General features: G+C 40.5%; 55 protein-coding genes (1 of these 55 running past the window's edge). 24 read left to right on the top strand and 31 right to left on the bottom strand.

The features are described 5' to 3' along the window. Positions 1–559: 559 nt before the first annotated feature. Positions 560–1,648, top strand: coding sequence for a serine hydrolase domain-containing protein (locus tag QT327_RS03525; RefSeq protein WP_149106065.1), 1,089 nt, complete (start codon positions 560–562; stop codon positions 1,646–1,648). A 28-nt stretch (positions 1,649–1,676) separates the two neighbouring features. Here QT327_RS03525 and QT327_RS03530 read toward each other — a convergent pair whose 3' ends face one another. From QT327_RS03530 to QT327_RS03545, 4 genes are all read right to left on the bottom strand, one after another. Continuing rightward, entirely contained in the window at positions 1,677–2,177 is a 501-nt protein-coding gene (locus tag QT327_RS03530) for a GNAT family N-acetyltransferase (RefSeq protein WP_289552030.1), read from the bottom strand. 1,001 nt (positions 2,178–3,178) lie between these two features. Further along, a complete protein-coding gene (locus QT327_RS03535; RefSeq protein ID WP_149106067.1) occupies positions 3,179–3,991 on the bottom strand; it encodes a DUF4249 domain-containing protein in 813 nt (270 codons plus the stop codon). 17 nt (positions 3,992–4,008) lie between these two features. Beyond that, positions 4,009–6,333: a TonB-dependent receptor gene (locus QT327_RS03540; protein ID WP_149106068.1), complete on the bottom strand. Its 2,325-nt coding sequence runs from the start codon at positions 6,331–6,333 to the stop codon at positions 4,009–4,011. 59 nt (positions 6,334–6,392) lie between these two features. After that, positions 6,393–6,617 carry a hypothetical protein gene (locus tag QT327_RS03545; RefSeq protein WP_130856679.1) on the bottom strand — a complete coding sequence of 75 codons (225 nt, stop codon included), beginning with the start codon at positions 6,615–6,617 and terminating at the stop codon, positions 6,393–6,395. Between the two features lie 301 nt (positions 6,618–6,918). Between QT327_RS03545 and QT327_RS03550 the strand changes: the two genes are divergently transcribed. Together QT327_RS03550 and QT327_RS03555 are read left to right on the top strand one after the other, a co-directional pair. After that, positions 6,919–7,995: a sensor histidine kinase gene (locus tag QT327_RS03550; protein WP_149106069.1), complete on the top strand. Its 1,077-nt coding sequence runs from the start codon at positions 6,919–6,921 to the stop codon at positions 7,993–7,995. Continuing rightward, positions 7,992–8,708, top strand: coding sequence for a LytR/AlgR family response regulator transcription factor (locus tag QT327_RS03555; RefSeq protein WP_149106070.1), 717 nt, complete (start codon positions 7,992–7,994; stop codon positions 8,706–8,708). Before QT327_RS03550 ends, QT327_RS03555 begins: the two co-directional genes overlap by 4 nt. Before the next feature lie 260 nt (positions 8,709–8,968). Here the strand turns inward: QT327_RS03555 and QT327_RS03560 are convergent, their stop codons facing one another. Beyond that, positions 8,969–10,066 (bottom strand): Fic family protein, encoded by a 1,098-nt coding sequence (locus QT327_RS03560; RefSeq protein ID WP_149106071.1) that lies wholly within the window; start codon positions 10,064–10,066, stop codon positions 8,969–8,971. Positions 10,067–10,524: 458 nt separating this feature from the next. Between QT327_RS03560 and QT327_RS03565 the strand changes: the two genes are divergently transcribed. The 5 genes from QT327_RS03565 to QT327_RS03585 all read left to right on the top strand — a co-directional run bounded on the left by QT327_RS03565 (position 10,525) and on the right by QT327_RS03585 (position 16,275). Further along, complete coding sequence (locus QT327_RS03565; protein ID WP_130856675.1) at positions 10,525–11,103, top strand: Crp/Fnr family transcriptional regulator; 579 nt, start codon at positions 10,525–10,527, stop codon at positions 11,101–11,103. 385 nt (positions 11,104–11,488) lie between these two features. After that, positions 11,489–12,178 (top strand): hydrolase, encoded by a 690-nt coding sequence (locus QT327_RS03570; protein ID WP_130856674.1) that lies wholly within the window; start codon positions 11,489–11,491, stop codon positions 12,176–12,178. Between the two features lie 57 nt (positions 12,179–12,235). After that, positions 12,236–14,011: an amidohydrolase gene (locus QT327_RS03575; protein WP_289552032.1), complete on the top strand. Its 1,776-nt coding sequence runs from the start codon at positions 12,236–12,238 to the stop codon at positions 14,009–14,011. A gap of 43 nt (positions 14,012–14,054) precedes the next feature. After that, positions 14,055–15,419, top strand: coding sequence for an alginate export family protein (locus tag QT327_RS03580; RefSeq protein ID WP_289552033.1), 1,365 nt, complete (start codon positions 14,055–14,057; stop codon positions 15,417–15,419). A 100-nt stretch (positions 15,420–15,519) separates the two neighbouring features. Then, positions 15,520–16,275 (top strand): M17 family peptidase N-terminal domain-containing protein, encoded by a 756-nt coding sequence (locus QT327_RS03585; RefSeq protein WP_289552034.1) that lies wholly within the window; start codon positions 15,520–15,522, stop codon positions 16,273–16,275. 334 nt (positions 16,276–16,609) lie between these two features. Here QT327_RS03585 and QT327_RS03590 read toward each other — a convergent pair whose 3' ends face one another. The 10 genes from QT327_RS03590 to QT327_RS03635 form a co-directional block, all read right to left on the bottom strand. Beyond that, positions 16,610–16,831 (bottom strand): hypothetical protein, encoded by a 222-nt coding sequence (locus tag QT327_RS03590; protein WP_289552035.1) that lies wholly within the window; start codon positions 16,829–16,831, stop codon positions 16,610–16,612. A 90-nt stretch (positions 16,832–16,921) separates the two neighbouring features. Continuing rightward, positions 16,922–17,143, bottom strand: coding sequence for a hypothetical protein (locus QT327_RS03595; protein ID WP_289552036.1), 222 nt, complete (start codon positions 17,141–17,143; stop codon positions 16,922–16,924). A gap of 172 nt (positions 17,144–17,315) precedes the next feature. Further along, positions 17,316–17,759, bottom strand: coding sequence for a DUF5675 family protein (locus QT327_RS03600; RefSeq protein ID WP_289552037.1), 444 nt, complete (start codon positions 17,757–17,759; stop codon positions 17,316–17,318). Positions 17,760–18,035: 276 nt separating this feature from the next. Next, the gene (locus QT327_RS03605) at positions 18,036–18,500 is read right to left on the bottom strand and encodes a DUF6266 family protein (protein ID WP_289552038.1); all 465 of its coding nucleotides are present in this window, start codon (positions 18,498–18,500) and stop codon (positions 18,036–18,038) included. A 50-nt stretch (positions 18,501–18,550) separates the two neighbouring features. Next, a complete protein-coding gene (locus QT327_RS03610; protein WP_289552039.1) occupies positions 18,551–19,195 on the bottom strand; it encodes a DUF6266 family protein in 645 nt (214 codons plus the stop codon). 430 nt (positions 19,196–19,625) lie between these two features. Continuing rightward, complete coding sequence (locus tag QT327_RS03615; RefSeq protein WP_289552040.1) at positions 19,626–19,934, bottom strand: MerR family transcriptional regulator; 309 nt, start codon at positions 19,932–19,934, stop codon at positions 19,626–19,628. A 102-nt stretch (positions 19,935–20,036) separates the two neighbouring features. Then, positions 20,037–20,576, bottom strand: a complete 540-nt coding sequence (locus tag QT327_RS03620; RefSeq protein WP_289552042.1) for a hypothetical protein — start codon at positions 20,574–20,576, stop codon at positions 20,037–20,039. Between the two features lie 4 nt (positions 20,577–20,580). Beyond that, the gene (locus tag QT327_RS03625) at positions 20,581–21,399 is read right to left on the bottom strand and encodes a LytR/AlgR family response regulator transcription factor (protein ID WP_289552043.1); all 819 of its coding nucleotides are present in this window, start codon (positions 21,397–21,399) and stop codon (positions 20,581–20,583) included. Next, positions 21,396–21,923, bottom strand: coding sequence for a hypothetical protein (locus QT327_RS03630; protein ID WP_289552044.1), 528 nt, complete (start codon positions 21,921–21,923; stop codon positions 21,396–21,398). The genes QT327_RS03625 and QT327_RS03630 overlap by 4 nt, the downstream gene beginning before the upstream one ends. Positions 21,924–21,979: 56 nt before the next feature. Then, a complete protein-coding gene (locus QT327_RS03635; RefSeq protein WP_289552045.1) occupies positions 21,980–22,432 on the bottom strand; it encodes a hypothetical protein in 453 nt (150 codons plus the stop codon). A gap of 512 nt (positions 22,433–22,944) precedes the next feature. On the opposite strand from QT327_RS03635, the gene QT327_RS03640 reads away from it, so the two are divergent. Together QT327_RS03640 and QT327_RS03645 are read left to right on the top strand one after the other, a co-directional pair. Further along, positions 22,945–23,553, top strand: coding sequence for a Crp/Fnr family transcriptional regulator (locus tag QT327_RS03640; RefSeq protein WP_289552046.1), 609 nt, complete (start codon positions 22,945–22,947; stop codon positions 23,551–23,553). Positions 23,554–23,769: 216 nt separating this feature from the next. Then, positions 23,770–24,045 (top strand): hypothetical protein, encoded by a 276-nt coding sequence (locus tag QT327_RS03645; protein ID WP_289552048.1) that lies wholly within the window; start codon positions 23,770–23,772, stop codon positions 24,043–24,045. A gap of 61 nt (positions 24,046–24,106) precedes the next feature. Here QT327_RS03645 and QT327_RS03650 read toward each other — a convergent pair whose 3' ends face one another. The 4 genes from QT327_RS03650 to QT327_RS03665 form a co-directional block, all read right to left on the bottom strand. After that, complete coding sequence (locus tag QT327_RS03650) at positions 24,107–25,462, bottom strand: RagB/SusD family nutrient uptake outer membrane protein (RefSeq protein ID WP_289552049.1); 1,356 nt, start codon at positions 25,460–25,462, stop codon at positions 24,107–24,109. A gap of 23 nt (positions 25,463–25,485) precedes the next feature. After that, the gene (locus QT327_RS03655; RefSeq protein ID WP_289552050.1) at positions 25,486–28,713 is read right to left on the bottom strand and encodes a SusC/RagA family TonB-linked outer membrane protein; all 3,228 of its coding nucleotides are present in this window, start codon (positions 28,711–28,713) and stop codon (positions 25,486–25,488) included. A gap of 24 nt (positions 28,714–28,737) precedes the next feature. Further along, on the bottom strand, positions 28,738–30,156 hold the full coding sequence (locus QT327_RS03660; protein WP_289552051.1) for a redoxin domain-containing protein: 1,419 nt from the start codon (positions 30,154–30,156) through the stop codon (positions 28,738–28,740). Positions 30,157–31,241: 1,085 nt separating this feature from the next. Next, complete coding sequence (locus tag QT327_RS03665) at positions 31,242–31,382, bottom strand: hypothetical protein (protein WP_289552052.1); 141 nt, start codon at positions 31,380–31,382, stop codon at positions 31,242–31,244. A 380-nt stretch (positions 31,383–31,762) separates the two neighbouring features. On the opposite strand from QT327_RS03665, the gene QT327_RS03670 reads away from it, so the two are divergent. From QT327_RS03670 to QT327_RS03700, 7 genes are all read left to right on the top strand, one after another. Beyond that, entirely contained in the window at positions 31,763–32,008 is a 246-nt protein-coding gene (locus tag QT327_RS03670) for a helix-turn-helix transcriptional regulator (RefSeq protein WP_289552053.1), read from the top strand. 59 nt (positions 32,009–32,067) lie between these two features. Further along, positions 32,068–33,387, top strand: coding sequence for an SIR2 family protein (locus QT327_RS03675; RefSeq protein WP_289552055.1), 1,320 nt, complete (start codon positions 32,068–32,070; stop codon positions 33,385–33,387). Further along, positions 33,380–35,527, top strand: a complete 2,148-nt coding sequence (locus QT327_RS03680; protein WP_289552056.1) for an ATP-binding protein — start codon at positions 33,380–33,382, stop codon at positions 35,525–35,527. Before QT327_RS03675 ends, QT327_RS03680 begins: the two co-directional genes overlap by 8 nt. A gap of 97 nt (positions 35,528–35,624) precedes the next feature. Next, positions 35,625–36,275, top strand: coding sequence for a hypothetical protein (locus QT327_RS03685; RefSeq protein WP_289552058.1), 651 nt, complete (start codon positions 35,625–35,627; stop codon positions 36,273–36,275). A 909-nt stretch (positions 36,276–37,184) separates the two neighbouring features. Further along, on the top strand, positions 37,185–37,679 hold the full coding sequence (locus QT327_RS03690; protein WP_289552059.1) for a glycosyltransferase family 29 protein: 495 nt from the start codon (positions 37,185–37,187) through the stop codon (positions 37,677–37,679). Between the two features lie 326 nt (positions 37,680–38,005). Then, complete coding sequence (locus QT327_RS03695; RefSeq protein ID WP_289552060.1) at positions 38,006–38,611, top strand: peptidoglycan recognition protein family protein; 606 nt, start codon at positions 38,006–38,008, stop codon at positions 38,609–38,611. A gap of 125 nt (positions 38,612–38,736) precedes the next feature. Further along, complete coding sequence (locus tag QT327_RS03700) at positions 38,737–40,410, top strand: biosynthetic peptidoglycan transglycosylase (protein WP_289552061.1); 1,674 nt, start codon at positions 38,737–38,739, stop codon at positions 40,408–40,410. A 49-nt stretch (positions 40,411–40,459) separates the two neighbouring features. Here the strand turns inward: QT327_RS03700 and QT327_RS03705 are convergent, their stop codons facing one another. From QT327_RS03705 to QT327_RS03730, 6 genes are all read right to left on the bottom strand, one after another. Then, positions 40,460–41,956 (bottom strand): glycosyltransferase, encoded by a 1,497-nt coding sequence (locus QT327_RS03705; RefSeq protein ID WP_289552063.1) that lies wholly within the window; start codon positions 41,954–41,956, stop codon positions 40,460–40,462. Next, a complete protein-coding gene (locus QT327_RS03710; RefSeq protein ID WP_289552065.1) occupies positions 41,937–43,199 on the bottom strand; it encodes a hypothetical protein in 1,263 nt (420 codons plus the stop codon). Before QT327_RS03710 ends, QT327_RS03705 begins: the two co-directional genes overlap by 20 nt. Positions 43,200–43,203: 4 nt before the next feature. Further along, positions 43,204–44,118, bottom strand: coding sequence for an LLM class flavin-dependent oxidoreductase (locus QT327_RS03715; protein ID WP_289552066.1), 915 nt, complete (start codon positions 44,116–44,118; stop codon positions 43,204–43,206). Positions 44,119–44,120: 2 nt separating this feature from the next. Further along, entirely contained in the window at positions 44,121–45,317 is a 1,197-nt protein-coding gene (locus QT327_RS03720) for a lanthionine synthetase LanC family protein (protein WP_289552067.1), read from the bottom strand. Positions 45,318–45,412: 95 nt separating this feature from the next. Continuing rightward, positions 45,413–45,631, bottom strand: coding sequence for a class I lanthipeptide (locus tag QT327_RS03725; RefSeq protein WP_289552069.1), 219 nt, complete (start codon positions 45,629–45,631; stop codon positions 45,413–45,415). Between the two features lie 537 nt (positions 45,632–46,168). Beyond that, a complete protein-coding gene (locus QT327_RS03730; protein WP_289552070.1) occupies positions 46,169–47,581 on the bottom strand; it encodes a biosynthetic peptidoglycan transglycosylase in 1,413 nt (470 codons plus the stop codon). Positions 47,582–48,042: 461 nt separating this feature from the next. Here QT327_RS03730 and QT327_RS03735 point away from each other — a divergent pair, with 461 nt between their 5' ends. The 3 genes from QT327_RS03735 to QT327_RS03745 all read left to right on the top strand — a co-directional run bounded on the left by QT327_RS03735 (position 48,043) and on the right by QT327_RS03745 (position 50,788). Next, the gene (locus QT327_RS03735; RefSeq protein ID WP_289552071.1) at positions 48,043–48,444 is read left to right on the top strand and encodes a hypothetical protein; all 402 of its coding nucleotides are present in this window, start codon (positions 48,043–48,045) and stop codon (positions 48,442–48,444) included. 166 nt (positions 48,445–48,610) lie between these two features. Beyond that, positions 48,611–50,143 carry an OmpP1/FadL family transporter gene (locus QT327_RS03740; RefSeq protein ID WP_130856825.1) on the top strand — a complete coding sequence of 511 codons (1,533 nt, stop codon included), beginning with the start codon at positions 48,611–48,613 and terminating at the stop codon, positions 50,141–50,143. A 180-nt stretch (positions 50,144–50,323) separates the two neighbouring features. Next, complete coding sequence (locus QT327_RS03745) at positions 50,324–50,788, top strand: SRPBCC family protein (RefSeq protein ID WP_130856824.1); 465 nt, start codon at positions 50,324–50,326, stop codon at positions 50,786–50,788. Positions 50,789–51,168: 380 nt separating this feature from the next. Here the strand turns inward: QT327_RS03745 and QT327_RS03750 are convergent, their stop codons facing one another. The 3 genes from QT327_RS03750 to QT327_RS03760 are packed head-to-tail and all read right to left on the bottom strand — an operon-like array spanning position 51,169 to position 52,972. Next, positions 51,169–51,894, bottom strand: a complete 726-nt coding sequence (locus QT327_RS03750; RefSeq protein ID WP_289552073.1) for a hypothetical protein — start codon at positions 51,892–51,894, stop codon at positions 51,169–51,171. 2 nt (positions 51,895–51,896) lie between these two features. Then, entirely contained in the window at positions 51,897–52,322 is a 426-nt protein-coding gene (locus QT327_RS03755; RefSeq protein ID WP_289552075.1) for a hypothetical protein, read from the bottom strand. Positions 52,323–52,327: 5 nt separating this feature from the next. Further along, positions 52,328–52,972 carry an RNA polymerase sigma factor gene (locus QT327_RS03760; RefSeq protein WP_246860311.1) on the bottom strand — a complete coding sequence of 215 codons (645 nt, stop codon included), beginning with the start codon at positions 52,970–52,972 and terminating at the stop codon, positions 52,328–52,330. A 137-nt stretch (positions 52,973–53,109) separates the two neighbouring features. On the opposite strand from QT327_RS03760, the gene QT327_RS03765 reads away from it, so the two are divergent. The 3 genes from QT327_RS03765 to QT327_RS03775 all read left to right on the top strand — a co-directional run bounded on the left by QT327_RS03765 (position 53,110) and on the right by QT327_RS03775 (position 55,027). After that, positions 53,110–53,484, top strand: a complete 375-nt coding sequence (locus QT327_RS03765; RefSeq protein ID WP_149105996.1) for a hypothetical protein — start codon at positions 53,110–53,112, stop codon at positions 53,482–53,484. A 12-nt stretch (positions 53,485–53,496) separates the two neighbouring features. Further along, the gene (locus QT327_RS03770; protein WP_289552077.1) at positions 53,497–53,991 is read left to right on the top strand and encodes a YceI family protein; all 495 of its coding nucleotides are present in this window, start codon (positions 53,497–53,499) and stop codon (positions 53,989–53,991) included. 70 nt (positions 53,992–54,061) lie between these two features. Beyond that, on the top strand, positions 54,062–55,027 hold the full coding sequence (locus tag QT327_RS03775; RefSeq protein WP_289552078.1) for a DUF5777 family beta-barrel protein: 966 nt from the start codon (positions 54,062–54,064) through the stop codon (positions 55,025–55,027). A gap of 59 nt (positions 55,028–55,086) precedes the next feature. Here the strand turns inward: QT327_RS03775 and QT327_RS03780 are convergent, their stop codons facing one another. From QT327_RS03780 to QT327_RS03790, 3 genes are all read right to left on the bottom strand, one after another. Then, the gene (locus QT327_RS03780; protein ID WP_130856818.1) at positions 55,087–55,362 is read right to left on the bottom strand and encodes a CBU_0592 family membrane protein; all 276 of its coding nucleotides are present in this window, start codon (positions 55,360–55,362) and stop codon (positions 55,087–55,089) included. Between the two features lie 204 nt (positions 55,363–55,566). Beyond that, positions 55,567–56,046 (bottom strand): Dps family protein, encoded by a 480-nt coding sequence (locus QT327_RS03785; protein ID WP_013667879.1) that lies wholly within the window; start codon positions 56,044–56,046, stop codon positions 55,567–55,569. An 84-nt stretch (positions 56,047–56,130) separates the two neighbouring features. Then, entirely contained in the window at positions 56,131–57,507 is a 1,377-nt protein-coding gene (locus QT327_RS03790) for an NfeD family protein (protein WP_341273589.1), read from the bottom strand. Between the two features lie 144 nt (positions 57,508–57,651). Between QT327_RS03790 and QT327_RS03795 the strand changes: the two genes are divergently transcribed. Further along, positions 57,652–57,671, top strand: the start of a protein-coding gene (locus QT327_RS03795; protein WP_130856817.1) for a DUF4905 domain-containing protein. The gene runs 724 nt beyond the window's last position; the window shows 20 of its 744 coding nt (coding positions 1–20); it begins with the start codon at positions 57,652–57,654; the stop codon falls past the right edge of the window.

A 57,671-nucleotide genomic window follows, 5' to 3' on the forward strand; every position in this document is an offset into this window, starting at 1 on the left:
CAGTCGGTGAATTAAATTTTTCACTTTTCTTTCCCCTTGGAATGGGAAAAGAAACAAAGGATCAAGGCTGCATAATTTTCGCTAAAAAAATTTGCCCCTTCACACAACAGCGCGGAGCCGTTCGTCCCTCACTTCTTCACACTGTTTCTTTTCCTCACTATGCAAATTTTTCTTAACGCTCATCTTATGAGGCCGTTTTGTCCTACACGCGAGAGCCCCGTGTGATTTCATCACGCGCAACACACAACAGGCAACTCAACAACTCAACCGCTTCCCTACTCAACTATTTAACTTCTCAACAACTTAACTACTCAACAACTCAACCACTTCCCTATCCAACGGTTCAACGCCATTGACTAATTGACCAATTAACTAATCGGCTAATTGGCTAATTGGCTAACCGGCTAGTCAACAACTCAAAATAACGAAGACCAAAAGCGAACATTTGCTGTTCGAAAACGTGCAATGAAAAGGAGCAAAAACACAATCAAGACACTCAAAAACAACTAATTATAATTATGGCATTTAATTCGTGTGCGTTTAGCAAACAACACAAATTATGTTAAACACGCTATCTATTTTTAATACAGTGAGAACTTTTATATGGATTGCTTATTTCCTGCTTCTGACAACTGACTCATTAGGCCAGTGGAAGCATACCGAAAAGTTTATCGATAAATATGCAAAAGCGAACCATTACAATGGAACCATTTTAGTAAAACAGGCAAACAAAACATACCTGAAGAGTTTTGGAACGGCCAATTTCCAATTTGACGTACCCAATCAACCGGATACGAAGTATAAGATTGCTTCCATTACCAAGCTGTTCACAGCTGTTCTGATTATGCAATTATACGAAGCAGGTAAATTGGACCTACATGCTACGATAAAAACGTATTTACCCAATTACACCGGAGCAGCCGGCGATAAGGCAAGCATTTTTCACCTTTTAACCGCCACCTCCGGTATAGAAAACAGCGAGGCCGGCGAAAACCCGAATGAAGTACCTTCCATGTTTTTGAAGAAGTACACCACCGACGAAATTTTACAGCGATATTGTAGTGGCAAAATGGAAAATGAACCCGGCAAACATTATAGTTACAATAATGCAGATTATGTGATCTTAGGCAAAATTATTGAGGCAATTTATGGTAGGCCTTATGAAGAAGTATTGAGAACCCAACTATTGCAGCCCTTGAAGATGCATCATTCGGGGATGTGCTCCTATCAGCAAGTAACAGAAAATCTAGCCGCTGTTTATAGCATAGATGAGAGCTCCAAAGAACTAAAAAACGATCCATTTTATTATATCGAAAACTTCTATTCAGCCGGAGCGATGTACTCCACCGCCGAAGACCTTCTATTGTTTTCAGAAGCGTTATATAACGGTGGATTACTTGCTAATTCCAGTTTAAAGATGATGCTGACACCCTATTTAGAATCCTATGGTTTCGGTTTATGGATCCGAAAATTACAGATCAATAATCGCGAAGTTGTTATGAATGAGCGGCAAGGTTCCATTTGGGGAACAACAACACGGCTGCTGTATATCCCACAGGAGAAAATTACGATTATACTCCTTACCAATATGTATACCACCAGCCTCAACACCTTTCAAAACGAGATTATAAAGACCTTAATTCATTAGCCAGAACACATTAACCGGTTATTATACATTACCGTCGCGCGCTACGCAACATGGGCCGTAAAACCGGTGAATTGCCTGATTGGATTTCGCCAATAACTTCAAAACCATGTTGCTCATATAGTGGTATATTCTTCGGGTTCGAAGATTCAAGATAGGCGATCAATCCATCCCTGTCGACGGTCTTGAGCGCCTCCGCCATCAATGCGGAGCCCACTCCCGCCCCTTGAAAGGCCGGGTCTACACCTATCATCGGCAAATACCAGTGCGGCTCGGTTGGATGAAATTTCTCCATCTGTTCAAAAATCCCCGGCATATCTTTTTTCACCTCCCCTTCCACATTTTCATCGAACAGCTTCATTAAAGCTTCCTCATCAGATCGGGCACCGGGTCGCAGCCACAAAGCAGCACCGGCAAAGCCATTAGCCAGGTAGGCTGTCCCCTCAGTAAATGAGTTTCCGCCAAAGGCCTTGGCTAAGGCGGGAAATACGGCTAAATATTTTGCGGGGTCCGGTAAAGACCAGCGCGCCATCGGATCAGCGCTGAAAGCTAAAGTCAATGCAGCGAAGGCACCTGCTTCGTCCGATATTTGAGCAATCTTGATCTCCATAGGCCATTTCTTATTTCCAAGCTCGTTGGTCTATCCAATAATAAACACCGTTCTCCCCGGTTTGTTTCTTTTGAGGTTTTTATTGTTATCCCTTGCTATGGTTTAGCTATCGGATGTCAGCGATCAATAGGTGTAAGCTTTTAAGGCCGTATGCTATAAGCTGTAGGCTTTAGGTATCACCAGCCCCATCATGACATTAGCTCATCATCACATTAGCTCATTGGCTATTTCCAGCTTTCAGCCATCAGTAGTCAGCTTTCCGCTATAAGGGACAACAAAAAGACTCATCATTCAACACTCATAACTCATCACTTATAAAATGCTCATCATCACATTGGCTCATTGGCTATTTCCAGCTTTCAGCCATCAGCAGTCAGCTTTCCGCTATAAAGGGCGGCAACAAAAAATTCCTGCCTACCGGCAGGCAGGCATCGCTCATCATTTGTATCGGCTTTTCTTCTAATTTTCATTGTTATTTTTTTTAATTAAAATTTTCATTTTCTTTTCCCCTTGATGGGAAAAGAAACAAAAGGATCAAGGCTGCATAATTTTCGCTAAAAAATTTACCCCTTCACACAACAGGCAACTCAACAACTCAACCACTTCCCTACTCAACTATTTAACTTCTCAACAACTTAACTACTCAACAACTTAACTACTCAACAACTTAACTTCTCAACAACTTAACTTCTCAACAACTTAACTACTTCCCTATCCAACGGTTCAACGCCATTGACTAATTGACCAATTAACTAATTGGCTCATCGGCTAATTGGCTCATCATCACATCGGCTAATCGGCTCATTAACTAACCTCACAACGAATAACGAGCAACCAATAACGAATAACTAATAACTAATAACTAATAACTAACAACTAACAACCAATAACGAGCAACCAATATCCAACAAACTCCATCAATACTATTTCACCGTTATACTTTTTCTTTCCGTGGTATGTGCACTAAAATATCCCAATGATGTGGGTGTGATATTCGTAGGTGGGTCTGCCGGGGTTACGCTTCCGCCCGGGCCATCGCTTCCCTGCTGCGAGGCCAATGAATACCAATAGGTGTAAATTGGCTTATCGATACATTGCATCTCCACCTCAACACGGTCGCCCGGAAGTACTTCTAAATCATCGTCATCATCGCCTAAAGGTAGATCCAATTCAACAGAACGTCCGTCGCTAAACCGATCGTCATTCACAAAATCGCGTTTAACAAGTACGCCGTTCAAGTATAAGACAAACCGGTATTGATTAGAAACGCCCGCAGGATCCTGATAATGGACACTGATTATCCGCGCATTTTCATGTTCTCCGAATTCATCCTTTCGGGCGGTTATCGAATCCAATTTTACCGGGGAAGGCATTTTTGACCGGGCACTAAACGTTGTATCTCCCGTAAGCACCTTCAACGAATAAGTTCTTCCATAAACACCAGCCACCGTATCGGTTGTATATATACCGGCGGGGCCCTCCTTAAATATATAAGTGTTACCCGCGTCGTCTTCCACACTAACTTGCGCTCCCGTCACAGGGGGATAGGTATTTGGTTCCGAGAAACGAACGTTGGTGCTAAGCCGAACAGTTTGCGCCCCCTGTTGATCATGAAAGTTAGCCTCTATCACCAGGCGTCCTATATCATCTCGTAGCTCGAGTTCAATCACCCTTTCGCAGGAGCTTAGAAAAGAAACGATAAGGAGATAAATGATGCAGTTTATTGAATTTTTCATCCGTGCTTGTATAAATGTTAAAATTTAAAGTTCCAGGTTACAGAAGGTATCGGTATGGGAAACAGACTCGTCCGTACCGCCTCAGTAGTATTTGGATTGGTCTTGCTATCCCGAAAAGTAATTGCATAAGGATTGTGGTAGCCATATACGTTGTAAATACTAAAAGTCCAGCTCGAGTGATAGCGCTTATGCTCTTTTCCTTCCAGCGTAGCCCCTATATCCAGCCGGTGCGTAGCGGGTAGGCGATACCCATTGCGTTCCGAATAAGAAAACCTGGTTCGATCGCCGAGGCTATACTTGCCGGTAGGATAAGTAACCGCATTGCCCGTTCCGTATATAAACGTACCGGAGAAAGTCCAACGATCGTTTAATTTGTAAATTCCCACGATTGAAAGATCATGCGTTCTATCCTGCCGTGCAGGGTAATAATTACCTTGGTTTATTGCATCAAACTTTCTTTCCGTGCGTGATAAGGTATAACCGATCCAGCCATTGAGTCGGCCGTGTCTCTTTTTTACAAATAACTCCATGCCGTAAGCCCTTCCCGTACCATAGGTTAACTGTGATTCAGCATCCTGATTAACCATCAGTTCAGCACCGTCTTTATAGTCAATCTGGTTTTGCATCCATTTATAATAAACTTCAGCAGAGAATTCGTAATTATTATCGCTGAAATTCCGGAAATATCCGGTTGATAGCTGATCGGCAATTTCCGGCTTAATATTATTACTACTCATTACGTACAGATCAGTAGGCGTACTACTGGTAGAGTTGCTGAGCAAGTGTATATTTTGCGTATTGCGATTATAGGACAGTTTAACCGAAGTCCGATCGTTCAACAGATAACTAGCAGAAAACCGTGGCTCCAGCATAAGGTAGGATTTCACCAGATCGCCTGAGCCAACTGCTGTAGTTGTTGAGACCGTCCCATCCGGATTGTATGTTTTAAACGTTCCGGGGCCCATCACAAACATCCCATTCAAGCGTAGCCCATAAAGCAATGTAAGCTTATCAGTTGGCTTCCACTCGTCGCTCGCGTAAATTGCAGCCTCATAACCGTACCGATCTTCAACATGAAGATCATTAAAACTGGAATTAGCGCTAGCACGGACATCACCCGGCGATATTTTGTGATGCACTACATTTGCGCCAAATTTGATGGCATGTTTACTATTTAGTGTGTACTGAAAATCCTGTTTCAGATTAAAATCCCGTATACGCGAGGTAATCTTAACATCCTCCTCATTTTGAAACTGTTGAACGGCGTACCGATAATTACTGTAAATCAGGGAAGTATTAGAAAACAGCTTACTGCTGAACAAGTGATTAAACCGTATAGTAGCCGTGCTGTTGCCCCAATCCGTCCCGAAGATATCCTGCACGCCCAATACGTCCTTACCGAAATACCCCGATAAATAGAGCGCGTTCTTGTCGTCAAAATGATAATTGGCTTTGGCGTTCAGATCATAAAAATATAAGGTACTGCTATTAACCGTAGAATCCGAAGAAGCCTTCAGAAATAGGTCCACGTATGTCCTGCGGCCGCTTATCATAAAAGATCCTTTATCTTTCACAATCGGCCCTTCCACCTTTAAACGCGAAGCAATCAATCCCAGGCCACCCTCAACGGTAAATCTTTTATTATTACCCTCATTCATCTTTACATCAAGCACAGATGATAAGCGCCCTCCGTATTCAGCGGGCATCCCACCTTTATAAATACTCACGTCTTTGATGGCGTCCGAATTAAAGGTAGAGAAAAAGCCCAGTAAATGAGATGCGTTATAGACAGGCGCTTCATCCAGAAGAATAAGGTTTTGGTCGGCAGCACCACCCCGAACGTAGAACCCCGTGTTCCCTTCTCCTCCCGATTTAATGCCGGGCATCAGCGTGACTGTCTTTAAAATATCCCGCTCACCCATTACCACGGGCACCATATTGATCTGTGCCATATTGAGTTTCTCTACCCCCATCTGTGGCGATCGGATTTGATCATGATCTGAACGATCTGCCCGGATAACCACTTCCTCTAATGTACCCCTCGGTGTAAGCGATACGTTCAACGTTTGATTGCCATGCAATGAAACCTTTTCAACAACCGTTTCATAGCCTATATAACTAAACAACAAGGTGTGTTCTCCTTCCGCGGGGGAGAGCGAATAAAAGCCATAGCTATTGGTGGTAGTACCTAAAGCACTAAAGCCCTGCACCCTTATGGACGCCCCGATAAGGGTCTCTCCCGTGCTGGCATCTTTGATCGTTCCATGGATCGTGAATTTCTTTTGCGCATAGCTACTTAAGCCTGGAAGTAGCAGGATAATTAAAAACAGTGATCTACTCATTAAATATAATTGATGTCGGTGAATGTGATACGTTGCTATTAGCCGAGGGTAGTTACTCGTTATAATTCATAAGCCATGTTTTCGCAGCAGATCCCTTCTGCTCGTAATAATTTTTCAATTGTTCGCGGATGCAGATCGGTTGAGACAAGCCGCAAGACTCTGTCGCAATCCGTAAGATCAAAACTCCATTGCCTAACCTTACCGGTTGATTCTAAAAGAGCGGCTAGCCTATTTACATCGTCCATACAATCAACGTCTGTTTTAAAAATTAGCACCTGATCCATAATCTCTTTTTTATTTGAAAAATCCCGCCTGTTGCTCGGAATTAGTGTGGGACAAATGTATATGGCGGTATCATGGCCGGCTGTTTTTTTATACAAAGGGGGATGGTTTTTTATACCAAATCCGGCTATTGGTCTCATTTGTATACCATCCCCGAAAGACCGGTCAGAAGCATCCCCTAATACGGTGAAAATGGTAGGTTTATATAAAAAAAAGGTACGTTTGTATAAAAATCAGTTTACGACAACAATCTTTTACCTTACTTTGGTATAGCATAATTGGGTGTGCTCACGAATATTGTAAATGAAAGACAATTCCTCCCGACAACACTGGTTTGTAGATTTTCTTGTCGAAGACAATTATCGGATTTATCGGCATTTACTGATCTGGATTTACATCATCTTAACTGAAATTCCGAATTTCAATGGAACAAAGAAGTATGCAGGAAATTACGACCTATTTTATGGTGCTACAAAATTACTGCTATTTATACCGATGGTGTATATGAATATGTATATTCTTGTTCCCAAGCTATTGTTCAAAGACCGTTATTTCGTTTACTTATTTACGATCCTGATGATGATCCTGATCATGATATCGATCATGCAGGTGCTGTCAAACGGTATCTTCGACTACTTTTTCAAAACCTATCGATTGACAAACGATCAGGAGAATTACGGCCCACTTGCTACCATCATAGATAATTTGAACATATTGGGCATAGCCGTAATAGCCTCCACCTCAATTAAGCTATTGCAGCGGTGGAAAAAAGACTCCACACGGATTAATGATCTGGAAAAAAACACCTTGCAGATTGAGCTTCGCGAACTAAAAAACCAGATAAACCCACATTTTCTGTTTAACATGCTCAACAACGTCAATGTACTGATTTCAAAAGATCCACAAAAAGCCTCAACCGTTATCAAGAAACTGTCCCAGTTTTTGCGTTATCAACTCTATGAAACTCGTGGACAGACCGTATCATTACAGTCAGAAATTGAATTTTTACGGGATTTCTTAGCACTGGAAAAAATTAGGCGTGACGAATTTAGCTTTGAAATTACCAACGAACAACCTACCGATTTATTGGACACTTCAATACCCCCCGGTCTTTTTCTTACTTTTGTAGAAAACGCCGTGAAGCACAGTGCAGATACCGAAGCGCCTTCGAGCATTTCATTATGTTTTAAAAACATCGGAAAAAGGTTGATCTTTACCTGTGTCAATACAAAACCGAATGAACCTTTTTTTATACGAACGGGTGGGCTGGGACTTGCCAACATCATTCGTCGATTAGATTTATTATATGGAAAGAGCTACAAACTTGACATCGACAATGGGGACGATTTATATAAAGTAATCTTAAGTATACCGATATGAATTGTATTATCGTCGACGATGAGCCATTGGCCAGGGAAGGGATACTATTGCACCTGCAAGGAATTCCGGATATCGTCATATTAGGCAGTTTCAACAGTGCAAGAAAAGCCCATGATTTTATCAGCAACAATCCCGTCGATCTTATTTTTTTAGATGTAGAGATGCCTGGAATAAACGGGGTAAATTTTGCCGCATCACTTCCGAAGGAAATATTAGTGATTTTTGTTACCGCCTACTCCGAATATGCTTTAGAAAGTTATGAAGCCGATGCGATCGATTACCTCGTAAAGCCGGTTGAAAGAGAACGATTAGAGCGGGCCATCGCAAAGGCGTTTTTCTATCGCGGTCTTTTAGACAAGCAAGGGGTTACAGAAAGTATCGAAAGTGATTTTATCCTTATAAAAGCCGAGCGGCGCTACCACAAAATTTTCTTCGACGATATTTTGTATGTTCAGGGATTAAAAGATTACGTCGTGATCTTTACAGAAAATAACAAGATCGTCACCGCCATGAACCTGAAGACAATTTCCGGTTACCTAAAGCCCGGTCGTTTTGTCAGAGTGAGTAAATCTTACTTGGTAAACCTCAAGCGCATCGATTCGTTTGATGTGCACACTATTTATATAAAAAATGCCGAAATCCCAATCGGCGAAGTTTTCAAGCGGGCTTTTTTTGAAATATATCTAGGTAAAAATCTCCCCGATAGCTTGTGATTAGCTGTCAGCTATCAGTAGTCAGCTTTCGGATGTCAGCTTTCGGATGTCAGCTTTCGGATGTCAGCTTTCGGCTTTACTTGGTGTTACTGCTAATAAGGTTTATGCTATAAGCTCTAGGCTTTAGGCAGCACCAGCCATCATCAAATTGGCTAATCATCACATTGGCTAATTATTTCAGCTTTCGGCTATAAAGGGCAGCAACAAAAAAATTCTTGCCTACCGGCAGGCAGGCATCACTTATTTCCACGAACGCCTATTTACAAAACCAATTCGTACCTAACAGATCTGCCGGCACCAATTTGATTTAAAATCCCTATAGCATGCAAATGCTGTAAATCTCGCGTAGCAGTTGCTTTAGAAGTTTTGGCTATCGCCATGAACTTTTTAGCCGTCATTCCACCTTCAAAGCCCTCCAATCCATTTTCGAGCATTCGTTTAATGACCTTTAATTCCCGCTCATTCAGAAGAGCGGTAAACCGATCAAAAAATTTGGCCTTTTTTACGGTGAACTCAACCAGCTCTCTCGCATTCCGTTGTGCCTCTACTATAACCTGCGTAAAATAATGAATCCATGCTGTTAAGTCTAAGCCCGCTTGTGCCTGCTTTAGTGCATCGTAATATTGCTTTTTGTCTTTTTCAATGGTTTTAGATATGGACAGCAAAACAGGGCTCCCGAGTGTGTTGGAGAGTGTATATTCGGCCAGGGCTCTTCCAACGCGTCCGTTTCCATCTTCAAAGGGATGGATAGATTCAAAATAAACATGGGCTACTGCAGCCTTTAACAAAGCCCGCATGATGTCGTCTTTTACGTCAAAATGATCGCGGTGAAACCAGTCCATAAACTGTTCCATCTCTTTTGGCACTTGGGAAGATGGAGGTGCCTCGTAATGTATAGTCTCTTTTCCATAAGCGCCCGAGACAACCTGCATCGGCTCTTCACCTTTACGCCATTCGCCTCCACTAATTTTGGGAAAGCCCTCCATTAAAAGTTGATGCCAATGCCGGATCATATTGAGAGACAACTTTTCCGCAGCATCTGTTCTAACAGTGGTCATCAATTTAGCTATCCCGGTCGCTCGCTTATCGCGAACGGGAGCTTCATCATTTAACCCTAAATTTCTCTTGATAGAAGACATAACATCTTCACGGCTCATATATTCTCCTTCGATTTCAGATGTTTTGATGGCCTCTGCTATCAGAACCTCTATTAGAGCTTCCTGCCTCAACTCATCATTCAAGCCGGTTATAAGACCACCTATCAAGCCGAGTTCCTTAGCAAATGCAACACCGGTAGATGCCAGGTGTGTTGTCGAATAGGTAAAATTGGGCCAATCTTTATATTGCCAGTTGTACATAATGAGCCGATTAGCATAATTAATCGGCTCAAATATAACGTTTTTTTGAGCCGATTAAAAGAAATAATCGGCTCAGGTCTTTGCTTTTTGTTAGACTTTCGCACTCATCATCACATTGGCTAATTATTTCAGCTTTCGGCCATCAGCAGTCAGCTTTCCGCTATAAGGGACAACAAAAAAAATTCTTCATTCAACACTCATAACTCCTGCCTACCGGCAGGCAGGCATCACTCATCACTCATCACTTATTTGCGTCGGCTTTCAGTCGCACTAGCTTATTATCACATTGGCTCATTGGCTCATTGGCTAATTATTTCAGCTTTCAGCCATCAGCTTCCCGAAAGAAAATTAAGCCGTATATTTACACGCTCATAGAAGCGCAGACTGGATAAGCAATTACAGCAGCGGAAACATTTTAAAAAAGCAATCGGCCAAAATTGAACTGCTAATACAGATTTATGTATTCAAATATTATTAACAATGTAAGCAAGCATATTACATTAACCAAAGATGAAACGCAATTCTTCACCGAACTGCTAACTTTCAAGAAAGTACCTAAAAAAACTATTCTGCTTCAACAAGGTGAGATTTGCAAATTTGAAGTTTATATCCAGAAGGGCTGCATCAGGTCCTATTATATTGACGAAGATGGCCTTGAAGTAACACTTTTATTTTCAGTAGAAGATTGGTGGGTAAGTAATATGGCCTCGTTTCACGAACAAACGCCTTCACAGATGATTATTGAAACCATGGAGGACTGCGAGCTCTATATAGTGACCCCCCAAACCAAAGAAATACTTTTAAAGAAGATCCCTAAATTCGAACGATTCTTCCGCATCATCGTACAGCGCCATTTATGTACGTTTCAAAATAGAGTGCTCCATACGATCTCCAAGAGTGCAACAGACCGCTATTTAGACTTTTTGAAACTATACCCCGGCATCCCCACAAGAGTGGCACAACACTATATCGCCTCCTACCTAGGTATATCGGCTGAGTTTCTAAGTAAAATAAGAAAGCGTCTTTCCGGAAAATAAGTTAGCGGACAACATAGCAGAATAAGCTCGAAATTCCGGTTTTTGCTGAAATTAACGTTATATAAAAAAACACCTGCGGCCAATACTCCACGTAAAGCAAAGCTATTTGTTTTGAATTGATCCCATACCACCTTCACCTGCCATCCTAAAGCGAGGTCGATTTTTCGAAAATAAACATACCGCATTAAGCGGAAAGCGCCCTACTCCGAAGTGTCACATAAAAACTTTATGGACTTATCATTTCTTGAACCAGTTCAATGGAAAGCGCCCGTAGAGTCCCTAGTTTTGCTTAACAAAAAGCTTTGTACACGAACCTCTTAAAAAACATATCAAACACAAGGCAGAAACACAATTAATTATAGCAATCACAACAACAAAAACTAAAATGAAAAAGTTACTTTCCACATTCGCTGTCGTATCATTTTCAATAGCGGCATTTGCGCAAAAACCAAGCCCCGAGCTACTAAACCCTACCAACCATACGTTGGTAATGATTGATCACGAAGGGCAAATGTCTTTTGCCACGAAGAGCATTACAATGGATGAATTGAGGAATAATGTCGGTATTGTAGCCGGTGCCTCCAAAATATTTAAAGTGCCCACGGTTGTCACCACTGTGGCCGAGAAATCATTTAGCGGACCGGTATTTCCCGAGATAGAAACGTTCTATCCACAATCTACAAGCGGTTATATAGACAGAACCACCATGAACACATGGGAAGATACAAATGCACACCAAGCAATTACCGGAAAGAATAAAAAGAAAATTGTTTTCGCCGGGTTGTGGACCAGTGTTTGTATCGTAGGCCCTACATTATCCGCCATCAGCGAAGGATATGAAGTGTACGTGATTACAGACGCTTGCGGCGACGTCAGTAAAGAGGCGCATGAGCAAGCTGTTACCCGTATGGTACAAATGGGTGCAAAACCCATAACTGCTATTCAGTATCTGTTAGAATTGCAACGCGATTGGGCAAGACAGGAAACCTACAAACCTGTAACCGATTTAGTAAAAAAATATGGCGGTGCGTACGGCCTCGGTATACTATATGCCCACGATATGCTAAAACACTAATTCTATCAATCGAAGCAGGCTTAGTTCCTGCTTTTGCATTAAATAACAGTTCACAACATGAATATAGTTAAAACGCTACCTCTCTTATTTCTACTTTTCAGCTCTATTGCGGTACACGCCCAAGAAGCGGACATCGTTATCATTAACGGAAAAATCACGACGCTCAGCGATGAAAACGCGGAAGTACAGGCAGTGGCCGTCGCCGGCAACAAAATTCTACAAACCGGAACCAACGCTCAAATACTCAAACTGAAAACAAGCAAAACAAAGGTAATAGACGCCCGTGGAAGCCGTATTATCCCCGGTTTATTTGACAGTCACTTGCACGTTATCCGTGGCGGCCGTTTCTATAATACCGAACTACGCTGGGATGGTGTTACTTCGCTAAAAAAAGCCCTGCAAATGCTCAAAGAGCAGTCGGCCCGCACACCCGAAGGGCAATGGGTTCGCGTAGTAGGTGGTTGGAACGAATACCAGTTTGAAGAAAAACGATTACCCACTTTGGCAGAAATCAATGAAGCTACTGGCGATGCACCTACCTTCATTCTTTACCTGTATGGCAAGGCCTGGCTCAACAAGGCAGGATTGAAAAAATTAGCCATCAACGGCGACACCCCTAATCCCTTCCAGGGTTTGATTGAAAAAGACACCGAAGGTAACCCCACTGGGCTCCTAGTAGCAGAGCCGAACGCATCGATCTTATATTCTACCTTGGCAAAACTGCCCGAGCTTTCGCACGATGAAAAGGTAAACTCAACGCTGCAATATATGACGGAACTCAACCGCTTGGGAGTAACCGGCGTAATGGATGCCGGTGGCGGTTTCCAAAATTTTCCGGATGATTACGGCATTACCGACGAGCTGAATAAAGAAGGAAAAATAACGGTACGTTTGCCTTATTACCTCTTTGCCCAGAAAAAAGGTACAGAGCTTGCCGATTATAGCAAATGGACAGGAATGGTAGAAATAGACGATCACGGGCACAACGGTTTTAACGATGTAGATTATTATGTAGAAGGCGGCGGTGAGAATTTGGTAATGGATGGGGCCGATTTCGAGAATTTTCTTTTCCCCCGCCCCGAACTACCACCTACCATGGAAAAAAACATGAAGGAAGTACTCTCATTATTAGTAAAAAAACGGTGGCCATTTCGTATTCACGCCACCTATAATGAAAGCATCACCCGCTTCCTGAACGTGATTGAAGATATTGACAGGGAGACACCACTCAATGGGCTGGTTTGGTTTATTGATCACGCAGAAACTGTAACAGATGAAAACCTCAAACGTATAAAAGCGCTGGGCGGTGGTATAGCCGTGCAACATCGAATGGCCTATCAGGGCGAAAGCTTCATCCACCGTTATGGCAAAAAAGGTGCATTGGCAGCTCCGCCCGTGAAACGTATGTTAGCACTTGGGCTACCCGTAGGTTTAGGCACAGATGGAACCCGCGTAGCAAGCTACAATCCGTGGGTGGCCTTGTATTGGATTACTTCAGGTAAAACCATTGGCGGCACACAGGTAATGGCAAAGGATAATACACTGGACCGAAAAACCGCATTGGGTCTTTTAACGTACGGAGGGTACAAGTTGATTAAAGACACGTTAAAAGGAAAGATTGAAAAAGGATATTTCGCCGACCTGGCGATCCTCGATAAAGACTATTTCACGGTAAACGAAGAAGAAATCAAAAACATCACTGCTAAGCTCACCATTGTAGACGGAAAGATAGTATACGGAAACGAAGAATACAAAACCGTAGCACCCGCTACACTTCCGGTTATCCCCGCCTGGTCGCCCGTGAAGTATTTTGGCGGATACCAGAAAAATTAAGGTTTTAGCACCATCCGAAGTTAGGTATTCTGAAAGTCAACGTATGAGGTCTATTTTATTATACTTGTTCTTATTGTCTGTACCGATGCATATGCTGGCGCAGCGTTTTCAGCTGATGCGGTATGATGAAGATTATTCAGCACTGAAAGACAGTACAAGAACTTTTTACAACAAGATAAAATACATCCCTCTTTCCCAAACCGGTGCTATTTACCTTTCACTTGGGGGCGAAGTACGCGAAGAATTGGATTACTCCGCCAATGAAGACTGGGGAGAAATGCGCGTTGGTCGAGATGTTTTTTTGCTTCAGCGTTATCAAGTCCACGCTGATTTGCATGTGGGAAATCGCATTCGTTTTTTCGGGCAATTGCGGAGCGGTTTAGAAAATGGACGCAAGAACGGTCCGCGCCGTATTGACGAGGATAAACTAAATGTCGAAAATCTCTTTGTTGATTTTCTGGCCTATCGCAAATTGGATAAAGTGCTTACACTTCGCGTAGGCCGGCAAGAAATCCAATATGGCAGCGGTCGTTTGATTGACGTACGAGATGGTCCTAATCTTCGTCTTTATTTTGATGGAGCTAAACTTGCTTATGCATCACCAAGCTTAAATGTTGACGCTTTTGTTATGGCGGAGGCCAAAATAAACACTGGCTTTTTTGACAATAGCTCCACACGTGAAGCCAACCTTTGGGGTATGTACGGTACTTATATTATTCAGCAAAGTGGCAATCTTGATTTTTATTACCTCGGCATCAACCGTGCCGATGCCACGTTTGATGAAGGTGTAGCCAAAGAATCCCGGCATACACTCGGTGCCCGGTTTTGGAGAAGAGGCGGTGGTTTTATATATAATTTTGAAGGAGCCTATCAGTTCGGAAAATTCGGTATCGGCAATATAAAAGCGTGGACAGCATCAGCGGAGGTGGGCTATATGTTTGAATACATACCGGGGGCTCCTACCATAAACCTTCGCCACGATTACATTTCAGGCGACAAAACCAAGGGCGATGGTACATTGGGAACATTTAATCCCTTATACCCAAAAGGGGGGTATTTTGGATTCAACCCCCAAGTGGGCCCCGTAAATTTAATAGACCTTCATCCTTACCTTGCATGGAATGCCGCTAAAAACGTAGCACTCACGTTGGATGTTGTGTTCAACTGGCGCTATTCTTTGCAAGACGGCGTTTACCGTCCCGATGGATCGTTCAACATGTCGTCTTCAAACTCCGCAAAAAGATACATCGGAACGGCATACCTCACAAGTGTATCCTGGGATATAAATCGTTTTTTAAATTTCAACATCGGCGTACAATACTTTAAAACGGGAGATTACATAAAGGACGTAATACCGCAGTATAAAGACGGCTTCTTTGCAAGTTCCGTCGTCGGATTTAAATTTTAACCAAAATGAAAGATAAACCGCCCCTATCTCCGCCGTTCTAATACACAGAGTTAACATGCCTGTATTACTGTTATTAACAATAATATTAAATCGTATAAAAATGAAAAATCAACAACTCAGCTTTATTAAAGCAGTGACTTTACAAACCCTATGGATGGTATTTTTCGCTGCAGAGAGCATGGCTACCTTTGCGCAAACCGTTTCCACAAAAACCACACAAGCAAGCCCCGTAGGGACCTCAAAAGAGTGGGGCAGTGTTGATGGGATTTCATTAATCGGTTTGGTACAAGGGCCTTCCGCTGCCGTGGCCGATTTACAGATAGCCTGTGTGTTTGAATATACAGAAGGAGATATATTTAATTCTCCACCTGCCTTACCTGCTGCTCTTAACGGGTTGGTTCACCTTGACGAAGCACTGAAAGGTCAGCTCACCGAAATTCGTAAAACAGGTAAATTTTATGGGCACTTTCTGGAAACTTTTCTTATTACCCCAGACGAAAAAGTGCTAGGCGCAAAAAAACTATTGCTGATAGGGCTTGGTAACCGAAATAATTTTAACGAAGACATTATGATTTCCGTGGGAGCAATTGCCGCTCGTGAAGCCTTGAAACTAGGTGTTACTAACATAGCATTTGCCAGTGATTTGAAGGATGCGGGTATTGACAGTAAAACAGCCGTGGTATCCGGAAATGTGGTAAAAGGCATCATCAACGAATACCGCACACAAAATGGTTTAAAAATGCAAAAACTCGCTCAATTTAAACCGCTGAAAAAAGTATACCTTCTTGCCGGGCCCTCGTTTTTTGAAACAGCAGGTAATGGCATCAAGGAAGCCATCACCACTTTCAAGAATTGATAACCCCCGGTTTTCTCACAGAATCTTTGCCGGGCGCACTGCTCGGCAAACTTAGCAGACAGTAAACTATAGTCTTTAGCTATCGGATTTCGGCTGTCGGATGCCAGTCAGCTTTCGGCTTTACTTGGTGTTACTGCTAATAAGGTTTATGCTATAAGCTCTAGGCTTTAGGCAGCACCAGCCATCATCAAATTGGCTCATCATCACATTGGCTCATCATCACATTGGCTAACCATCACATCGGCTCATTGGCTAATTAAAACTCAACGACTTTTGCACCTGTTAATTCATAAAGAAAGTCCCCTCATATAATTCTATACAAGGGGACTTTCCGTTATTTTTCAACGCGCGTATCATCTTTTGCCACTGTTGAGATGGCTGATGCTACAATACCAGCCGTTGCGAGGTAGCCGGCGATGGTAACTACCGTTGCCGGTAAAGTAATAGGAGCTGTTAGCAACGCCCCGCCTACCGCACCCAAGGTTAAACCGATGGTTCTTATTCTTTTAAAGAACTTCGGTGTGGGGGATTTGATTCTATCTGTTATTTCGTTCATTTTCGTTATTTGTTGTTCGTTATTTGTTATTGGTTATTGGTTATTGGTTATTGGTTATTGGTTATTAGTTATTAGTTGTTGCTTATTAGTTTACGGCTTATGGCCATTTTCCAAAAACTCCATCCGCTGTCGCAGTAAATTATAATTCGCTTTTAAATCTGCTTTCAGCAATTGTATACTCGCTTTCATGATGGACACATCCTGCTCCATTTTCCGGAAGTTACCATGTAACTGTTTTAAAAAATAAGCGATGATTGATAGTAATATGGAGATAAGGGTTCCTAATAAGGTTATTAATTCTATTGATTTCATTGTTATTTAGCTTTTAGGGGTTAGAAATTAGGTATAAGCTATCGGCTTTCGGATGTCAGCTATCAGCGATCAATAAGTTGTAAGCTTTAAGGTATAAGCTCGCACTGTTGCCATAGCTACTTATAAGGCCGTAAGCGATTAGCTTTATGTAGCCAAAACATTATCATATTGGCTAATGATCACATTGGCTAATGATCAAACTACTCCCCGCGGCAGCACATTCAGCTAATAAAGGATACACCCTCTTATACGCATCCGCCGAATGCAGTACCCGATAGTCTCCGTCAATCAGCTGATAATAGCTTCCGGTTAAGGGGCAACCACGGGTATCCGTATGGTAATTCCCGATATGGAAGAACACTAAACTGAAATTGGGAATACCCCTGATTTCCACCATTCCTTTATGCATGGAGCTATATCGGCTCTGATATTTAGCATTCATACCCGCCAGCTTATTCAAACCCAATTGATAGGTTCCGGCCGGAATGGCCGTTTCTCCCGGGATTTTTTCATCCCGTATTTTATCTTCCAAGATATAGCACTGGAAGAGATCATTAATGTATAACTGGCCGAGGGTCGTATTAACGCCTTCGGCGATTCTTATTAGTTTAATCATGTTATTTAGTTTTTAGCTGTTAGGAATTAGGCGTTAGCTCTCAGCCATCAGCGGTCAGCTTTCGGATGTCAGCTATCAGCTTTATGCTGTAGGCTATAAGCGGTAGGCACTCACTCAAAATTCCTGCCTACCGGCAGGCAGGCATCGTTCATCACTCATAACTCAACACTAATAAATCTACTCAACCACTTCACCATTCCCCCAGATAAACGCTTCGTGAAAAATGTTTCCAATCGCGCGTACGAAAGAGGATATACACAAGTACCTCCTGATCTTTCAGTTGCGGAGGCAGTGTAATACTGACCTTTCCATCCGCCCGAATGGCTGGTTCTTCATTGATTCCCGCAATACGCAAAGAAGGACTATAGGCACATAAGAGCACGCCATCGTCCGGGTTACCAAAAATGTAATCCATCTTGCGTTAAATGTTGCTGTCAGGGTGTTTCCATCTCTCTTCAGCGCTATTTCGCGAGCGGACATTAAGGTTCCCTCACTCAGCAGCACCTTAGCCGGATTCACGTATTGATTGGGATATACCCCTTCAATCGCTCCGCTAAGCACCTTTGACATTGCTCTTCCCATGGCCGATTTTCCACGCTTCCTGGTACTATAGGTACTTTGCAGGAGTTTTCCCAAGGGCGCCAGAAATTCCATTGCGATCTTAAAACGTTGCTGTACGGCTAATCGTCCATTTGGTTCTTTTTTAACTTTCGGTAATTCAATTTTTGATATCCATTCCATTCTTTCTGCGTTAAGCGGAGGGCACGGTTACCCGTACCCTCTGTCACATACTAAGCAAGGTTCACCGTTCCGAGATACGTGCTTCTCGACACTTTCCTGCCCTGCCTATCGGCAAAGAAAGTCCACACATGCCCCTCACCTCCCAGGAAGTGATTGGGCAGCGTGATATCCACACTTCCATCGCCTCGTAAAGGAGGTGTCGGTGCCGATAAAAACTGATCGATCTCCGGTTGATATAACAGAATGTATACCCGATCGTCATTGTGGGTATCGTATAACGCATTCTGCGTAGTATCCCAGCTCACCGTCATAACACCGGCGTCCACAGTGACACTTTCAGAGCCACCACCCGCAAAGAAGCCGTCGCTGATACGGATTTTACTATAATCCAGCGAATAATCGGGATAGTCACCCATAAGCGCCAGCACCAGGTTCTCCCTGAAAGCCGTATTCATGGGGGTCATGCTGTCCACTCGCTTCTGGCCGAAACCGATACGAATGAACGCCGTGATGGGGAGCAGGAAGCGCATCACTGTACGGAATTTAGCCTGTTGCATCAGTTGTTCTTCCGTTGCAGGTTTCGTGCGTTTTTTGTAAAGGCCCTTGATGTAGTCTATGCTCTTCCAGCTGCTGCCGATCACACTTCCCGCTTTACCTTTGAAGCCACCATTTGCTCCATTTCTGATAGTTCCCATTTTTTTCTCTTTTAAAGTTTAACCATACATTCCGCAATCATTTATACCGGTATCTCATGCGTCATGAGGCAAACATAAAGCGTAAAAAAGGGCTTTCATAGGCACCGAAGTGCATTGAAGGGAGGATGAAGGGGATATATCGAAAAACTGAAGGGATCGTGAAGGGAGGGATAAAGCGTGTCTTTAGGTCTTTTGTCTTCGCAGAGGTGCTGTGCCCACCGGTCAACTACTTAACTATTTCCCTAGGTAATATCTCCACAACCGGCAACCAACTCTCCTCTTTTTTCTAAACATTATCGGGATTTTATCGAGGTGGTATCGGGGCGTGATCGAGAAATTGCCGATAAAAAGCCGATCAGGATTAAGTAAAAAGCAAGTAAGCGGCAGCATTTGATCAGAATTTGGCAGGTAATTGACCCGCAACACACAACTAAAAACCCCAATATATCGTTCTCAAGCGTTCCACGTCCACATCGCGAAAATACTTCTTACCCCTTTCCACTTTAGCCACTTTGATCAGGCCCTTATGCTGACAGCGAAGTAAAGTACTGTCACTAATCCCCACCCGATCCATCGTATAAGCCGCATCACGGTAAACGGTTTCTTCCTTTTCCTTTTGAAGGATGAAGCGTTGAATTTCGAGTGTATATTCTTTAAGGCCTCTCACTTCGCGATATAATAAGCGAAGGAGATAAGCACACTGCGGGCATGGCGCAGGCCCTTTAGGTCTTGCGTTCATGATGATTTGATTTAGGGTTTATTGGTCTATGCTAAGGAGCTTTAGCTCATAGATGTTTCGTGTTGATTAGGTTTACAAGATCCATCAGCAATCTTCTCACTTTCATAACGGTTTTACGATCAATGGTGTGGTACTTTTTCCGCAAGCTTTCGAAAGACAGTTTATCCTGCTGTGCTGTACCAATATGCTTACTAATAAAGAGGAAAAAGTTCCCTTTTTTGGTGTTTCAATAATCTTAGCTTCGTGCATAATATGCAACAAGAAAAGTAGCTGCATGGCCGTTATCGACACCCTGAAATAAAGATCGTCCTTCGGTGATTCCTTTCTCACCAGCACATTCAGCTCTTCCCATATGTGCAGATAAAACTGGTATTGTTCCATGCCGAACATGGCACGCGTTAGCGGCACATATTCCCGATCATCATCCCACAACTCAATTAATTGCGCTCTGGCGGCCAGGCGATCCTGCATCCCTTCGAAGGTTTTCTGCAACTTATTCAACAGATCGGAAAATTGCTTTTGCAGCTCTAACAGATCGTCTTTACGCCATTGATCTTCCAGTTTTTCTTCCTTAAAATTAGCTAAAAAAATTCCGAGGCGTTCCAATACGGACGCCCAATCTTGACTTGCGTGCTGCTTCATGCAATTACTTATTTATAATAGCTTCTATATTCTCTTTATACTTGGCACCGATCTTAATAACGGCCCCGTCTGAGAGGATCACCTCATTCGCTTTGATTACGTTGATATGTGCAACATTAACAATATTGGATTTTGCGATGCGCACAAAATGATCCGACGGCAGTCGTTCCTCCAATTCCGATAGCGTATCGTCTACAAAGATTTCGCGCTCAGCCGTAAAAATTTTCGTACGCTTTAGGTCGGTACCGATATGTAAGATATCTTTTAAACGGACCTTTAGGTGTTGCAACTTACCGTATTTTACAAAAATATTGCCACCTAAATCTAGTGCAACTTTGATTGGCTTCCCAAGCATCGGATTCTCTTTATTTACTTTAGAAAAAGCTTTCTTAATCGCAAAATACAAACCCAAAGCAAGCAGCCATAAAAGCAAAAACCTATTTACCATACGGCCTACGAAATCCCAATCAAAGGAAGCTTTTGCGGCTGAATAACGGATTCCCAAAGGATAAAGGCACTCGTATAAGTACAGGTAACTAAAAGGAACTGATAAGAAGAAAAACGCCACTAAAAAGACCAGTCCCCGGTACCAATTGTTCCGATTGAGCAAAAGCGGCAGAAAATAGAAAATCCCGTAAAAGATCGGAACCTTGAGGACAAAGGCAGCCAGCACGTAAACTACGTTGTGGTGAGGAAACTTGATGGCATTTCCGATCCATAGTACCGCGAAATAGATAAACCAAAAAAGCAAATGCCACTTCAAGAGCGGCCTCTCCCCCATTTGGAAGAGAAACCGCAACCATAATTTGCTGAGCTGTTTCATGCGTACCACTCCCCATAAAGTTCGCGATAGGTCTTCTCTTTCAGCTCAAAAGCCCGGTAAGAAGTTTTATCCAGCAGGAAAAACTCATCACCCAGGGCAAGCAAGGCATGGCTTTCAGGCCGTGGCTGTGCGAATGTACGTACAGGATGATTCGATTTAGGAAAGTGGAAATCGCTATGCTGCGCATAGAGGTGCAGTGTCGACCAGTTTTGCCATTGTGCCGGGTAATGCTGCAAATAAGCAGCAAAAGCACCATAAATCTTCATAATGGCAAATTCAATAAAAAGGTGTAGTGGCATCTCTTGACGTTCGATCGCATCCAAGCAAATGAAACGAAGTTGCTCGTCCGAATCGCGAAAGCACATCACCGGATAAATGGGCACATTAAAACGATAAGCCATATACGGAATGCCTTTGCGTACCAGCTGATGCTGTGCTAAAAAATCCAAACGGACCGTATTTTCGCGGTTGAGCGCCTGTGCACCTTGATAGCCGTCCATGTACGTTACTACACTCTTACCCATTTGCAATTGTGTTTTGATATTGAACAGGATTTTCGGATCATTGGCACTCAATATATCTAAAGGCGTCGGCCGGCAACCCGCCTAAAATCAGTAACCAATTGCCGAATAAATGCACCCTGTTCGCGTTGTGCCTGTTCGCCTATCAAAACCGCTAAAGGGACTGCCGCGCGGTGTAAGAGGTAGTTGATGAGCCGATAAGAGCCCGTATGGAACGTGCAAATAATACCGGGTTTTTCCTTTAAGCGAACGGGTAAGTCTTCATCCCAACCATTGAGCTGAAAAGGGTGTTCGCGCTTAAAGAATTGCTGATCCAGCGCATTCCATTGGCGGTTCAATGTTGCTTGGCGAAAGAGTTTGTCGTGCTCCGCATACGGTATAGCAGGCATAAAATTAGTGAGATTGGCACTGAAAAATGCAAAGGCATTGAGTTGCTGTTTCGATCGTATACCAGCGCCATTACCTAACCGAGCTTTTAGCTCGGCCAGCTTGATTCTGTAATTGTTTGGCATCTTCAATAAGTTTTGGTTCATAAAATGGAAGCCACCCGCCGAGTTTTGCGGACAGCTTCCTGTTTTTAGTTTAGATATCCCAGAATTCACATTCGGTAATTAGCACACCGAAGCCATAACGAAAGCACAGGTCTTTGAACTCAATTGGATTTTCCTGGATAAGGTTTACATTGAATGACATAGTTAATGTTGTTTTTTAAGAGTCGGTTTTTACTATTAGGCACCGACAATTAACCCACTCAATAGCTATGAGATTTTATGATCACGACCCAAACATCAAACTTTTAATTTAAAAAAATAAATTAAAGTGCCATAATGCGTTTTATAATGACCGAAATATAATTTTCAGGGGGCGAAATATTTCAAGTACACCCAAAGTCACCCTATTTCATCGTCAAATAAGCCCTTGGCGCAGCTTCGAAAATATCGGTATATTCCAATGTCACCCGCGTCACTTGACGAAAGGCGATAAAGGCTTTTCTTTGTCGGTTTCTAATTAAACAAACCTGAACATGTATGAACAAAAAATTAGACACATTGGAACAATTTTAAAGGATTTAAGTACGCTCATTGATATTCCACAGGGATTTGAAGAGAAGCTTATCCAGGTTAGTCGTTTAGTACATCAACAGCGACTGATGTATATTGAATATCCGGGCGAGGTAGGTGACGGCAGCTTATGGTATCTGCTGAGAGGTGTGGCAAGAAGTGTCGTAGCCAATAAGGAAAGAGGCGAATTTTGCACCATCCATTTGTGGAAAAAGGGAGATGTAATACTGCATACGGAAAGCTTACTTGGCAATGCTGACCGAGACGAAAGTATTCAGTTATTAGATGAGTCTATTTTGTTGCAAATCCCCAACAACCAAGTGCAGCAGCTTCTGGGAGAATGGCCCATACTTTATGGCTTGATAAATCGCCTGGCGGCTTATCGTCGCAATAGCCTCATGCGTTATGCATTGTCGTTACGCTATCCAGCCATAGAGCGTATTCGCTTATTCCTAAAAAACAATCCGGCTATGCATCGGCGAGTAAGTCAAGCTTACCTAGCAGACTATCTTGCAATGGACCGCAGCACCTTTAGCAGTCTGCTCAAACAAATTCAAACGGCATCCGGATAGTGTTCCCTGCACAACAGGCAACTGTTCCGCGGAGAACATCACACACATAGCGTTCCTACTAAATTTGATTTGTGAACGCGATGGTGCAACCAAAGCGAACATGCAATAAATCTAAATGTTTCACTAAACAGTTTTGGTACCCTTTTTTCGAATGGTTAGAAAAAAGTTCCTCCGATGAAAAAAATCTTTTCAGTATTCATCTTAGCTGCGGCGATTATGACCAGTGTCAGCGCCGCCGAAAATGAACCCAAGCAGCCAAAGCGCGCTAATGTTTGGTATGAGTTCACGCAAGATGTAGATGACGATCCCATGAATCCGAATAACTACACCAACCGTGGAGCTACCGATCCAACCGGGTGCGACGAGGGCAGCGAACTGTGCTCTGTTAATCTACCTGATAGCGGCACCCATCCAAGTCAGGCGGATTTGGAGGCAATCGAAAGTCAGATACAAGCAGGCGAAAGAACTTCACAAGTGACCTTCAAAAACTAAACAAGATCTTGTCTGTGTTCTGTAATGAAGCCGGTAGCATCCTTTGCTAACCGGCTTCTTTTTAGTTTTGTACAATATCGCTATTCTCCAAGGCTTCCACCGGAATGAGGAAGGTGTAAGCATCCAGATCGGCCGCAGGTAAGGTAAAAGTTTCGGTTCCCAGTTGCCTCTTCAAATCTTTCTTAAATTGATCCTCCTTGCTCAAACGCCTGAGGTCCGTCCAGCGAAGCCCCCTGAACAGCAATTCCTTCCGCCGCTCATCCAGCAAGAAGGTCAGCAATTCGTCCCCGTTCTTATCCAGCAACATCGCCTGCACATCCCCCATATATCGATGCTTTAGTAGCAACGCTATATCGGCCTTCGCCTCGGCAAATCTTTCAGCTCTGATATGGCATTCCGATCTGATAAGTAACAATTCGGCCGTCGTCATTCCATTAAACTGCGCATTAGAGGTAGTTGCAGCATAGTTTCCGGTAAAAGACATTGTTCCATCTCCATTCACGGTAAAAAACAACTGGCGGCGGGTATCACTTTCAGCGTAAGCAGCATACAAGTTTGTATCTACCCTGGCGTTGTTTGGTTGTAAATTGGTTTGCCCATTCAATTGAGAAAAAAACAATACTTCTTCATTGTACGGTTCAAAAGGGTAAGGCCTGCCCGTTGGGATACCTTTATAGTCCAGTATTTCTCCGTGTAACTGTAAAGCCGAATCCGCATACAGACCGGCACGTTCGTAATCACGCATGCTTAAGAAAGTTCTTGATAGCACGGCATAAGCAGCTGCCCTGCTTGGTCGCGTGGCATACATAGGCCGTTCGGGTGCAAGAAGCTGTGCTGCTTCCCGCAAATCAGCAATAATGCGCTCATAACTTTCCTGTACCGTTGATCGGCGCGATCGAGTAGTTATATCTGGGTTTAAACGTAATACAATACCCAAGTCGCTCGCGGCTGTGCCGGGGTCATAGGCTTTCGCAAATATTTGTACCAATTGCAAAAAGGCATAGGCCCGAAAAAAAAGTGCACGCCCTCTTAACTCAGTTTTCAATAGTTCATCCTGTACTGTACCAGCTTTGATATCGTTCAGGTGGAACAAGGCCGTATTTGCGCAGAAAACGGCACGGTAGGCCGATGTCCACTGCAAACGGTAAACGGGTGTTCTTTTCCAAATGTAATTATCGCGGTATTCAGGTACGGAGAATGACTCATAAACAGCAAGCGGAAGGAAATAATTGTCGCCCGCGATTTCGCCCAAGCCGGGATAACCGCTATTCATATCTTCCGGCCTATCCAAAATAGCCTGCACATCCTGCAAGGTACTTGGAACCGCCATGCTTTTATCAGGCTTTACATCCAGGTATTTTTGGCAGCCTGTTAATACAAGGAAACCCATGAGTAAATTTAATATCGTTCTTTTCATTTCTTTTCGTGTTAATCAGTTATTTACAAAGACAGGTTTAATCCAAAAGCAAGGCTTTTCGGTTGTGGGATAAATCCGTTAACTTGTGGATCGAGCCCACGTTTATTTGCGCGCCACAATACGCCCAAATTACTTGCATACACAAAGGCCTTTAGTTGTTTAACGGTACCTTGGAGGAACCGCGGTTGGACGGTATAATCCAAACGGATATCCTGCAAACGAACATGATCACCTTTTTCAATCAATGTTGCCGAACCCAGGTAAAAACTGTTGCGATTGGTATTATTGGGATATTGAAAAGAAGGTACGTTCGTCCTATTTTCATCTCCCGGCTGTTGCCAACGGGCAGCATAATCACCGTGCCCACTTCCGGTGTTAAGCAGTGAATTGTAGTTCAGACCGGTACGACGGAAAAAGTAATCAAAAAAGTACGCGATATTGAACGATAACCCCCATTGCTTATATTGAAAATTATTGCGGATAGAACCAAAATAACGCGGGCGCGAAGAGCCGTGATACTCCATCTCTTCGAGTGGTGTATTCCGCACGATATTGGCATAATCTTTACTCAACTCACCGTTCCAATAGCCCAGGGGGTCACCCGTTTCGCCGTCCAAGCCACCCCAGCGGTAACTGAACACGGGGAACGCATCGTATCCCGGTACGGCTATCAACCCCGTGCTGATATACGAATTACTGCTTGAGCGCCTCATGAAATATTCGTCCACCCGGTTTTGGTTGTGGCTAAAAAGCAAGTTGCTCGTCCAGCCGATCAATCCTTTTGTATTTGTACTGTTCAATTGCAGATCAATACCCTTCGTAGTAGTCGAAGCTACATTCATGGTTAGCGTGGCCACACCCGTGGTCGGTTCTAAGGTAAAAGGCCCGAACAGATCCGAAGTACTTTTGCGATAATAATCAATGGAACCGTTCAAACGGTTATTCAGCACGGCGAAGTCCAGTCCGAGATTTAAGGTGGACACTTTTTCCCAACGGAGGATCGGATTTGGCGGACTGGAAATATAAGCATTCAACAAATTAAGATTGAAGGAGCTACTATTGGGCAGGTAGCTAAGCGTTGTATAAGCTGAAACGCCCGAACCAATATTTCCGCTGTAACCGTACGTCGCCCGCAACTTTAGCTTATCCAGCCAGTCCACCCGCATAAAGGCCTCTTCCATCACGTTCCATGCCATGCCCAGCGACCATAATGGCGTCCACTTTTGGTTAGTAGCCACACCAAAAAGATTGGAAGCATCCCGTCTGGCACTTCCGGATAAGGTATATCTACCACGGTAAGTATACGAAGCGTTTGCATAAACAGATACGAAGCGATTCATAGTTTCACTAAACGATAAAGGGTTGGGAATTGTAGTAGGTCCACTCAGGTTACCATAAATCGGAAAGCGACTAACGAAATCCATATTCGATGTATAGGTAAGCAAATTATCGTCGAACCCGTAGGTACGATGACTGTGCGATGCGCTTGCCGTTTGCCTGATTTCGGCACCGGCCGATGCCACCAGCTGATGTGCATCCTGCCAGCTATGGTTGAAGTTTGCCTGCGCCCGCGCCTGATGCGCGTTCACTAGCATATCCTCCTTATTCAGAATCGCACCCATCGGTACCGGATAAAGCACCTGATTACCATTGATCTGCGTATAGCGGTTAATCAGGTCGCGCGTAAAGTAACGATCCAGATCGGCAAGTTCCTCCCGACTGCCCATATTACGCTGATATTGGTATTTCAACTCGAGCGAGAGTGGCGTAATCAACTGATAGCGGAGCGTAAAATTGGCCAACAGATCGTTATCGGTACTCTTACGTCCATCCATTCTTGCCTCCGCCAGCGGACTAAAATTCCAGTCCAACAGCTTCCCATTACCGGCTGTATCAATATAGCTTTGCCGAACATCCCGTGCAAAGTATAAGGGATTACCCTGTTCATCGGCCAAGGAGGTGTAAGGCGGAAGGTCCCTACTCCCCAAACGGGCAGATCCGTAAGTGAAGGCTCCTGTGCTACCCGGCGCATAAGCATTGGAGAGTGTATATAAAATACTCGTAGCCAGTTCCAGCTTTTTGGAAAACCTAAACTGCTGATTGGCCCTAAGCGTTAACCGATCATACTGATTGCTGATCATCGATTGCAGGTTTTTATCGTAACCAAGCGAGAAGTTGAAATTATAGTTACGGCCACCCCCTGTCGCACTGAAGGCATGTTGTTGATTAATTGCCTTCCTGTACATATAATCCATAAAATCGCGTCGTACATCTTTTCCGCGCAGTGCATCCAATTCAGCTTGTAGCGCATCGGTTTCCAAAAAACCGTCCCGATGCTTGATGAGCAATTCCACTACCGGCGATAAAGAAGGTTTAGACGCACTTCGCTCTTGGCTATTGTAAAAGCCCCGATCAAAAAGATAGCGCTCTAGTTCAATAAAATCAGCGGAAGAAATCACATGGTCGGCCATCAAATTGGGCTTCTCCGTAATATTGACATTGCTGTTGAAAGTAAACTGAATCGGTTTGTTATCGCGTCCTCTTTTTGTAGTAATCACAATAACCCCATTCCCGGCCCGTGCTCCCCAAATAGAAGAAGCCGCCGCATCCCGCAAAAGCGTGATGCTTTCGATATCATTTGGGTTGATGTTGCTGATATCACCTTCGTAAGGAAAATCGTCCAGCACAATAAGTGGCCCTCTCACGCCGGCCTGCAAAGTACTGATTCCACGAATGGTTAAATCGGACGAGGGCCTTCCACCCTCATTCATTGATAAGTTTGAGAATCGATCAGCGAAATAAGTACCCGCTGTAACGTCTTTCAAACGACTGATGATATCCGTACCTACAGCCCTATTAAACAGAGTGCTATCTACTTGCTGAAAAGAGCCTGTTGCCCGTTCTAAAGGGATTCTTTCGTAACCGGTACTTACCGTCACTTCCTGCAATTCGTTAACGTCTCTATCAAGCAATATGTGCAGCACACTAGAGGCCGACAAAGCCATTTGTTTAGGTGCGTAACCCATATGCTTTACGTGCAGTGCCGTATCGCTGGCAGAAACGTCCATGCGAAACCTCCCCTGCTCGTTGGTTTCCACCCGTATTTTACTCGGCAGTGCCTGCAAGGTTACATGTTCTATCGGCTTAGCCCCATTTCTGCCAAGCACCGTACCTTCTATTGTTCTTTTTTGTTGGGCCCAACCCATCAACGGTAGGGCCACGCATACATACGTAAAAAAATAAAGCTTCATGTGTTTGGTATAGGTTGGTTGTAATTAATTTTTGCTAATCACCAGTACTTCAATACGTTCTTCGCATGCTTGCAAAAGCAAGCCGTAGCGCATTAACTGTTCATTCAATTTGTTTATATCGGAGACATCATCCAAGTGCAAGGTTAAATCCAGTTTCCCTTTGAAATCCGTTCCATCCAATACGGGGGGCATGTTTGCCATTTGGTTTAAGCTCGCTACCAATCGCGACGGTGGTGCCGCAATAAGCTTCTTTATGGGCGCAGCCTTATCCAACAGGGTATTGCTATACTCCGCATCTTCAGCAGCTTCACGAAGCCGCTTAGCATCCGTTAAAACCAAGCGAAAACAAGGCATTACCCGTTGCTCCAAACGTACATTAAGAGCGAGGTAGCTATTCAGATCGCTCAGTAGTTTCGCTTTTACCGCGCTAAAAGAAGTCTGCAATGGCAGCTGCGTTTCGTAGGATACCGCATGTTTTTGATACCATGCATCGCGATTAAGCCCTGCCTGATGCGCATCGAATAAAACTGTATCAGGTGAAATTCCTTCACAGATAATGCGGTTCCTCGGAAAATCATTAAACCTACCCAATGCCTTGAGGTAAAGACTGCGTATTGAATGATTGATAAATTGCCATCGAACAGTACCGGAAACCGTATCCGCGAGTTGTTTGACATGATAGTTATTGATTCCCTTTTGGTATGGCGTTAGCACGGAATAATAACAATTCGCCTTCGATGTAGAAAGGTTTTCGTTTGGTACCAGCAGCGGTAAGTCATATAATTGCTTCAGCTCCTCTTTAACCGGCCATCGGTAAAGTTTACCATCCAATGCCTCCTGAACGTAGGTGGATGTCAATAAATTGGAAGACGTTGCCGCACCGAATTTACCATCCGGTGTAATCCATACCACATGCGGTAGAATCTGGTGCGGAAACGCTTGCTGCAAGAATTGATCCTCCACGATGGAGAACATCGGGATCGACTTTAATATCTTGTTATGATCATAACCCTCGCGGACCTTTTGAGTGGCTTGAAAGGATACTGGCAGCACCTGTATCGACTGATGAAAAGTCTGTTGCAGATGAAGCAATTTGGGCATCGCCGCAATACAAGCGCTGCACCAGGTTGACCAAAAATCCAGAATAATAAGCTTACCCCTGTAATCATTGAGCGTTACCGTAGTACTTCCTTCCTGCCCTGCTTTTACCATTTGCAGAGGCATGTGCCATAAGGCTTCCGGAATGGTGTCTCCTATTTGTAGCGGCCTAATAGAATCCGTGGATAAAGCCACGCCATGGGCAGCCTCCGGGGAGGAGGACTGCCGGGCGTGTGCCAAACAAACACAGAACAAGATCTTTAGGGTTATAAGGTATACGGTGTAAGGTTTAAGGACGCAGAGGACACTACCTCCTGCCATCCCGACGTTGCGAAGTGCCGTCATTTCGACCTTGCGGAGAAATCTCCGAGCGTCGGTATTTCTACTGCAACGAATAAATCTATATGCGGATTTCCAGCACTTTTTTATGCAAATTTTAGCAGTAAAAAACCACCAAAAAGTACGTTGAACACTTCTTAAACGGCATTTTCCTGTAACTCGCGAGTTACAGGTAGTTTTTTCAGTATTTTTTGTATACGCAATGGTCGTAGCAGGAAACCGCTCATACTGGAAAAACTGGCCTCCAAAATTTCGGATAGCATAGGCTAAGTAATCGATGTAACTTACATAGAAATTTTGCAGCCAGGAGTTTTTGGGTACCTTTTTGCGGAAAAAAGGTACATGTTATTGCGAGGAGTTTACGACGTGGCAGTCTCCTCCGCCTCATAGCCTCAATCATATTCTCGTCAGCCCCATTTTGCGACGAAAAAAGGTATCTGCACCTAAATTTCCAGCACTTTTTTATGCAAATTTTAGCGATAAAAAAGTACCAAAAGCGCTTTGAACACTTCTTAAACCCTGTTTTCCTGTAACTCGCGAGTTACAGGTGGCTTTTTCAGTATTTTTTTGTATGCGACTAGTTTTGCAGCCTGGTTTTACCCCGTGTACTATCCTGATCCCGTTGCAGAACGGGATGAAGGATCCTCGAGCGCTTGACCTGAGCGCACTCATCACTAATCGCTCATCATTCATCGTTAGTGAACTCTTGCGCGCTGTATTTAATATTTTATTCTTTCGAGAGATGGCTTGAACTAATAACTTCCCAACAGCACACACCCCTCCCATTAAGCGTAAAAATGCTTTCATTTCGGTCGATTTAACTCGATTTAGGTTTGAAAAATTTTAGAAAAACCGACCCCATGCCACTAACAAGGCACAAATTATTTGCTGGTTTGAAAGAAAGCCACTATCTTTAGAGGTAATTGCAATAACCAAAAGATCTGACCTACTCCAAGCCTAAGCGAACAATCGTTTTCTTATTGGAATAGGATCGGTGACAGACTGGGATATGGCTTTTTATAGCCTGCTTCGGGTTGAGCTTCTTTGCTTCTCCCCTATGCTATCCACAGCCTGTTTATCTTTTGGCACGCTTATTCAGGCGATGCAATTATGTTCTTTAAGGGTGATTGAAGGGATTTGGGATGTACCCGCAAGGTGCCATTCTGGATGACGGACCACACAAGTAATTTGTGATTTAAGTAACTAGTCGGTTTGGTTTTTTTCGTTTTCATAATTCCTGATTTTATGGAAACGATGTCAAAAAACTTTGGACCTTTTTACCTATAGAAACCAATAGGGCGGCTCCAATGCTTTTTTGATTGAGGGATAACCGCCAAGCTAACCCTTGCACAAATCTACTCGAGATTTACGCTTTGCCTTCAAAAAAGACTAACATGAAGTCCGCCTCTATCGGTAATATATCATCAAAGATAACATATCCAATAGAATCTGGCGAACTCACGGTCTTCTCGTAGGCAATTTGGCGGTTTTCTCAAACGAGAGAGACATCGTTAAAGTAGAATCTTCTACTCTTTACTGTCGCGTTTTACTAATGCAAATATACAAAGTTGACTTTTAAAAGTCAACTAAAAATGAAAATTTATTTATAGAAATGAAATTGAACCGTTTAGCAGAGGTTTTTGAAGAACTCGGGGTAGAGAACAATGATATAGTAAAATTTTTAAAAGTTAAGAAAGAGACGGTATCTAGATGGGTTAATAATCATCAACAACCGTCGTTAACAACCTTTGCTCAAATTGCGGAGTATTTGCGTGTTGACATAAGAGAGCTTTTCTATCCCAGCGATTGGAGCAGCAGCACAGTTGAAGCGTTTAAATCTAAAAAAGTAAGGAATTAGAACAAGTCGACATACAAAATGGCGAATAAATCATCTTCTAGTTATAACAAAACAATAATATGATAGATTGGAATAGTGACAATATATTAAAAATCAACAATGACATTGACTGTTTCAACGCAGACAGTATTGATGAACATAAAATAGACGACCTTAGAAAAAGAATTGAACCCTGGCTAACAGCAATATTTCAAAGTGAACATTTTTCTCTTCTTTCAGGGGCTGGGCTTTCAATTGGCCTAACCTATCTTGCCGGTGTAAAAGCACAGGGTATGGACCGAATTGAATTCAACATTTATAAGAAGGAGATTAAGGACTGGGCTGATAATAGTGCAAAAGAACTTGGAAGAGGCAATGCAAATATTGAAGACGATTTCAGAAGTGCAATTGAGTTATTACAAGGGTTAAAAATTCAAGGCAACCGAGATGCCGATACTCTTGAAAAAGAAATAAACCTTCAGTTGGATAAATTTATACGGAACATAATTAAGACTGAAAAGGAATTTAATAAAAGTGAAAGATATCAAGAAGCTTTAAACATTCTCAAATCTTTTTTGATAAGTTTCTCAAGTAGAACTGCGACAAGAGAGAGAACAAATATTTTCACAACAAATTATGATCGATTTATTGAACTGGCTTTGGACAGCGCAGGGATTTTAACCATAGACAGGTTTGTAGGTAAAGTAAAGTCAATATTCAGGACAACGAAATTGGAGCTGGATTACCATTATAATCCTCCTGGGATTCGGGGAGAACCAAGATATGTTGAGGGCGTAGTTAAATACACAAAATTACATGGATCAGTTGACTGGAAATTTGGTGTAAATTCTATAAGTAAATTGCCGCTTGAATTTGGTGTTGATGAATCAACCAACCAATTACCCGCTTCACCAAAAGACTTTTCCGTTATATACCCAAACTCGTCAAAAGGAATTGATACAGCGTACTTCCCCTATTCTGAATTATTCCGCGATTTTTCAACTGCTGTATGCAGACCAAACTCCGTTGTGGTAACTTATGGGTATGGTTTTGGGGACACCCATATCAATCGTGTAATTGAAGATATGTTGACGCTACCCTCAACCCATTTAGTAATTATATCCTTTGACACTGCGTCCGGTCGCGTTCAGAGCTTCTATGAAAAAATGAATTCGGCGCAGATTACGTTAATTATGGGAAATCATATCGGAGACTTAAAAAACTTGGTTGAAAATTATTTGCCAAAAGCCGCTATTGACAGAATTCAAGAAAGACTGGTAAAAACATTAGAAAAAAGAGGAAAGACGGAGCATTTTAAAGGCGCAAATGAAGATAATGTAGGCTCAACAGGTGTTGATACAACGCCTTTAACCACTTCTAAACCAAATGGCAATGCATAATTTTTACGACTTTGACGAAATTCGTAACCTTACAATAGGGACCATCGAATCAGTATCTCCAATTGAAATTAAGGTGCTATTGGAGGTTGATGCTCCTCAAAATGTTGCCATTAACACTGGTGTTCCAACTCACTTCCCGAAAATCAATGGTTATGTTTTGATTCCAAATGAAACAGGTGCTATTGTTGGAGTTGTTAACTGGATCGGAGTCCAACATTCAAATTATCCAATAAGAAAAGGGTTCAAAGATTTTGACTTAATTGATTTGCCTTTTCCGCTACGGAAAATGAATATTACACCTCTTGGTGTTCTAAAAAAGAAAAAAGATAGCACCTATGAAATTGAAAGAGGAGTATATAATTACCCGTCTGTTGGTGATAATGTTATTCTCCCAACGGATAAACAGCTCTCTGCAATTGTAGAAAATCCTGACGGAAAATTTGAAATAGGTAGGGCGCCAATAGCAAGCAACGCCTCAATCAAAGTGAACCCTGACAAATTGTTTGGAAGACATTTAGCCATTCTCGGAAATACAGGAAGTGGAAAATCTTGTTCGGTGGCAGGACTTATAAGATGGTCATTAACCGAAGCCGAAAAAGTTAAGACTAATGCTCAACTCAACTCAAGATTTATTATACTGGATCCAAACGGAGAATATTTTAATGCATTCAACGATTTAGGCTCAAAAAAGGTACGGAAGTTTACAGTAAAGCTGGACGAATCGGATTCAAATTTCGAACAATTAAAGATTCCTGCCTGGATGTGGAACTCTCAAGAGTGGATTAGTTTTTCCCAGGCCGCTCCAGGTGCTCAAAGACCTTTATTGCTTCAATCTCTTTTAGATTTAAAGAGAGGCAAACAGTTAGGTAACTCTAATACCATTAGAGTTCATAGTTTCCTGAATACTAGCAGGAACTCATTACTTACGTTCTTAGGAAATCTTCCTACTACAGCAACTTTTCCTCAGTTTATTGCCATGGTTGGCGTCCTTCAAAATATTTCTACCGATTTAGATTTCCATTTACCATTAATACCAACAGACAATCAACCATTATCTGATTCTTACAATCTGTTAAATACAGATTTCAAGCAAACGTTGGCAAACAGAGAATGGCAACCCGGTAGATTTAATTCATTCTCACATCAGGACATCAGCTCAGTCATTACAGGAATTGATGCCGTCCTCTCTCATATACAATTAACCGAGAATGAAACAAGTCAAATCAACCCTGATACACCAATCAAATTTGAATTAAATGACTTGATTCCATATTTAGAGCAGCTTGCAGAAAATCAAGGAGGAAATATTTTGCAATTTGTTCAAATGCTTTCATTAAGAATGCGGTTTTTATTTTCTGATGAAAGACTGAATGGAGTAGTTCAACCCAAGGAAGATATAACCCTTGTAGATTGGTTAAATTTGTATATTGGCTCAAATACTGCTGAAAATGGCCAAATTACTTTAATTGACTTATCCTTAATCCCTTCTGACATTATTCACGTAGTTGTCGCCGTTCTTTCACGGCTGACATTTGAAGCGATTCAACGATACCGAAAGATTTATAAAAAAGAACTACCAACGACAATTGTATTAGAAGAAGCCCATACCTTTTTGCGTGAGTTCAATAACAACTCCAATAATATCTGTTTAGAGACGTTTGAACGAATCGCCAGAGAAGGCAGGAAATTCGGGCTAAGTATGGTTCTATCTTCACAAAGGCCTTCGGAACTATCTCAAACAGTTTTATCGCAATGCAATACATTTTTATTACACCGAATAGTTAATGATAGAGATCAAGAGTTAGTCAAAAAATTAGTACCTGACAGCCTAAGTGGTTTGCTGAAAGAATTACCGATTCTACCTTCAAGAAAAGCAATATTGGTCGGTTGGGCTTTCTCTATTCCAGTGTTAGTTGAAATGAGATTTTTAGACGAGAAACATAGGCCACAATCAAACGATCCCAATTTTTGGGATGTGTGGATAGGCGAAGAGAAAAGAGAAATTGATTGGGTAAAAATTGCAAATGACTGGCAAGGACATGGTCAACAAGACACTGTAGAAGAGAATCATTCGAAAAAGACGTTAGAGGCGGATCCGGATAAAAACCAAAGAACTGACGAAGACGACGTTAAATTTTAAATAAAGTAAACAATATATATTTACAAGAAGTATCCAAAGCACATAATATTGATGCTATTTTGTGCTAACCTTGTCATTGCAAGATAAATCGGTTAACGTGACTAACAATATATCAAACTCAGACATACAAAAGGGTTTTCTAAAGAAAGCAGAAACACGATTCGATAAATTTATTAATGAGTTAAAACAAGAGTCGGATCGTGGAGCAGCTATTTTCGCAGCAACTTTTTTTGAATATAAATTAAAAGAAATTCTCCGCGAATTACTGAACGATGCTCCCTCGACTAAAAACTTATTGGAAGATGCCAACGGCGGATTAAATACTTTCAGTGCAAAAATTAACATATGTCTTAGTCTAGGCTATATTACACGTAATGAATACAACGCATTAAATCACCTTAAAAAAATTCGGAACCAATTTGCACATAATTTCGATTTTCAGTTTTCTTTCAGCGATGCCAAGATAACGGCGTTATGCAAGTCTCTTAAAAATGAGTTCAAAGAACTCAAAGAAGAAGAATTTGAGACGGCTAGAGAAATTTTCATTGGTTCAATAATTTTCTTTCATAGACAATTGATTGACCGCCAGTACGAACTATTCACTTTCGCCCCTATTGGATTTAAAATTGAAGAAATCCATAATGACCCGAACGCTTACATAAACTTGGGTGCTAATGAACGTATGTTAGAAGAACATAGATTTTTAGAACAAGAGTGGGCAAAGCAACGTGCGAATAGAAAGAAGTAAAATAGATTTTCTTGTTAAATATTAATAAGAAGTATCTAAACAAAAGTAAACATGGAAAAAGAACGCTACACAATTAAAGACACGGACTTCAAATACCCGACTAGAGAGAGTTAAAGAAAATATATAGAGTTGGTCTTCCTTATGTCTTTGAAATCAGTTCATTACTTAATAAAATTCCTATGGAAGAAGTTAAGTATTCCGGAAGAAATTGACCCCCATAATCCGTTAGTAAATCAAGAGCTGAAGTTCGTTTAAATGAACTGAGCGCACGCCAATTTGGCACATACTGACCCCTCTGGATTCGAAGGAGTGTCCCATTCCGGACCATGTTACCCCTGGACTTTTCGGGACCATCATTCCGGAGCAAGTTGATCCGTTTAGGGTGAGCCATGAGTCAGATGAAACAATTGATCAGGTTGCACAAATATGGCTACAGCATCATTATACCATGAAAGCGCTTTTAAACCGATATTCTGAAATATAACTATCGATTCATTAAAAGAAGTGTATAACTCAATTCTGTGTCTAAGCACAGATTTTTAGTATATAGCCTGTATTAGTAAATTTAGAATGTTCATTCATCTTTGAAATAATTTTATACCAAACTGTAAACCTATATTAGTAGAGGACTCCCCGCTAGGAACTCCTTAGCGGGCAATATTAGGACCATTGTAGAGAAATTAGACGAAATAAGAGACTTGACCCCAATTTGAAATGCGTGCACTTGATGATCAAAATCAATAAATTTCTTTTTGATATGGCTAAGGATATAAATACATTGCTAACAAGAAAATAAACATAAATTTATAAGGCAATTACTATTATTTCTTATATTAGTAAAGAAATAATATCAAATATTAATATTGATATGAAAATTCCACCTATCGATTTGGAAAAAAAATAATCCTTGTGGGAAATGCCCTCCCTCTGAAGGACTATTCAGAATTGGTAAACGGACATGACATTGTAATACGCTTTAACCGATTAAATTTTTTATGGACAGGTTTTTTAGGAAGGAAAACTGATATTTGGGCAATTCAAAATATGGATGAAACCTTAAGGAGAAGGAAAACTTTATTTGGTGAATGGGAACGGCTCTTAATAATATCAGAAAATAAATATAAAGATTATACCCAGGAGATTCTTCAAGTAAACAATTGGGAAGAAAAGCTATATTCAACTATTTATTCCGATGATTTACCGTTGAAAGAGAAGTTAAGAGGTAATAACGGTTCAAGTGGTTTCATAATTTTAGAATGGGTACTTCAAGCATATCCCAATTTACTTTATCCGATATCGATTGTTGGCTTCACTTGGGAAGGATGGACTGGACATTCCTGGGAACTGGAAAGAGAGTTATGTTATCAATATCAATTTGAAAAGAAAGTAAAAATACACCTGTAATCGATCCTAGAAGGCAAAAAATAAAATAGTGAATATCGGTTAAATCACCTAAAATTTGTAAATTGGGGACAAAGAAACTGAAGACGGACGTATTGGAATTTATAAAGGAATTTCCTGACGAGGCGAGCTGCCGCAGGAAATTTACGCTTAAGGGGTTTTCGATGATGGAAATCTAGAGTCAGTTGGTGCGTTAGTGTCTAGGCGATGACGTGTCAACTTCATCCAATGATTGGAGATCGGGACCGTATTTATCAGCTGAAAGAGACGACAGAACTGCATTGTATAAAAATAATTCGGATATTACCACGATAATCATCAAATTTATTATGATTCAACAAGAGGCTTTTATTAAGTTAACTATAGAAGAATTCTCTCAGTGGATAAAGCCACGTAAAGTTACGAGAGCTGTCTCCAAAATTCAGTTACATCACACTTACATCCCTGATTATTCCAGTTTTAATGGTGATAACCATTTCCAGTTACAATCCTCAATGAGAGATTTTCATAAACAACAAAATGGATGGGAAGACATAGGTCAACATTTAACAATATTCCCTGATGGAATTATACTTACTGGAAGAGATTTCGACAGAGACCCTGCAGGGATATACGGTGCGAATTCGGGCGCCGTTGCAATTGAAAATATAGGAAATTTCGACGTTCACCGTGACACGATGCGTAAAGAGCAGCAGGACACAATATTGAAAACAGTAGCTATTTTGTGCCATAAATTTGACCTGGAAATCTCCACAGAAACGATCGTATACCACCACTGGTATAATTTGATTTCGGGAAAAAGGAACGATGGATCAAACGGGAATAAATCATGTCCTGGCAGCAATTTCTTTGGAGGAAATAAAGTAGCGGACTGTCGGAAGAATTTTTTGCCCAAAGTAAGTTTCGAATTTTTTCAAACATATCAATCGATATGAGAACTCGTTTAAAGAGACTTGCGTACCGAATCTTTATTAAGATAGCACTTATAAGTCTTAAAACAAAACCCGTCAACAAGTTAGTTTTCAGCAAAGTAAAGAAAAGACTATCGAAATATCATATAATGAATATTGTATGGTGTAAAATGAAAATCTCTAATAATGCGATATCTATACATGATCTAACATTCAAAAGGAACTCTTTCGCTTTTAAAATCGACTTGCTTTCGATAAATCTCAACGAAGTACCTAAAGTTATAAAAGTTAGAAAGGCAGAAATAAGACAAGTTGCAGACTTAAGGAAAACTGACAAAAAAAAATCAAGAACAAACCTGGAAGTTCATACCCTTGCTATAAAGTTCAAAAAAAGACATCAACTTATAAAAAATATTTTAACCAAGGTGATTTTTAGTATTAATGAAATAGAAATTATTTCAAATAGGGGAAAGGCGTCCTTATACAATATATTTTCAGAGAACCCCACTATTAAAGGCGAACTAAACAAATTATCTGCAATTAGCAACTCTAAATATAAATTTAAAATATCCATCTTAGAACACAACATCAAAATTAGTATCAATAGGTTAGAAAAAGATACGACAGACATCTTTTCATTCAACAAACTTCTAGCAAAAGTCGATTTTTCTGACCATTCTAAATTACTGGTTTCAACCTTCATTCATCTAGGACAGCTGTATCACCCAACAATATCAAGAGAGAGAGTTGAAATAGAGTATTTTAAGGCGAAGCAATTCCTTCCTCTGGAGGACACCCAAATCTTTGGAGGTGATGAATCATACATAGACATTGATGGTAATGTCATATTCTATAGCATCGTTAGACATAATCTCCCAAACAAGAACATTAATTTATCAATATTCTTGCAAATATACTCAAGTCTAAGCAAGTTAATCGATATTATACCATCACCTACTAACCCCGAACTCAAAACTCTACTGGACGATGGAAATTTCTTGGCAGAAATCGATTTTCATATCAATCTTGAAGATTTAAAAAATTCCATTCTTAGCTTTAAATTTTATAAAAACGATTATAACATCATAAACATAGATTGGGATCTTAGCTATTTAAATAATAAATTTCCTCTATCGACATATAAACATTCAATGCTAGTCTATTCAGGTTCAACCGACCAATCTATTTCAAATTTTGCTAAAAAAGTAATAATAATAAATGAAGACCCCTCCTTTTTTCAGCATTCAGGAATAGAGCCTATGGCAATAGGATTGGCAATTATTAGAAATTTCAAATCTGGTAATACGAAAGTGGGAGGCAGTACGATTTCAATGCAATTGGTTAAGAATCTTTTTATGGATGAGTCAAGGACCTTAGCAAGAAAATTGGAAGAAGCAATTATAACGGTACTATTAGAAAACTACTATTCAATAAAGAAACACAGGATCTTAGCTGTTTATTTTCAAGTAATAGAGTTCGCTCCAGGCGTTTTTGGAATTGAAAATGGAAGTTATTTTTATTTTGGCAAAGAGTCTAATTCTTTAACTACTATCCAAGCACTCACGTTATCCTATATCGTACCACGGCCTAGGTTTTTTCTTGACGCTGTTTTGACTCGTAGCCAGCAACTTGATCGCAATCTATCTAATTATATAGAGAACATGCTGGAAAATCTCTATTTCAGGAACCTTATTTCAGATATAGATATTAATAGCTTTCTAACAGAAATTGAGTTCTCGGAAAATATCGGAAAATTGTATTTAGAAAACTTGAAGATTGATAGGGTTTTAAAGCGGATACAGGATCAAAAATTATTGCAATAAACGGATCGCTGGACATATCTAAGAAGATATATCAAGCAGCCATTAAAGATTAAATGGAATCAGCTTGATTCAATACGTATGGAAATCCGTGCTTTAAACCAAAAGACTTAACAGAGCGCCTAATCACTGTATCATCTAATAAATATTGATACATACCTTCTTTTAAATGAACTTCAAAATTTTCATCACTTTCTTTATAAAAATCATACTTGGCTTTCCTGTCAAATAGATTTTTAATTCCATGATGAAGCAGCAACAAATTAGACCTTGATACACGTTGCAAATATGGGACAGCAGTAAAGTGTAAATTCTTATCCGCATAAATCTGCATAGGACCAATATTTTTGAAAATTCTCCATCTGAATATTGCGCCATGTGCTGAGTTTACATTTCCATCAGGAATATCCGCACGGTATTCATAATCATTATTCCATAAATTCAATAAGTATATTCCCCAAACATCTACTTCAGAACGTTCCGTGATCTCTAACACATTATTATATCGATCCTCAAACATTTCATCCGCATCAATAAAAAAGAAATAAGTAGATTTCAAAAAAGAACCGAGCCTAAGAAGAATATTTCTGTTTTTTAGATCATCAAACCCTTTACGCCTTTTCTTTACTTTGAATAGTAATTTTTCACTATTCATTAATTCATATGTAGAATCCTCACTTGAATCGTCAAGACAAATAATCCCATCAACACTTTTTGATAGATTAGATAAAGTATCCTTTATATATTTTTGTTCATTGTATGTTTGAACTAATGCTATTATTTTATATTCCTTCGCGAAAAATTCCGTGTCGAATATTTTATATTCGACAAATTCATCTAAGTAGCTCACTAAAAGGCTGAACTTTCCCTTATCCCAAACGTCCCAGTCATAGATTACTTTACCATTAGTGGCAGTGACATGGGTTTTAGCATTTTTAGGGAACAAAGCTCTCTCATAACCACTACTTTTAATATTTATCCCATTGCGATAAAGATAAGGGATCGGTTTCCCAGAAAAATCTATACCAATCTCTTTAAATCCAAGTATATCCAATCTCGCTTTAATGTTTTCAACATAAAATTGGTCCAAACTTTCGTCAAATCCACCCGTAAGGTCAATTATCTCTCGTGGAAACGCAAATCCTATGGCCTTGGAAGGCTCTTCACTGCTGTTGATTATTGAAAAATAGTACTTGGTATACTCTATCATCACGCCTTTAAGTTGAACAAAAAAGCTAAATTGAAGAGAAAATTGCTGATCTAATATACATATATGATCTTTCCTACATAAGTCTAGACAAGTATTCAGAATAGCTCCGGAAGAAAACGATTTGCTATAGCTAACAATACAAAGATTTAAGAATGGAAATTGTGATACACACTTGCTCAGTTCTGAAGAAACAATCTCTTCTGGAAGCGCATACACAATTCGCAGTCCGTTCCTGCCAAACAAGAGCGAATTACGAACCATGTAAACCTTCCACTCGTCTAAAGTTTCAATGCCCACAACAACTATATCTAGATCAATGTTATTCCAAACGTCGTGCATCCTTTATAATTTCTAATCTTAGCACCTTATTTCTCCACAATTCTCCAACAAAATTGACAGCGGATTCGTAATCTTCATCACAGGAAACAAGAAATGTGAAAATTGCCTCAGACAAATTATTTTCTGAAATTAAAGATTCTAGAAACTTACATTCGGTTTTGTCCAAATGATGCCTTAGCTGATTGTGACTTTTTAATATAACAATCCCTTCTCCTTCCGAAGTAACACTAAGGTCTAGTCCCTCTAACAATTCTGCTCTCAAAGCAAAATAATCACCTCTATTGTAATGATCAAAGACAGAATTATGATATTCAACATGGCCAAGGACATTATCTATAAATCTTTCAATACTAACCAGTTGTCTTACTTTCTCAGTTTGGTGATATATTTGATCTTCAGAAAAATTTAATATTGTGTTAATCTCGTTCAACAATAAACTTCCTGGAATCTCCTCATCTAGATACCCTCCTATTCGACCTTTGATACCGGTTCTTAATTGATCAAAGAGATTTTCATCCGTTAGCCTCCCGCCAAACCCTTTTTCTCCCACGATTATCACGGGCGTACCCGAAACCGTCGCATTTAAGGCATTTACAGAATAAGTTAGAAGGATAATATCTTTTTGCATGTATAACTTTTCCTTATCTGTGGAAAAAAATGTTATGTTGTTGTTAAAATAAGGTTCGAAGCGCTTTTTATCTTCAGCTTTCCCGTACACATTTAGCTTCAAATCGGGAATAGTATTAAATATTTTAATTACTTGGTGAGCGAATCTGTTAGAGCAATGAAACAGATCTAAACCAATTGATTTAGCAAAATTTCGCTTCGCAGGAAAGTCACATGAAGAGAAATAAAACACTCTTTTGAATGGGATTTTTCTTTGCATTATTCCGATAGGGTTCAAGAAAAAAACTCCGAATAGATTATGTTTACTATGGGCAAGGTACGAAAAATACTCGTCGTCATCACAATTACAGACAAAGAGATAAATTGGCTTTTGAAATTTCTTGTTTAAAAAATTGATCTTTCGATCGACATTTTCTGAACCAAATACAAAGATGCAATCCCATTCCGAAGGATCTATTTTTTCGAAGCGTTCCAGCTTAACAGCATCACGAAAGTGTTGGCTTTTGACACTTAAATCTTTCACAAAATGCCCTGCTTCCTTTAATTTTTCTTCAAAAAAGGAAAAAGTCTTATGTTCGCTTTTTGTTGCTTTTAAGTGTAATATCAGGATATCCATAGAATTAATTAATGAACTCAGCTAAGTTGTTAAGTGATTCATCTCTAATTTGTGGATCGTCTTTACCATTTAAGAACGGAATGGAAACAATAATTTCTTCAGCTCCATATTTGTCTTGTAGTTCAAGGATTTTTGTAATGCATTCGGATTTGTCGCCAATAACAAAGCCTTCTTTTTTTTGATAGATATTTTTCTTTTTCCATCTGTCAAGTAACTTTTTATCCTCAATACATAGACATTTAATGGCGATATTTCTCTGAGGAAGAAACCCATTTTGGTAGAAAAATTTTTCCGAAAAAATCTTTAATAGATCCTTTTTGTCCATTTGGCACAAGGAATCATGGAATAAGGACAAACTAAAATTGGATTTGTAGTTTATTGCTTGTTCGAAGACGGAATCCGAAGTTCCCAGAAACCAATAATCAGGAAATTCTCCCCCAATAGGTGCGATATATAACTCGACATCTTCTCCTTTGAGAAATTTGCTGTCATCATCTATAATTTGGAAAAGCTGGTCAATCTGCGAGCGAAAGAACATTTGTGAATCAGCAGCAGATAACTCATGCGTATATTTCTTTACAAATCCAGGAACTCCCCCTCTAGCAAATCCTAATTCTATTCTATTGGGAAATAAAGTGGATAACATCTTAAATGTCTGAATTAGGCGATATGGATTATGGTAATTTAAAAGAACACCAGCGGCACCTATTTTTATTTGTCTAGTTGAAGAAGCTATCAAAGTTAAGAGTACCTCAGGGCTGGACCATGTTGAAAACTCGTTATAATGTTCACCAATCCATAATCTAGAGAATCCCAATTTTTCAATCTTAATGGAATATAGAATTGTTTCCTCTATTATCTTTCGGCTTTGCTGCTTGTCAAATGCGTAGCCAAATTCTAAGATGCCTAATTTGATCATAACTAATCCAATAAATCCAGAAAGAATATCTTATCCCAATTCGATAGAGAATTATCTGGGTATTTTAGATTTAAATCAATAAGGGCAATCCCACTTAACCCCTCTAAAAGTCCTTGATGCCTAGTAATCAAATTAGCATATTTTCCGAATTGCTCTTCAGAGAAATTGATCCAATAGCGATATGCTTCAAAAATTTCATCATCATTAAAAATCTTTCCAAATTTGTTTAGAATAAAAGCGATTCCATAACTTCCATGGCAAAAAAATAAGTTCGGGATACCCGCCTCATCGCTTACCACGGCATATCCTTTTTTATGTAATCCAGAAGCAATTTTTACCATATCCTTAGCCTCTTTACGCAAATTATCATCGTTTAACTCCTTTGCCGCTGCAAAACATGCTGTTGCGACTGATAGAATTCCATAACACCAACTCAGGACATATGGATGTCGGACGAATTTCCTTTTGTCTGGCCAAACAACAGATGGGAATACATAATCATTATCACCTTGATTTAAAAGCCAACGCACCGCACCTTTGATCATTTCCGAGCATTTCTCTACTTCGATTTTTTTGCGAACGCATTTACTCAAAAAGCAAATGATGCTTGGAACACCGTGTGCTAATCCAACATTGAAATATGGATTTTTGTCACCATCCGGATTGTGGAGAGAGGTGTAAAAGTCTAGCCATGAAATATTTTCACCATCTTTTATGCAACTTTCGTCGAGTCCGTCAATTAGTCCTTTCAACAAATCAAGCACCTTATCATCTGTCCCAGATTCTAAACGCTCAAATAAGTACTGAGCCTTGCCAATGAAGCCTATAAACGGATCGTAAATCTTATCCTCAAGATCCCATTTCAACGATTTATAGAGATTGGCGTCAACGTCAATTAAAAAATCATCATAATCGTCGTTTAGTAATTTACGGTTCTTCAAAAACCGGATTAGCCATGTTAAACCTGTCAAACCATAGGCAAATTTAAAATTTAAGGTATAGTTAGCAGCCAACTCAACATGTTTATACAATAAATCTTCTGCCTGTACTTTTACCGTTTCATCTTTGCCAATGTCATATAAGCTAAAAAGTACAAGAACTTTACTGAGTTCTCCCGTTAAAATGCTACAATTGTCAATATTAACATCAAAATTAATGTATGGTATTATATGGGAAATTTCTTTACTGATTTGGAGCATTGAGTTTTTATTAATCAAAAAAGCATCATAGTCTTAAGAATAATATTCATAAAACTATGACGCCATTTTTAGAACTAAATGTTTTGTTTACTATTCTAACAACCAATTGCAGAACATACCGCAGCACTTGGCTCAACTGTCACTAAAGCTGCACCGCTAGAAGCACCAGCAAACGCAGATTTACTACATGAATAGCTTCCTCCACAACAGCTGTCATCCAATGCACCCAATCCAATTCCACCTCTTAGGTTGCTAAGTGCTTTTTCATCCAGGTTACTAATAGTCTGTTTGTTCAATTTTAATTTTTTTTTCATTTCAAAGGGGATTTTAAGTTAAATAAATTGTTAGTTATATATTGAGGCCTAAATATATTGCTTAACATGTTTGTTTACACTTAGGGAGCTTTCTTTGCTTTCTCTTCAATAGAAATTGAACAAATTACTTTACCCAGCCATATATTCCTTTTTATTGGAAAATGCCATCTTGTTCATTATTAACAGACTGCAATTGCTCTTTACAGCTTTCTTCTCTCGAATATCGTTCTACGAATTTTAATAGATTCATCGATTGGCTATGTTTATCCATAAAAACGACGATTTTGGATGAGACAATAAGTATAAATATTGACAGTTACTTTTTTAATGTATTCAAATATAAACAGTATTTTGAAAAAAAAAAAGAAAAAAGAAAAAAATAAATAAGTTAAACAAATATCATCGAAAGCATTCTTTCCATTTTTTAAAGCTCCGTTTTTTATAACAAAGGTAGTTAGCTATCAACAGATTGCAATATGTTTTTGGGCAGCTGGGTACTTTAATTGATTCGAAATCGAATTTTTGTAACCTTGAGGTTCAAGTATTCCTTAGTAGGCGTAACACACCCAAATCAGAGGTGAATTCTATTTCTAAATTATTGTCATTCCATAAACCAAATTTGTCCAAGTCAATCCCTTGTTGCTTAAGCCTATGTAAAACAGAGTGTACATGCTTACTAAGATTCACAGTCAAAATTGGCGACTTAATCTTCAAAGCCTCAAAAAAGTGTTTTGGCCTTGGAATAATATATGTTAGGGTAATCATTTCGATTAGTTTTAACTCAGAAACACTCTTACCAAAATAGAAGTTTGAGGCCTCCTTTACCCCCCTAATGTCTGGAGCGAATTCAATTATATTAAGATATACTTCAAATATCTTCTCCTTTGGTACGCATATAAGGTTTTCCATAATTAAAGAAATAAACACTTCCTCAATCTTCCGGTAAAAATTTCTATTCTGATTTAGAAAGAGATTACGAGAAAGCTGCATTGTAATGGTACTAGCGCCCCTCGCTATTTTTTTCAAATGGATATTGGTTGCTAGAGCGAAACCAATATTTTCAATATCTATGCCATTATGGAAGTAAAAAGACGGATCTTCGCACATCATTACAACCCGTGTCAACAAAACCGGATAACGTTCAAATGTAAGGAATGTATCAGTATATCGATCATCAACATGCAAACCGAATTCATTTAACGTGTAGTTTATTGAGTTAATTGACCTGGACATCTTGAAAGAGTTAAGCGAAATCAATTCAAATTCAGAGTCAGCAAAGTCGATGTCAAATTGATATTGATCCGGAGAACTTCGACTAAGTTTATACCTTCCCGAAACTTCTAAAAAGCCTCCAACATCAATGTCGTAGATGGATCGGTTAATAAAATTTTTAAAAAACACTTTAATATATGCAAAATCAACCCTATCAAGCTTAAAGGTTAGCTCCAACCAGTCTGGATTTAATGTTATATTAGACATGACGTTGATCCCATCTACAAATAATGACTTCATGTCTATATTCTTTACACAATTACGTTCGAAAACTTCTATATTAAAAGCAATTTTATCAAACTCCAAATTATCATTTGCCAAGGAATGTAGGGATATATCCGAGCCTCTGAGTTCAGTGTTCATTTTTATAGAAGATTTATCAATCTCAATTTTGGCATCGAGACCCTGAAAATATATTTTCAGAAGATTCTGTTCGCCTTTTAGAAGAGATATTGTAGATTTCGAACATACAACTAGACCTGGTCTAAAGATAGTCTTTCCTTTGTGGTTTAATTCAAAATCGTGTAGTCCATTGATTGCGAAATCTTCAACTATTATTTCTTGAAAAAAGGGTTGAAGCTTAGAGGTTAATGAATGAATCCTAGGTATATAGTTGGCATCATGTTCAGCATTCACCGATTCTTTCCCTCCCCACTGTTCATGTCTTAAAATTCGCATAGAAATAAGCTCTAAACTCTTAAAAAGAGGGCCATTAAGGAAGGGCTTGTTCAGGCAAAACCGAATGCTTTTTACAGAAAAATGCGCATTCCTTTTTGGAAAGTTAAAGTTTAGATTATAAAGTATGACATTTAAAAAACCAGTGATCTCAATTTTCTGATAACTTATTTCGACGCCAAATCTGCGCTCCAATTTCGATTTTGCAAAATAAAGGATTCTTTTGAACAAAGCCGTTTTCTTAAAGCTTTCAGAAAAATCAAAGAAAAAAGACGCTAAAGACTTCAATAGATACTAAATAACGTTTTTTTAAATCATTTCCGAACTGGGCTACTGGGGTGGCGGCTGGGGCTATCCAGGCTGGGGCTGGGGTGGTGGTTACATAAGCCGCGGAAACTATCAGCCTCGTTCATATGCCGATAACTATAGAGGGTCAAGATCGTCTATAACTCGAATTAACCGAGGTGTTACCGGACGGGTTACTTCAGGTAGTTCAAGACCTGCCAGAGGTGTGGTTTCCGGTGGGTCGGCTTCAAGCTATAGAGGTCGAGGCGGCCGGTCTTCATCCGATGCCAATATTAACTCATCAAGAGGTTCATCATATAACGGTTCGGCAAGAGGCAGTAGACCTGCAATTAGCAGACCGAATTATGGAAGATCCGAAGGCTTGTCAAGACCCGGTTATTCCCGTCCAGCTACAACAGGCTCAAGACCTGGCGTTACTAGACCTTCAGGATCTTATTCCAGACCAGCTCGACCAACTAATTCAAGACCGAGTGAAGGTTATTCACGCCCTACCTCAAGGCCATCCTATACTCCGTCTCCGAGTCGTTCGTCCGGAGGATTTAGCGGCGGTGGTGGCATGAGCAGAGGCGGTGGCGGCGGTTCCGGCAGCTCGTCTAGAGGTCGCGGAGGACGATAATCTTAGATAAAAATAAAGCCGACCTTTTTTGATCAATTGTTTCAAAATTAGTCGGCTTTATTATTACATAACATAAAGCAATCCACTTATTACTAATTAATTTACTTCTCATGAATAATAAGAAATTAGCAACTCTTTGTCTGTTTTTATTTACAGCGGTTGCTTCTAGGGGTCAAAATTTGGATGAGTCGCTTTTATTTTCACAATACGAGCAAGGCGCCACAGCTCGCTTTAAAGCGATGGGAAATGCGCAAACGGCACTGGGTGGGGATATTAGCAACATCGCCGGTAACCCCGCTGGTCTTGGTTTTTTCAACAATTCCGACATAAGCTTATCGCTGGATTATTTCGGTGATAAGAATAAAGCCACTTACTTTGGTTCCCAAACAGAGAGCACCCGAGATCGCTTCGGTTTAAATCAGTTAGGTATCGTTTTTAATCTCCCGTCTATGCGTGCGAGAGGTGCTAATCTAGATCAGGGTTGGCTTAACTTCAATGTAGGTTTAAGTTATAATAAAACGAACAGCTTTATATCCAACTTGAATTATTCAGGACAAAACAACGAATCAAGTATTGCCGACTATATGGCCGATCCTAGAACAGGTGTTGCTCACGACTTTGGTTGGGATGCGGGTTTAGTTGATATTGGCGCAGACAATCTGTATTTCCCTATGGGTGTTCCGGATAATACACAACGTTCTTTCACACAAACTAAGGGATCTCAATCAGAAACCAACCTGTCATTTGGGGCCAACTACAGCAATAAACTTTATCTAGGTGCATCCGTTGCATTTTCTTCTATTGATCATCGCACCTATAGGCGGTTTGAAGAGGATGGCTACCTGTTCGATGATAGAGTCGTAGACCAAGGCTCTCGTTTCCTAAACCCACAACAAGGTTCTGATGATCCTCGTTTCTACAACGAATTATTGAATTCCGATTATTACTACGATGATGATTACGAAGGGCATACAAAAGGCGCCGGTGTAAATGTAAAGCTTGGATTAATTTATCGCCCTACCGACATTATTCGTATCGGACTTTCGGCCACGACACCTACTTGGTATAATATGTCAACTGATTATTCAGATTATTATGGGATTACTAACTTTCACCCGGAAACAGGTGCGGAAATTTCGTGGTATGAATACGAGCCGGAGTACAGTTCATATGACTACAATTTAAGGACGCCATATCGTGTAAATGGTGGTATTTCCGCGGTATTTAGCAAAGGTCTGATCAGCGCAGACGTCGAATTCGTCAACTATAAAAGCATGAAAATCACTACAGATGTTGCTGACCTTGATATGCAATATGCAGAAGACATAAAAAATACATATAAAGGAGCCGTTAACTTAAAGGTCGGTGGTGAATATGTTGTTACGCCACAATTTATGATTCGCGCCGGTTATAACCATACGGGCAATCCTTACGAAAACGTAGATTATAAAGCACAATCGATTACCGGTGGTTTAGGTTTCCGCTTTGGCAACTATTACGTCGATGCAACTTATCAAAACTGGAGACAAGAGTATGATACAACGCCGTACGCTCTAGCTGCTGATTATCCGGTAAATTCGCCTATTGCCAGCGTTAAAAATACCCGTAACAATGTGTTCTTAACTATTGGCGCTAAATTTTAGTGCGATAATCGTAATCGCAAAATATAAAAAGGGTTAAGTAAAGATACTTAGCCCTTTTCCGTTTATTGGAAGCCAATCCTGTAGATTTCTGCATCGCTAAAGTGAAGTCTCCCAAACCAATTCATCCTTCACTTGTTAGCAAGATACGGTAAGTGTCAAAGCAGCCATAACAAAAGTAATATGGGAGATATTAGAAAAAAAATAATGTTTGATGCACCTTTGCAAAGGTCTTTTGATATTTTTCTGAGTGATTTGGGAATTTGGTGGCCTAAAGAGTACACTTGGTCGAAAGAAGAGTTGGTTGCCATCAAAGTCAATCCGACCGTCAATGGTTTTCTTACTGAAATAGGCCCATACGGCTTTCAGTGTGACTGGGGGCGAATTATAAAATTTGATCCATATACTTTAACTTTTCTTTGGCAAATAGGGCCTAACCGTGTGCCCGAACCAAACCCTGACAAAGCTAGTGAGGTGGAAATTTCCTTTAGCGAAGGCAACGAATGCACAACGATGATTTTGGAACATCGAAATTTTTCAAAGCATGGCGAAAAGGGCCCTGCTTACCGGGAAATGATGGATGCACCGGAAGGATGGGATTATATTCTGGCTTGTTTCGTAGAATATTTACTAACCAAAACGGCTTAAAAGACTGTAGCTTTCAGCAATCGGCTTTATTGACTTCAGCTTTCGGATATCAGCTTTCGGCTTTAGTCGGTGCTACTGCTACGAATAGGGTCGTAAGCTATACGCTGTAAGCTTTAGGCAACACTAGCTCCATCATCAAATTGGCTAATCGGCTAATTAACAACTCCACAACTCAACTATTTAACTATTGACTAACCGACCGTAGGGAGCTCATGAACCGAGCGCAACGAGCTCATGAATGCCAATAAAAAGCAAACAACAATGAATAATACCATTGAAAATAAATACTTATGAATAATTTAAGCTATAAGCAGCAATAAGCTCTAAGCCATCTGATGATCTCATTGGCTAATCGGCTAATTAGCTACTCAACCACTTAACTATTTTCCCAATTTAAAACTAACCGAAACGGCTAAGCCCTTTGAGTCCAATTTTGTCCGCCCATAACCGATCCCTGTTAAAGGTAATTTGACAAATGGCCTAACGCCGATTGTGACTTGGTTGTTCAACTGTTGTTCAAAAGTTGCCGAAATATTCGCTACGCCAAAAGGATGGTTATTTTGCCCTCTTACTTCATAGTTAGTGCGTTGCTTATCTTTATATGGATCACCGGTATCGTAACTAAATTCATATTGCTCTCGTAACATGAAATAGCTGGAAGCACCTCCGTTCAAGGTAATACGGGTTGCACCTTTATTGTAAACCTGATAATTAAGTTCTATAGGCACATCCAACACATCGCAAGCAGCATCTACCTGACTGGGTGTTGCTCCGTAGCTTCTTTGTATTTTGGGCCGGTAAAAACTGTAAGGTGAGTTATAATTCTTTCGTGCGTATAATACGCCGCCTGAAACGCTTAATTTCTTACTTAATGGTAGCGTATATAATACACCAATATTTTGGCTTAGCTGAGGATTACCGGCACCTCGTACGCTTGTTAAATCAGGCGCTGCTAAGATGGTTAAGTAAGATGGTCTTCTTTCTCGGTTGATCGTTAATTTTGGTTCAGACAAAATTTCTGCATCTGATGTATTAAATGAATATACAGGTGCTGGTTTTAGGCTTTGCCCTACTTTTCCAAGTAAGCCGTTCGTTCCTGCTTGCACTGTTAAGGTATCTTTATATATGTTTTCCGATATAGCTTCCAATCTACCCGTTCGTTCGTTAGATTTGTCTTCAAGAAGAGGGATGGAAATCGTTGGTGACGTATTCTTCGATGGCGCCTTATCATTTTAACGATCTGATCGACAATAGGTGGTACCGGCTTATCTATATGCGTTTTTTTAGATATGATACTATCTTCCTTTTTAACCACTTCAACAGACTGATCACTTGTAATGGGCCACCAGATGACAAGAAAAACCAGTATAACAGCCGCAGCGGCACTTAAAGAGCTAAGCCAAATAAGTCTTACCTTCTTTTTCCTATTGTTGACGAGCTTTTCTTCCATAGCTATCCAGTGCATCTCATCGTAAGATACTTCCGGGTTGTTCAACCCTTCTCTGAATAGATCATCGAGTTTCTTCTTCTCCATCACACTTATTCACTAAGGTTCTTGTCTGCTTCATTTCTGCCGACATTCAAGTCGATCGCCTTTAGCATCTCCATCAATTTTGCCCTGGCCTTAAACAGGTTAGATTTGGATGTTCCGACAGAAATATGCAACATTCCTGCTATTTCTTCATGGCTATATCCTTCAATTGCATAGAGGTTAAAAACCGTACGATAGGACGGGCTTAACGACTGTACCATGAATAATAGGTCTTGATAGTTTAGTTTCTCATAGATTGCTTCGTCAGACCCGGCCTGATCGTAATCCATTATATTTTCATTTCCTGCAAATTTAAGGTTAGCTCTATAATAATCGATTGCCGCATTGGCCATAATACGACCTATCCAAGCAGTAAAAGGTTTAGTGTGGTCGTATTTCTTGATATGCTTAAATACCTTAAAAAAACCATCGTTCATAATGCTGGCGGCGTCTATTTTATTACTCGCATAACGTTGGCAAATTCCCATCGAATATGCATAGTAATGTCTATAGAGTTCCTTTTGGGAATTCCGATCCTCTTTAATACATCCCTGTATTAGCTTCGATATGACTTCTTCCTGATTCTCCTTTGGTGCCACCAAGCCCTCCTTCCAATAAGCATTACGAATGCCGTAAAAAAAAGGTTGCTTCAAAGCTAAAATTATTTGTGCGTGTAAGGACAAAATTGGTAACAAATATTTTGCAATTTTTATAAAGCTAGGCAACCCTTTTGTCATGCGCTCCGTATTTAGAGTATCAATCAAAAAAAATAAAACGAATAGGTTAGCTTATGAAAGTCACGAAAAAAAAATCACTTTACACACTTGCTGTTTTAGCAAGTTTTATCGCTGTTATATACAGCTGTTCTAAAGATCAAGCAGTGGAGCCTGAAAAACCTGGCAATGAAGAAGTAACCGCTGAAAATGTTAGTTATAGCAATTTCGCCGGAGCCCTGTTTCAAACGAAATGCGCCGGTTGCCATGCTGCAGGTGGCGGTGCAAGTGGCCGTTGGACTTTCTCCGGCTTTGCATCTGTTCGGGATAATGGAGCGAGAATCAACAATGTCGTGCTAGTAACTGGTACCATGCCTGTCGGCGGTTCACTAAGTGCTAACGAAAAAGCGCTATTAAAAGCCTGGTTTGATCGTAATATGCCTGAACAATAACAATTAGAAATTATGATTCAGAAAATAGTTTTATCCTTATTTCTTATAATCCCTCTTTCTGTTGCAGTTTCAAAGGCACAGAACACCTTTGTAAGTAACGGGGCTACGATATCTTTTTTTAGCAGTACGCCCGTTGAAGATATAGAAGGTGTTAGTAAAAACGGACTTTCCGCACTGGACGTAAATACGGGAGACATTGTATTCAAGGTGAAAAACACCACGTTTCAATTCAAAAAAAAATTAATGCAGGAACATTTCAATGAAAATTATATGGAGAGCGACCGATATCCGTTTTCTGAATTTAAGGGAAAAATAAATGATCCTGGAAAATTGAGAAACGATGGGACCTACCAATGCATGATTAGCGGTGTACTTACCGTTCATGGTGTTGCTAAAAGTTACACTGCACCGGTTAAAATAACCGTGAACAATGGTGCGATCACAGCTAGCTGTACGTTCAAGGTAAAAACGGCCGACCATGATATTGAAGTTCCAACCTCGTTATAAAAAATATAGCAGAAACCTTAGACGTTAAGGTTGCTGCTATTTACCAAGCTAAAACTCCTTAAGTCATCCTATGAAGTGTATCACATTTTTTCTCCCTTATTTTCTATTGATCATTCCCTTTTCTCGTTTGTTCGCGCAGAGCGATTTAGAGGCGTTAATTCAAGAGGATAGTACCACGCGCGAAAAGGTGAGTGCCACTTTTAAGTCCAACCATTTAATCAATGCACAGTCGACCGAAACGATCCATAAAAAGGAACTCGAATTCCGGGTAGATCACCGATTTGGAGATATTGCAGGAGGTAGTGGGGGTATCGGAAATTTCTTCGGTCTTGATCAGTCGACAGACATCCGCATTGGTTTTGATTATGGTATATCTGACCGATTTAATGTTGGGATTGCCCGTGCAAAGGGTGCCACTGCGGCAACACAATTATATGAAGCCAATTTCAAATATCGTTTTCTAGAACAAACTACTGATAACGCTATTCCGGTAAGTCTTGCCTTTTTTGGAAGTGGGACGGTAAGCGGTGTTAAGGCTTCTGACGATCCTACAGCCTCGACCTCCTATAAGAATTTCGGCGATCGGATAACCTATGTTAGTCAGTTGATTGTGGCAAGAAAATTTAGTCCTAGCTTTTCTTTTGAACTTATTCCGAGTTACGTACATCGGAACTATACGATTTTTGGCGATCAAAATGGTGTATTTGCCTTAGGTGCCGGTGGTCGGTTAAAGATTAGCAAACGGATGGCTATTGTAGCAGACTACTTTCTTCCTTTTAGAAGCAAAGACAAAAAGGAATACGTAGAAAACATCAATCAGCAGAAGTTCTACGACGCCTTAGGTGTTGGTTTAGAAATCGAAACAGGCGGCCATGTCTTCCATTTAAATTTCACTAATGCCACAGCCATTCAGGAATCGCAATTTATACCGGAAACTACGACATCTTGGGGTAAAGGGCAGTATAGATGGGGCTTCAGTATATCTAGAAGATTTTCATTTAATAAAGATAGAGAAGGAAAAGCGGGTGGGTATTAGCGATTGACCACCCTAAGGAACAAGGGTTAAAGTTTAGAAAATCGCACCTGACTGCTGGGCTATGAACGCTTAGCAGTCACTTTTTTAACGGCACCTGGCAGCGCAAACTTAATAAGGCTAATCAACCCAATAAGTGCCCACAGCCCGTTAGCTACCGTGTTTGGTGTATCGTGATTGTAAAAAGCACTGATTACGAGAAATAATCCACCTAATGCGTTTAGCAACTGGTATTTCCAACCATTGGAATGAATATAACCTAGGCTAACCAACAAGTAACCGGAAGTACAACAGGCAACGCCGATCCAACCTAACAAGTTAATTGTTTCTAAAGACATGAACATAAACTATTTATCAAAAATAAATAGTTTGCTACTTTAGGAGCCTACATACTGTATTAATTAATTGTTAAAAGGTAGATTGAAATACAAAGGCTTGTCTCAGGTTGACATTCTCCCGTATCTATGCCATATCAATACCGCTACGCTCGACGACGCAAGAAAACGAACTTTTAGACAAGCCCAATGTATAGATTCAAGGTGTTATTGCTTATTGAGAAAGGCTCTTAACATCCAGTTTTGCTTTTCGTTAAACTGCATAAATGCGTTCACCATATCGTTGGAACCTTCATCATTTGCTTCGTCCGTAATTTCTAGCAGGTCCCGTTGCAAAGCGATCAATACTTCAAGGTCCTCTACCACAGCTTTCACCAGATCGACATCCGACATTCCGATGGTATCTATTTCCTTGATCTCCGCTGTCTCAAGATAGTCCTGATATCGGCTGAGCGGTGATTTCCCTAAGGTTAGTATACGCTCTGCTAGCTCATCAATGGTTGTAATCGCATTATTATATAATTCTTCAAATTTAGCATGTAATGTAAAGAAGTGCGAGCCTCTTACATTCCAATGACAACCACGTAGTTTTTGATAGTGAACATGATAGTTTGCCAATAAATCATTTAGGTGATCTACAACAGGTCTTAATTTTTTCTCTTCTAAACTAATTGCTTTTGGATTCATACATTATATTTTTTGTTAGTACCCTAAGCATGCGATCTGCATGCCGGGAATGACCTACTTATAACGTTTTGGCTTATGAATTGTTTAATACACCTGATCGTCCTTCTTTTTTCTGACAAAAAGATTATAGTTCTCGTGCTTTTCAACATAAACAATAGTATCCTTATCGATGAACCCATCTAAGGCCACGGCATCATACCATTTCCCTTCAATCTCGATTTTACCCGAAGGACGCAAGGCCGTCTTGGCGACTCCTTCTTTGTTAATTAAATTAAGATTTCTTACAGAAGAGACGTATCCTTTACCCGACTGTTGCTCATCGGCTAAAACCAGCCGTTGAAATGCACTGGAACGCAGAATGCTTTTGCCGAAAATGACACAAAGAATAATAGAAGCAATAGTAGCGGCGATTACAATAACGAAGGAAGTCATTACTTGGTTAGGCTCAACAGGTTGAAAGTTAAAGTTCTGATTGGGTACCATGCTGAATGCCAGTCCACATACCAATGCAATGATTCCCAGAATACCCGCAACACCAAAACCCGGTATGACAAAGACTTCGAGTAACAGCAAAATAATACCGATTATGAATAAGGCGATCTCCCAATTATCGGCCAGTCCCTGGATATATAACGGAGCAAAGAATAGAAGTGCAGCTATGATGGCGACTATCAATGCAAAACCGATGCCCGGCGTTTGCATTTCGAAATAAATTCCGCCAATAATCAGTAAAATCAGCACGCTACTCACTGCCGGATTGATAAGAAAATTAATAAAGCTATCAACCCATGTGCTTTGATACCGGGTGATAGATGCCCCTTTTAGACCTTCTTTAGCAAGTATCTCTGTCGAACTAACCACTTCGCCATTGATCATACCAATTTTTAGCGCTTCTTGTGTCGTCAAAGTAAGTACTTTGCCAGCCTCTTTTAATTCCGGTAGCACGACATCCGGGTCCACAAAAGCTTCTGCTACTCGTGGATCTCTCCCCTTTGCTTCAGCCGTTGCCCGCATTAAGCTCCGCATATAGGATTGATATTTCTCCGGCATCACCTCTCCTTGAGGATTTACCACGCTGGCAGCCCCTATGCTTGCACCTTTAACCATATAGATTTTATCACAGGCAAGCGCCACCAGCGCACCGGCAGAAGCCGCATTATGGTTTATAAAAGCAATGGTTTTCAGCTCCGACTCTAATATCTTAGTTCGTATGGAATCGGCGTAATTAAGCATTCCACCGTAGGTATTGATTTCGATTAAAATATAATCGGCATGATGTGCTTTAGCTGCACTAAATGCTTTTTCAGTTTTACGCCAGGCTGCCGGGCCAATTTCTTCACTTAAGTAATATTGATAAACGGTGGCCGTTTCCTGCGTTTTGCCTATTGCAGAACCGGGTAAAAATAACGCAATTAACAGTCCTATTGAAAGCCACTGCCGTAGGCTTCTGTCTTTTATCATAAGCATTGTCTTTATTTTTCTCCTTTTACCGATAAAGCTTCTTTTCCTTTGCACGCTTTTAAAGGGATTTTCCATATAAAGATACTATTTTTGTCAGATGGTTATAGAAGAAAGATGAAAGAGGGTAGCAATAATCGTTAACGAATGACAAAAGCATTTTCTTA

The organism is Olivibacter sp. 47, from assembly GCF_030372825.1.
GTDB lineage: Bacteria > Bacteroidota > Bacteroidia > Sphingobacteriales > Sphingobacteriaceae > Olivibacter > Olivibacter oleidegradans.

Coding starts and splice junctions, on each gene's coding strand:
- QT327_RS03525 (WP_149106065.1), top strand. CDS start 560: ATGTTAAACACGCTATCTATTTTTAATACAGTGAGAACTTTTATATGG.
- QT327_RS03530 (WP_289552030.1), bottom strand. CDS start 2,177: ATGGCGCGCTGGTCTTTACCGGACCCCGCAAAATATTTAGCCGTATTT.
- QT327_RS03535 (WP_149106067.1), bottom strand. CDS start 3,991: ATGAAAAATTCAATAAACTGCATCATTTATCTCCTTATCGTTTCTTTT.
- QT327_RS03540 (WP_149106068.1), bottom strand. CDS start 6,333: ATGAGTAGATCACTGTTTTTAATTATCCTGCTACTTCCAGGCTTAAGT.
- QT327_RS03545 (WP_130856679.1), bottom strand. CDS start 6,617: ATGGATCAGGTGCTAATTTTTAAAACAGACGTTGATTGTATGGACGAT.
- QT327_RS03550 (WP_149106069.1), top strand. CDS start 6,919: ATGAAAGACAATTCCTCCCGACAACACTGGTTTGTAGATTTTCTTGTC.
- QT327_RS03555 (WP_149106070.1), top strand. CDS start 7,992: ATGAATTGTATTATCGTCGACGATGAGCCATTGGCCAGGGAAGGGATA.
- QT327_RS03560 (WP_149106071.1), bottom strand. CDS start 10,066: ATGTACAACTGGCAATATAAAGATTGGCCCAATTTTACCTATTCGACA.
- QT327_RS03565 (WP_130856675.1), top strand. CDS start 10,525: ATGTATTCAAATATTATTAACAATGTAAGCAAGCATATTACATTAACC.
- QT327_RS03570 (WP_130856674.1), top strand. CDS start 11,489: ATGAAAAAGTTACTTTCCACATTCGCTGTCGTATCATTTTCAATAGCG.
- QT327_RS03575 (WP_289552032.1), top strand. CDS start 12,236: ATGAATATAGTTAAAACGCTACCTCTCTTATTTCTACTTTTCAGCTCT.
- QT327_RS03580 (WP_289552033.1), top strand. CDS start 14,055: ATGAGGTCTATTTTATTATACTTGTTCTTATTGTCTGTACCGATGCAT.
- QT327_RS03585 (WP_289552034.1), top strand. CDS start 15,520: ATGAAAAATCAACAACTCAGCTTTATTAAAGCAGTGACTTTACAAACC.
- QT327_RS03590 (WP_289552035.1), bottom strand. CDS start 16,831: ATGAACGAAATAACAGATAGAATCAAATCCCCCACACCGAAGTTCTTT.
- QT327_RS03595 (WP_289552036.1), bottom strand. CDS start 17,143: ATGAAATCAATAGAATTAATAACCTTATTAGGAACCCTTATCTCCATA.
- QT327_RS03600 (WP_289552037.1), bottom strand. CDS start 17,759: ATGATTAAACTAATAAGAATCGCCGAAGGCGTTAATACGACCCTCGGC.
- QT327_RS03605 (WP_289552038.1), bottom strand. CDS start 18,500: ATGGAATGGATATCAAAAATTGAATTACCGAAAGTTAAAAAAGAACCA.
- QT327_RS03610 (WP_289552039.1), bottom strand. CDS start 19,195: ATGGGAACTATCAGAAATGGAGCAAATGGTGGCTTCAAAGGTAAAGCG.
- QT327_RS03615 (WP_289552040.1), bottom strand. CDS start 19,934: ATGAACGCAAGACCTAAAGGGCCTGCGCCATGCCCGCAGTGTGCTTAT.
- QT327_RS03620 (WP_289552042.1), bottom strand. CDS start 20,576: ATGAAGCAGCACGCAAGTCAAGATTGGGCGTCCGTATTGGAACGCCTC.
- QT327_RS03625 (WP_289552043.1), bottom strand. CDS start 21,399: ATGAAACAGCTCAGCAAATTATGGTTGCGGTTTCTCTTCCAAATGGGG.
- QT327_RS03630 (WP_289552044.1), bottom strand. CDS start 21,923: ATGGGTAAGAGTGTAGTAACGTACATGGACGGCTATCAAGGTGCACAG.
- QT327_RS03635 (WP_289552045.1), bottom strand. CDS start 22,432: ATGCCAAACAATTACAGAATCAAGCTGGCCGAGCTAAAAGCTCGGTTA.
- QT327_RS03640 (WP_289552046.1), top strand. CDS start 22,945: ATGTATGAACAAAAAATTAGACACATTGGAACAATTTTAAAGGATTTA.
- QT327_RS03645 (WP_289552048.1), top strand. CDS start 23,770: ATGACCAGTGTCAGCGCCGCCGAAAATGAACCCAAGCAGCCAAAGCGC.
- QT327_RS03650 (WP_289552049.1), bottom strand. CDS start 25,462: ATGAAAAGAACGATATTAAATTTACTCATGGGTTTCCTTGTATTAACA.
- QT327_RS03655 (WP_289552050.1), bottom strand. CDS start 28,713: ATGAAGCTTTATTTTTTTACGTATGTATGCGTGGCCCTACCGTTGATG.
- QT327_RS03660 (WP_289552051.1), bottom strand. CDS start 30,156: ATGACGGCACTTCGCAACGTCGGGATGGCAGGAGGTAGTGTCCTCTGC.
- QT327_RS03665 (WP_289552052.1), bottom strand. CDS start 31,382: ATGAAAACGAAAAAAACCAAACCGACTAGTTACTTAAATCACAAATTA.
- QT327_RS03670 (WP_289552053.1), top strand. CDS start 31,763: ATGAAATTGAACCGTTTAGCAGAGGTTTTTGAAGAACTCGGGGTAGAG.
- QT327_RS03675 (WP_289552055.1), top strand. CDS start 32,068: ATGATAGATTGGAATAGTGACAATATATTAAAAATCAACAATGACATT.
- QT327_RS03680 (WP_289552056.1), top strand. CDS start 33,380: ATGCATAATTTTTACGACTTTGACGAAATTCGTAACCTTACAATAGGG.
- QT327_RS03695 (WP_289552060.1), top strand. CDS start 38,006: ATGATTCAACAAGAGGCTTTTATTAAGTTAACTATAGAAGAATTCTCT.
- QT327_RS03700 (WP_289552061.1), top strand. CDS start 38,737: ATGAATATTGTATGGTGTAAAATGAAAATCTCTAATAATGCGATATCT.
- QT327_RS03705 (WP_289552063.1), bottom strand. CDS start 41,956: ATGCACGACGTTTGGAATAACATTGATCTAGATATAGTTGTTGTGGGC.
- QT327_RS03710 (WP_289552065.1), bottom strand. CDS start 43,199: ATGGATATCCTGATATTACACTTAAAAGCAACAAAAAGCGAACATAAG.
- QT327_RS03715 (WP_289552066.1), bottom strand. CDS start 44,118: ATGATCAAATTAGGCATCTTAGAATTTGGCTACGCATTTGACAAGCAG.
- QT327_RS03720 (WP_289552067.1), bottom strand. CDS start 45,317: ATGCTCCAAATCAGTAAAGAAATTTCCCATATAATACCATACATTAAT.
- QT327_RS03725 (WP_289552069.1), bottom strand. CDS start 45,631: ATGAAAAAAAAATTAAAATTGAACAAACAGACTATTAGTAACCTGGAT.
- QT327_RS03730 (WP_289552070.1), bottom strand. CDS start 47,581: ATGCGAATTTTAAGACATGAACAGTGGGGAGGGAAAGAATCGGTGAAT.
- QT327_RS03740 (WP_130856825.1), top strand. CDS start 48,611: ATGAATAATAAGAAATTAGCAACTCTTTGTCTGTTTTTATTTACAGCG.
- QT327_RS03745 (WP_130856824.1), top strand. CDS start 50,324: ATGGGAGATATTAGAAAAAAAATAATGTTTGATGCACCTTTGCAAAGG.
- QT327_RS03755 (WP_289552075.1), bottom strand. CDS start 52,322: ATGGAGAAGAAGAAACTCGATGATCTATTCAGAGAAGGGTTGAACAAC.
- QT327_RS03765 (WP_149105996.1), top strand. CDS start 53,110: ATGAAAGTCACGAAAAAAAAATCACTTTACACACTTGCTGTTTTAGCA.
- QT327_RS03770 (WP_289552077.1), top strand. CDS start 53,497: ATGATTCAGAAAATAGTTTTATCCTTATTTCTTATAATCCCTCTTTCT.
- QT327_RS03775 (WP_289552078.1), top strand. CDS start 54,062: ATGAAGTGTATCACATTTTTTCTCCCTTATTTTCTATTGATCATTCCC.
- QT327_RS03780 (WP_130856818.1), bottom strand. CDS start 55,362: ATGTCTTTAGAAACAATTAACTTGTTAGGTTGGATCGGCGTTGCCTGT.
- QT327_RS03785 (WP_013667879.1), bottom strand. CDS start 56,046: ATGAATCCAAAAGCAATTAGTTTAGAAGAGAAAAAATTAAGACCTGTT.
- QT327_RS03790 (WP_341273589.1), bottom strand. CDS start 57,507: ATGATAAAAGACAGAAGCCTACGGCAGTGGCTTTCAATAGGACTGTTA.